Origin of the sequence: Devosia sp. (assembly GCF_014860165.1) — a bacterium.
Lineage (GTDB): Bacteria > Pseudomonadota > Alphaproteobacteria > Rhizobiales > Devosiaceae > Devosia.
Genome location: NZ_JACZKG010000038.1, coordinates 1 through 45,526 on the forward strand (window position 1 = coordinate 1; position 45,526 = coordinate 45,526).

Below are 45,526 nucleotides of genomic sequence, written 5' to 3' on the forward strand. Positions count from 1 at the left end.
CCCCTTGAGTGGAGGGCTGGGGAGGGAGTCGTTCAGTGATGAACCGAGGGATCCCCACCCTCGGTCCCTCCCCTCAAGGGGGAGGGAGGCGAAGGAGCTGATCTTCCGGCGATTACGCCTGCTCGAGCGTGAAGATCCAGGCGACTTCGGCATCGGCGGCGACGTCTGCCTCCAGCACCAGTTGCCGCGTCTTGTGGAAGCCGACATAGGCGGATTGGCGGACGCTTTCTTCCTCCCGGAACTGGGCGCCCTCCCAGAGGAAGCTCCAGACGGCGCCATTGGGCAGTACCAGCCGCACGATGCCCTCGCCGCGGTTGCGGCGCACCATGACGCCGGGGGCGAGATGGAAGCGGATGGCAAGGAGGCCCGATGGCGTGCCACTGGCCAGCATGCGATCCTGCCCGACCAGCGTCGTGCCCTCCGACAGCAGGGTCAGGTTCCGCTCCAGGGTCACGCCGAACCGCTTGGCATAGCCTGATGTGGCCAGCGTCAGCAGATGGTCGGCGGTGTCGAGCTTGAGCACCGGCGTGCTGCTGCCAATGGCATCCTCGGCATCGATGGTGGGGCCGGAATGGGCAACGCCCTGGCGGAACAGGGCCTTGCTGTCGGGCAGATCGGCTGGAGCCGGACCACAGGAGCCTAGGATCAGTTCGCTGCCATGGGAGAATTCGAAGGCGAGCGCGCTGGAGTGAAGGTCTGCGGCCAGCCCCGGGCCGGGCACGAGGCCGGAATCGGCGATGACCACGGCATCGCCGTCGCGCAGGATGCCATAGCCGCCCAGCAGCATGGAACGCCGCCTGCGGCCCGGGCCATTGGCCTGGATGGCGATCAGCACATCATGGGGCAGGTGCCCGCAGCCGTTGAAATAGGCCGGTTCGCCGCTCGACAGGGTCAGCGCATCGAGCGCTTCGTGCATGCGGTCGATCTGGGCGCCCAGTTCGTTGCCGGCTTCCGACTTCACCCCCGCAGCGATGCGGCGGATGCTGACGAGGTCGACGAGCAATTGCAGCTGCAGGCGGGGATTGCGCGACTTGTGGAGGCCATCGGCGTCGAGCTGGCTGGCCAGGATCGCATTGAGGCGCTCGACCTTGCCCGGCACGTCGGTCTTGTCGCCTTGTTCGCAATGCTCGGCGCCGAGCAGGGCAATGGCGGCAAAGAGCGCATCGGCGGGGTCGCTCGACAGGGGGCCGCGGATCTTGAGGCTCTGGATCTGGGCGCCCAGCACGCGCTGCACGGTCTTGGCCTCGGGCGGCGTCGCACCATCGAGCAGCAGGGGCAGGTGACGCAGCCAGTTGAGCACGCGCTGTGCGGTGAGGGTGGGGGTCCAGGTATCGTGCTGGAAGCTGCCCTCGCGGCCGATCCAGTCGAGCACCAGCATGCGGGCGAAGCGCTTTTCGCCGGGGTCGCGCAGGTCGTGGAAGTGGCGGAGCCAGGAGAAGCCGTGCAGGTTGAGCCACCAGTCGAGATGATCGACATCGAGGCTGAAGGGCGAGGCGCCGCCGGTTTCGATGAGCTTGCTGGCCAGGAGGTAGCGCCCCGACATCATGTCGCGGACGGCCTCGCGGTCGGCGGGGCGGAATTCGGGCAGTTCACCGGCAAAGGCGTCGTCGGCCAGCCCGCGCCAGGTCCAGCGCAGGATGGGCAGGGTTACCACCGTGTCGGCCAGACCGAGGGCGAAACGGCGCAGCGCCTGGGGCAGCGGCAACGCCATCAGCGTGCCCACTCCCGCCATGCGTCATGCGCCAGCGTTGCCTCTTTTCTGCCCGTCAAACGACCATTCCCCGTTTGGCGCCCTTCCCCAACGGCACCATCAGTTTGTTTTTTCAACGGCGGCGGAAACGCGCCACGAAGAACCCGTCCATGCCGCCGGCGCGACCGCCCGGGTTCATGCCCGGATGGGTGCGCACCAGGCCGCGTGCCGTTACGGCGGTTTCGAGGCCCGGAAGCTCGGCCTCTGTCACCGGCCAGAGTTCGAGGCCGGGCAGCGAGTCGAGCGCCCAATCGACCTGGCCTTCGCCCTCGGCCGGTTCCAGTGAGCAGACGCAATAGACGAGCACACCCGATGCATCAAGGCAACGGAAGGCATTGGTCAGCAGCGCCCGCTGCAGCCGCACGCGGCCGGCGACATCGCCCACCGAGCGGTGCCAGATGACCTCGGGGTGGCGGCGGAAGGTGCCGGTGGCCGAACAGGGGGCGTCGAGCAGCACGCCATCATAGTGCGAAGCCGGGGCATAATTGCCGGCATCGGCGACGACGGTCTCGGCAGAGTAATCGAGCCGGGCCAGGTTTTGCTTGAGCCGCTCCATGCGGGTCGCGTCGCTGTCGAGCGCCGTCACGCGATAGCCTGCCTTGACCAGCTGCGCCGTCTTGCCGCCGGGTGCGGCGCAGAGATCGAGCACCCGGCCGCCTTTGATGGCGCCGAGCAGGCGGGCCGGAATGGCCGAGGCGGCGTCCTGTACCCACCAGAGGCCTTCGGTATAGCCAGGCAGGGCTTCCACCGGGCGGTCACGCTGGTCGATGCGGACGGTGTCCGCCATGACCGGCTCGGCGCCGAGCTGGTCGATCAGGTCCGGATCATTGGTCTTGAGGGTCAGATCGAGCGGAGCGCCGGCCAGCAAGGCGGTCGAGAAGGCGTCGATGGCCGCTTCGCCATAGGCCTCCAGCCAGGTGTCGCCAAAGGTATCGGGAATCAGCAGGTCATCGCTGAGCATGCCGAACTTGGCCGAATTGGCCTGGGCACTGCGCAAAACGGCATTCATCAGGCCACTCAGATGCCGCGCCTTGGGGTCGCGCTTGGTGGCTTCGACCGCCAGGAACAGGGCGCTGTGGGCGCCCAGGTCGGGCAGGAAGACCAGCTGCGCCAGCGACAGGCGCAGGACCGCTTCGAAGGAGCCCGATTTGCCGGGCATGCCTTTGTCGAGCAGCGTGTGAATGATGAAATTGAGCTGGCCCTGGCGGCGCAGAGCGGTGGTGATCAGTCGGTTGGCCAGTGCGCGGTCGCGCCCATCGGCCAGGTCGGCCGCGGTCAGCGGTGAGAAGTTTTCGCCAGCCAGCACGGCTTTGAGTCGCTGTGCGGCAACGAGGCGGAGCTTGAGCCCCGCCGGATCAGGTTTGTTATGCGCCACGCTTGTTCTTTATCCCCAGGGGCCGCGTTGTCCGCCGTCCCCGTCGGTCCGTCCGACGGTCGGCACGCGCCAGCCGCCACCGATGTCGCGACCGGTCGAAACCGGCTGCGGGCGAGGCTGAGGCCTGCGGCCCTTATCGTCCACCTGCATCGAAGCTGCAAGCTTGCGTAGCGCCTCGATGCGGTTGCCAGTGTCCGGATGGGTCGAGAACAGGTTGTCCATGCGCTGCCCGGACAGGGGATTGATGATATACATATGGGCCATTGCCGGGTTGCGCTCGGCCGCGACATTGACCTGGCGGCCCGCCAAAGTGGCGATCTTGTGCAGCGCCGAGGCCAGGGCCAGCGGATCGCCCGAAATCTCGGCGCCGGATTTGTCGGCCTCGTATTCGCGGGTGCGGCTGACGGCCATCTGCACGACCATCGCCGCCACGGGCGCGAGGAACACCATCAGCAGCGCGCCGATGCCGCCCAGCGGATTGTCGCGGTTATTGCCGCCGCCAAAGAACAGGCCGAACTGGGCCAGGGCCGAGATGGCGCCGGCAAAGGTGGCGGTGATGGTCATGGTCAGGGTGTCGCGGCTGCGGATATGGGCCAGTTCGTGGGCGATGACGGCCGCGACCTCACGCGTTTCGAGATGTTTCAGCAGCCCGGCCGAGACGGCAACCGCGGCGTTTTGCGGATTGCGGCCGGTGGCAAAGGCATTGGGCTGGTCGGACTGGATGACATAGACCGCCGGCGTCGGGATGCCGGCCTTGCGCGAGAGGATATCGACCATGTCGTAGAGTTCGGGCACGCGGGAGCGCTCGACCGGCACGGCATTCTGCATGCGCAGCACCAGCTTGTCGGAGTTCCAGTAGCCGAACAGGTTCGTCACCAGCGCAAAGGCGAAGGCGATCATCATGCCGGACGTGCCGCCGATGAAGTAGCCCACGACCATGAACAGCGCGGTGAGCGCGGCGATCAAAACGCCGGTACGAAACATATTGAACATCTGGAGCCCTTGGGTTCGCGTTCTCAGGCAATTATGTTGGGCGCATCGCGGTTCCATGCAAGCGGCATGACCAAATCGTAATGCGGATGATTCCATGAGCGACGACGAGACTGTGAGCGAGGCCCCGCGCCCACCCCTGAGCGAAGCGGCCAAGAGGGCGCTTGATGAGGCGAGGGCGCGGCGCGCCGAGATCGACGCCAAGGGGGCGTTTGCCCCCAAGGAGCAGGGCGGCCGCGGCGGGCTTGAGCCCGGCCGCTATGGCGACTGGGAGATCAAGGGGCTCACGAGCGATTTTTGATGGGGCCTCCTCCCGTGAACGCCGTCATTGCCCCGCTTGTCCGGGCAATCAATCTCCCCACAAACTCGGCACATGGATCACCCGGACAAGCCGGGTGATGACGATGGAAGGGAGAGCTCAGGTGGCTTTGCGCGCTTTCTCGATCGCCGGCAGGAGCTCGGTCTCGACGGTCTCCGGCGTCAGCGGGCCGACATGCTTGAAGGTGATGATGCCCTCTGCATCGACCACGAAGGTTTCCGGCACGCCATAGACGCCCCAGTCGATGGAGACGCGGCGGTCGCGGTCGGCGCCGACGGCGTCATAGGGATTACCCAGTTCGGCCAGGAACGCCCGGGCATTTTCCGGCGCGTCGGCCTGGTTGATGCCGAAGAGGCGCAGGCCCTCGATCTGGTTGAGGGCCATCAGCAGCGGGTGCTCGTCGCGGCAGGGGATGCACCAGGAGGCGAAGACGTTGACGACGGTAACCTCGCCCTTGAGCGATGCGGTGTCAAAACCGGGAACGCCCAGTTCGGGCACGGCATCCAGCGCGAAGGCGGGCGCGGGCTTGTCGATCAGCACCGAGCGGACCAGGTTAGGGTCGCGGTCGATCGAGAAGGCGAACACGGCCACCAGCGCGATCAGGGCGAGCAGCGGCAGGCCGAACAGGATGTAGCGCATCAGCGGCGGCTCTCCAGGGCAGCCAGCTTCCGTGATGTGGCGCGGGCATCATAGAGCGTCCAGGCGATCAGCCCAGCCACGCCCAGGGCGACCCCGATATAGGTCCAGACGATGAAGACGGCATGTGGTCCCAGATCGATCATGCGCCCAACCCCTGCGCGGCCCGGCGCTGCAGCGTCATCACCCGGCGGCGCTTGACCTCGGTATGCATGGCCTTGAGGTGCAGCACCAGGAACAAAAAGGTGAAGGCGAAGAACATGACAAAGAGCGGGGTCAGGATGGAACCCGGCATGCGGGGCCCGTCGGGGCGGAAGACGCTGGCCGGCTGGTGCAAAGTGCTCCACCAATCCACCGAGAACTTAATGATGGGGATGTTGACCGCCCCGATCAGCGTGAACACGGCGATTACCCGGGCGGCGCGCAGCTGGTCGTCGAAGGCCCGCCACAGCGCGATGATGCCGAGATAGATGAGCAGCAGCACGAGGGTTGAGGTCATGCGCCCGTCCCATTCCCAGAACGTGCCCCAGGTCGGGCGGCCCCAGAGGGCGCCGGTAAACAGAGCCAGGGCGGTGAACAGGGCGCCCAGCGGCGCGGCGGCCTTCATCGAGACATCGGCCATGGGATGGCGCCAGACCAGCGTGCCCAAAGCCGACACGGACATCACGGCATAGACGAACTGGCTGAGCCAGGCATTGGGCACGTGGACATACATGATGCGCACGGTGTCGCCCATCTGGTAGTCCTCGGGCGAATTGAAGAAGGCGAACCAGAGCCCGGCCACGAACAGCAAGGCCGTCAGGATCGTGAGCGGCCAGAGCAGCGGCCGCGTCCAGATGACGAACTGCCCCGGATGGGCGATGCGGCTCCACCAGCTCTGCTTGGGTGTGGTTTCCATGGTCATGGGCTCTAGTCCTCGCCTGAACTTATCGCAAGGGCGGCGGCAAAGGGAGACAGCGCCGTGGCCATGAGGCTCAATGCCGCAAGAAACAGCAGAGCGGCCCCCGATTGGGTGGCGGTGATGCTGCCGGTGCCGAAGATCAGCACGGGAATGGAGAGCGGCGCGATGAGGATCGGGGCGATCAGCCCGCCGCGCCGGATCGACACGGTGACCGCGGCGCCCACCGCGCCAAAGGCGGCCAAAGCCGGGGTGCCCAGCAGCAGGGAGAGCAGCGTCCGCCAGAAGGTTGCCACATCCATGGCCAGCAGCATGGCCACGAACGGGCTGGCGACGATCAGCGGCAGGGCGGACACCGCCCAATGCACGATCAACTTTGCGGCAACCACGGCGCTGAGCGGCAATTCGGCCTGGCGCAACAGGATGAGCGAGCCATCCTCATGATCGGGGCGGAACAGGCGGTCGAGGCCCAGCAGCATGGCGAGGAACGCCGCGATCCACACCACGCCGGGGGCGATGCGGGCCAGGAGTTCGCGGTCCGGACCCACCGCGAAGGGCACGATGGCGCCGACAATGACGAAGAACAGCACCAGCGTCAGCATGTCGCCGCCGCCGCGCAGCGCAAGGTGCAGTTCGCGGATCAGCATGGCACGGAAGGCCGTCATGATGAGGCTCCAGCAGTTCTGGCTCCCAGGACCAGGGTTTCCATGCGGGCGGGGTCGGGCAGGGTAATGGGGTCATGCGTGGCTGCGATGGCAAAGCCGCCCATGTCGAGATGTCGGTCGAGCAGCCGCGTCACCAGGTCGTGGCCCTCGATATCGAGCGCCGCGGTGGGCTCGTCCAGCAGCCAGAGGGGGCGGTGGCTGACCAGCAACCTCGCCAGAGCCAGCCGGCGCGTCTGTCCGGCCGAGAGATAGCCGGCATCGAGATTGGCCAGCGCCGCGAGGCCGACCTCATCGAGCGCCGCCTCAACCGGCTCGCCGGTGCCGCCATTGACGGCGCGCCAGAAGTCGAGGTTTTCCAGGACGCTGAGCCGCGGCTTGATGGCGTTGCGATGGCCGCAATAGTGCAGGTTCTGCAGCTCGGTATCGGCGGCCTCAAGCGCGAACCCGCCAGCGAGCGGCGGAATGACCCCGGCCAGTGTCAGCAGCAAAGTGGTCTTGCCCGCCCCGTTGGGTCCGCGCAGCAGCAGGCAGTGCCCCGAGGCGACCGAAACCGTCAATTCGCGGGTCAGCGCCATGCCGCCACGCCCGCAGACGAGGCCGGTGGCGCGCAGGCTGAGCGGGGGGAAGACTTGCCTAGATGTCATGACCCCTTCTCGTATTGAACCACAGGCAAGGCTGGCAAGCCCATTCGTCTTTCTCTATAAGCCCTTATAGTTTGGAGTCATTCCAGCAAGGGCAGCGCTGTTGAGCGGTTTCGGGCGGTTTCCGACCCGGCCGGCGCGCCTGCCGCAACGACAGATTAGGGCGGAAACCATGACCTCGGTAAACAGCTTCAAGTCGAAATCGACCCTCACGGTCGGCGGCAAGACCTATACCTATTATTCCATTCTCGAAGCCGAGAAGAACGGGCTCAAGGGCGTGTCGGCGCTGCCGCATTCGATGAAGGTGGTGCTGGAAAACCTGCTGCGCTTCGAAGACAACCGCACCGTCACCAAGGCCGATATCGAGGCGGTGGCGACGTGGCTGGTGACCCGCCAGTCCGACCATGAGATTTCCTACCGCCCGGCGCGCGTGCTGATGCAGGACTTTACCGGCGTGCCCGCCGTGGTTGACCTGGCCGCGATGCGCGATGCCACGGCCAAGCTCGGCGCCGATCCGCAGAAGATCAACCCGCTGGTGCCGGTGGACCTGGTCATCGATCACTCGGTGATGGTCGACAGCTTTGGCACGCCCACCTCGTTTGGCGAGAACGTCGAGCTCGAATATGAGCGCAATGGCGAACGCTACGAATTCCTGCGCTGGGGCCAGTCGGCCTTCGACAATTTCCGCGTCGTGCCCCCCGGCACCGGCATCTGCCACCAGGTGAACCTCGAATACCTGGCGCAGACCGTGTGGACCAAGGACGAGAATGGCGAGACCGTCGCTTATCCGGACACGCTGGTGGGCACCGACTCGCACACCACCATGGTCAATGGCCTCGCCGTACTCGGCTGGGGCGTGGGCGGCATCGAGGCTGAGGCTGCCATGCTGGGCCAGCCGATCACCATGCTGATCCCTGAAGTCGTCGGCTTCAAGCTGACCGGCCGGATCAATGAAGGCATTACCGCCACCGACCTCGTGCTGACGGTCACCGAAATGCTGCGCAAGAAGGGCGTGGTCGGCAAGTTCGTCGAATTCTACGGCCCGGGCCTCGATTACCTGAGCCTTGAGGACCAGGCGACCATCGCCAATATGGCCCCCGAATATGGCGCCACCTGCGGCTATTTCCCTGTTGATAGCGACACGCTGAAGTACCTCACCACCTCCGGTCGTGACCCGCAGCGCGTGGCGCTGGTGGAAGCCTATAGCCGTGCCCAGGGCATGTTCCGCGAGACCAACTCGCCCGATCCGGTCTTCACCTCGACGCTCGAGCTCGATCTCACCACCGTCGTGCCGTCGATCTCGGGGCCCAAGCGCCCGCAGGACCGTATCGCGCTCGACAATGCCAAGTCGGCCTTTGCCGCCGCCCTGCCCAAGGAATTCGGCAAGACCGACGACCCCAAGGTTCAGGTCGAAGGCACCGACTATGCGATCGGCCACGGCGACGTGGTGATTGCCGCAATCACCTCGTGCACCAATACGTCCAACCCCTCGGTGCTGGTCGCCGCCGGCCTCGTGGCCCGCAAAGCGCGGGCGCTTGGTCTCGACAGCAAGCCCTGGGTCAAGACCTCGCTGGCCCCCGGCTCGCAGGTGGTCACCGATTACCTGACTTCGGCTGGCCTGCAGGAAGATCTCGATGCCATCGGCTTCAACCTGGTCGGTTATGGCTGCACCACCTGCATCGGCAATTCCGGTCCGCTACCGGTGGAAATCTCCAAGGCCGTGCAGTCGGGCGACCTGGTCGCCGCCTCGGTGCTCTCAGGCAACCGCAATTTCGAAGGCCGCGTGAATCCGGATGTGAAGGCGAACTTCCTCGCCTCGCCGCCGCTGGTGGTGGCCTATGCCATTGCCGGCTCGATGAAGATCGACATCACCAAGGAGCCGATCGGCACGTCCAAGGATGGCAAGCCGGTCTATCTCAAGGACATCTGGCCGACCAACCACGAGGTCGCCGAGATCGTGCGCAAGCACGTGACCAAGGAGATGTTCCAGGGCCGCTATTCCGACGTCTTCAAGGGCGACGAAAACTGGCAGGGCATCCAGATCGAGGGTGGCGAGACCTATGGCTGGAATTCAAGCTCGACCTATGTGCAGAACCCGCCCTATTTCGAGGGCATGACCATGACGCCCAAGCCCGTGACCAATGTCGAAAAGGCCAAGGTGCTGGCGCTGTTCCTCGATTCCATTACGACGGATCATATTTCCCCGGCCGGTTCGTTCAAGGCAACCACGCCGGCCGGCAAGTATCTCGAGGAACGCCAGGTCGCCCCGCGCGACTTCAACTCCTACGGCGCCCGCCGCGGCAATCATGAAGTGATGATGCGTGGCACCTTCGCCAATATCCGCATCAAGAACCAGATGCTGCCTGGCGTAGAGGGTGGCTATACCAAGGGCCCCGATGGCTCGCAGATGGCGATCTATGACGCGGCCATGGCCTACCAGGCTGCCGGCACGCCGCTGGTGATCTTTGCCGGCAAGGAATATGGCACGGGCTCGTCGCGTGACTGGGCGGCAAAGGGCACGAACCTGCTCGGCGTGCGCGCCGTGATCGCCCAGTCCTTCGAGCGCATCCACCGCTCGAACCTGGTCGGCATGGGCGTCATCCCGCTGCAGTTCAAGGACGGCGAGAGCTGGCAGAGCCTGGGTCTCGACGGCACCGAAACCGTCGATATCGAAGGCGTGACCGAGATCGCGCCGCGCGCCATGGTGACCGTCAAGATCACCCGTGCCGATGGCTCGGTGCTCAATGTCGAGACCCGCTGCCGCATCGATACGGCCAACGAGCTCGATTACTACAAGAATGGCGGCATCCTGCATTACGTGCTGCGGAGCCTGGTGGCCGCGTAAGCAGCGCTCACATTCCAGTCGCAAGTGGCGGTCCCTCGGGGCCGCCATTTTTGTTTGCGGAGCGCCCACGATGTCGTTTCGACCCCGGGTCGCTTCGCGCCCGAGGACAGGCTCCGGCCGGAATCCATGCGGTGGCTATCCACACGCTGGATGTGGCAGCATGCTACGGACATGGATTCCGGCCTTCGCCGGAATGACGCGGTGGGTGATGACATGACTGAGCCATGGGGCGGCGAGCCCATTCTCATCACCGATCGGCTGATCCTGCGACCGTTCCGGCGCGAGGACGTGCCGCTCTACCAGGCGATCTGCGCTGATCCCAAGGTGATGGAATTCCTCGGGGGCACCTGGACGCCTGATCATACCGAGACCGTCATGGCCCAGGCCAATCGCGGCGGAAAAAATGCCGGTGGAATGGTGGCAATCGAGCGCAAGACTGATGGGGCTTTTCTGGGCGCCGCAGGATTGGGCGTGGAACAATGGTATCCAGACGACATCCAGGTCGGTTGGCGGCTGATCCCTGCTTATTGGGGGCAGGGCTACGCCTCCGAAGCTGGCCGTGCCTGGCTCGACTATGGCTTCGACGTCCTTGGCCGCGAGCGCATCATCGCCATGGCCGACACGCCCAACCATCGCTCCATCGCTGTCATGCGTCGGCTAGGCATGGTCTTTGACCACGAAGCGCGGCTGCGCGACGGCGAGGACGAGTTCGACGCCACCATTTATGCCATCACCCGCGCGGCGTGGCAGTCGCAACACCGGCCGGAGATTCTTCGCCTCTCACCCTCTTTTGACTAGCAGGTCTCGATGGGGCCGGCATACAACCTTGCCCATGACCTCAAGACCCCTCTTTGGCACCGTCCTGGGCATCGTCACGCTCGCTGTCCTGGTCCAACCGACCAGTGCCGAAAGCATGCGCGCGCGCCCGAAGGCGGTGGTGGAGCTGTTCACCAGCCAGGGCTGCGCACAATGCCCGCCCGCCGATGCGCTGCTGACGGGCCTGGCCGAAGAGGGTGACGTCGTGGCGCTCGCCTACCATGTCGACTATTGGGACTATGTGGGCTGGGAAGACACGTTCGGCAGTGAGGAATATTCGGACCGGCAGCGGGCCTATGCCAAGAGCTGGGGATCGTCGCGGATCTACACGCCGCAGATGGTGGTCAATGGCGCCAAGGGCGTGGTGGGCTCGCATCGCAGCGAGGTGCATGGCGCGCTCGATGGGGCGGCGCTGCCACTGGCGGTGGAAATCGCCCGCGACGGCGACATGCTCAAGGTGAGCATTCCGCCCAATACCAGCCTCGAGGATGCGGTGGTCTGGATGGTGACCTATCTCGACCGGGCCGATGTGGCCATCGACACGGGCGACAATGCCGGCAAGTCCATGGTCTATACCCAGGTGGTGACCGACAGGCAGGTGCTGGGCATGTGGGAAGGGACGACCGGCGCCAGCCTCAAGCTGCCGCTGCCCGAAATTCTCGACGATGGCAGCACCGGCATTGCCGTGATCGTGCAGCAGGAAAACGGTGGGCTGCCCGGCCCGATCCTGGGCGCCGCGACCTACGAGCGCTGAACAAAGAAAACCCGTTCCTGGGGGCAGGAACGGGCAAAGGTTCTGACTGGTCAACTCAAAATAAGGGCGGCTGACACCCAGGCTTCTGGGTTTGGGGGCTCGGTCGGCCCGGATGTCAGCCACTGGAGGCAATGACCAGAGGCTGACCGCGCATTCTGGCGGGGGCGGGGACAAAGTGTGACCAAATTGGGGAATTTGCAGCAGCGCAGGTCGCGCTTGCATCATCCGGCAAATCCCGCAATCATGACAGTGCGTTGACACCGATGGGCTTGGAGTCGATCAGATCTTGCAGGGCCGCACGCCAAACGACAGGACCGTCAATCTCTCGCTGGTGCATGCCGGCGATGGTCCGGCGAGCCCGGCGCAGGCCAAGATCCCGGCCATCGTCGCCTTCGACCGCAAGGAATTGCAGCTCATTCTCAGCGTCTATGGCCGCAAGGTCGGCCAGGGCGAATGGCGCGACTATGCCATGGACTTCTTGCGCGAGCGGGCAGTGTTTTCCGTCTATGCCCGGGTCTCGGAGCGCCCACTCTACATCATCGAAAAGACGCCGCGCCTGCGCAACCGGCAGGGGCAATATGCGGTGACCAACCAGCAGGGCCGCATCCTCAAGCGGGGGCATGACCTGGCTTTGGTGCTGCGCCTGCTCGATCCGCAATTGGCGGTAGTGGGATGAGCTGTACCAGACGTGCTCGGCCTAGTCGGGGGCGACCAGCCGAGCTTTCACGGCGTCAATAAATGCCTGCTTTTGCGCATTATAGGCAGTGCGCCCCTCTGGGGCAGCGGCCACGGCCTTCACCTTGAGCGCGAGGTAGCGGTCCCGCAACTGTCCATCGCGTCGCAAAGCGTCGCGAAAGGCCAGGTTGGAGACCCAGCTTTCGCCGCCGAACTCGACTACATGGACAAGGTGGGTGCGCTCGCTCCGATCACGTCCTCGACCAAAGATATGGTGGCCAGGGACGCCGGCATGTTCGGCATAGTCGTAGCCCAGTGTCAGCAGCGGATCGTGGCACTTGACCCAGTCCGATAGCGGCAGCACGCCGACCAGAATGTCCACGATAGGCTTTGCAGGAAGGCCCGACACGGCGGTGGAGCCATAGTGCTCAATGCTTCGTGCCGTCGCGCCCAATGCGCTGACAAGCCGGGCCCGCTCGGCCTCGAACGCCGCTGCCCAAGCCGGGTTGTACGCTACCAGCCGATTCTGGTTGTGCCGGAGACCCAGCAGAGCGCCTTCGTCCGGGCCGGACAAACTACAGCGCCTTTTGCAGGTGCACGATGTCGTGCCAGCGGTCGAACTTGTAGCCGACCGCCTTGTAATAGCCGACGCGCTCGAAGCCGAATTTTTCGTGGATGGCGATGGAATTGGCGGTTTCGGCGGTGATGACGGCCAGCATCTGCTTGAAGCCGAAGGCGGTTGATTGGGCCAGGAGTTCGGTCAGCATCAGCCGGCCCAGCCCGCGCCCGGTGGCCGCGGGATCGAGATAGATGGAATCCTCGCAGGTGAAGCGATAGGCGGCGCGCGGGCGGTAGAAGCTGGCATAGGCATAGCCCAGCACCTTCCCAGCCTCCTCAGCCACGATCAGCGGATGGCCCAGGCGCCTGAGGCCCGCATATTTCTCGGCGATCGCCTCTTCGCCGGGCACTTCGGTATCGAAGGTGATGGCGGTGTTGCGGACATAATGGCTGTAGATGGCCGTAATGGCGGGCACATCGGACCATTGAAAGGCGCGGAGGATAAGGTCGGACATGAGTGTTTCGGCAAAAAGAAGGGACCGCAGCCCTTGTAGGCTGCGGTCCCCGATATCGTCCAACCAAATTGCTTGATCGTGCGATCAAGCCATCCGTTGCTTACTCGCGATTGCCGAACAGGCGGAGCAGCATCAGGAACAGGTTGATGAAGTCGAGGTAGAGGCTCAGCGCGCCCATGATGGCGCCCTTGGCCAGCACGTCGGCGCCAAACGACTCCGAGTAGCCTTCCTTGATCTTCTGGGTATCGTAGGCGGTGAGGCCCACGAAGATCAGCACGCCCACAGCCGAGATCGCAAATTCGAGCATGCTGGACTGCATGAAGATATTGACGATCGAGGCGATGATCAGGCCGATCAGGCCCATCATCAGGAAGCTGCCCATCTGGGTCAGGTCACGCTTGGTGGTGTAGCCGTAAAGGCTCATGGCACCGAAGGTCGCGGCGGTGATGAAGAACACCTTGGCGATCGAAGCGTCGGTATAGACCAGGAAGATCGAGCTCAGCGACACGCCCATGATGGCGGCGAAAGCCCAGAACGTGGCCTGTGCCGCGCCCACGGAGAGCTTGTTGATGCCAAAGCTCAGCACCAGCACGAAAGCCAGCGGCGCGAGCATCACGACCCACTGCAGCGGGCTGGCATAGAGCAGGGCGCCCCACTGCGTCACCAACTGGCCGTTGGCAAGCTGGCCCACGGCGGCATTCGGATCGGTGGTGATGGCGGCCGCGGCGGCGAACCAGGCAGCCAGGCCGGTCACGACGAGCCCGACACCCATGTAATTATAGACGCGCAGCATGTAGCTGCGCAGGCCCTCGTCGATGGCCAAGGCCGAGCCGGCCCGCGCACCGAGGGTCTGACGGTCATATTCAGCCATAGTCGGTTTCCTTTCCCAGATAATGCGGTCTCTTGCACCGCCGGTGGGCATTGGTTTGCCACTTGCGCACAATATGGATGCGGGGCCAGTTGTTTACAAGTGATCATGCCGTGAGGCGACGAATGGGCTGGCCGCGTGGTTGGTCTGTGCTACGGTCGACGCCGAATCGCGTGTTTCCTTATGAAGAGGAGGGCCCCATGCCCCGGCTCTTTACCGGCCTCGAAATACCGGCCGATGTTGGATTTGCGCTTTCTCTCAAGCGCGGCGGGCTGACGGGTGCCCGCTGGATCGATGCCGAGAATTATCACATTACCTTGAGATTCATCGGCGATGTCGATCACCAGACCGCCGACGAGGTGGCTGACAGTCTCGACCGGCTCTCCAATTCGCTGCGCTTTTCGGTGCGGCTCACCCATCTGGGCACGTTTGGCGGCGACAAGCCGCGGGCGCTCTATGCCGGGGTCGAGCCCAGCGAGGCGCTCAACCGCCTGCAGGCGGCGCAGGAGCGGGTGCTGCAGCGGGCCGGTCTGCCGCCCGATGGGCGCAAATTCGTGCCGCATGTGTCGCTGGCGCGGCTGCGCGGTTCGGGCGCCGAGGAGGTGGCGCGGTTCATGGCCGAGGCCGGCCGGTTCGAGCCGCTCAGCTTTCCGGTCGGCCGGTTCGTGCTGTTTTCGAGCAAGGATTCGGTGGGCGGCGGTCCCTATGTGGTGGAGCAGAGCTATCCCCTGGCCGCGTAAGCGTGCTTCTGGCGGCCTGATCGCTCACGCTAGCGTTAGCACAATGTTAACCCCAACGGCGCAAACCGGACCAAACGCGATAGTGGCCGTCAAATTGCCGCCGCGATTAACCTGCTATTGAAGCAAATTCAGTCGGATGCGGCGGCGTTTGACACCTTGGTAACCATGTTCGGGGCAGACTTCGCGGGCAGCTCTCCCCAATAGCGGACCTTCAAGAATGAGGAAGAAATTGGCGATGACGACGAAAACCGGTGGCCTTGCACTCGGGCTCGCGGTCGGCGCGATCATGGCTCTGGTTCCTGCAGCCCAGGCGCAGCAGGCGACCGAGCTGGGCACCTTCAATGCCTGGACCGCCTGGCAGGCGACGGACGCGTCGGGCGTGATCTGCTACGTATCGGCGACCCCGACCAGCAGCGAGCCGGCCGGTGCCAATCGTGACCCGATCCACTTCATGATCATTCACCGCAAAGGCATGGGCACCAAGAACGAGGTGCAGACCATTATTGGCTATCCGTTCAACGCCACCGACGCCAAGGCGAGCGCCAGCGTCGATGGCAAGTCCTATCCCATGGTCACCGAGGGCTCGGCCGCCTGGCTCGCCTCGACCGGCGACGAGGGCGGGTTCGTCCAGGCCTTCAAGGCCGGCAGCAACCTGGTGGTCCGCGGCACCAGCCAGCGCGGCACCAATACGGTCGATACCTATTCGCTCTCGGGCGCGACCGCGGCGATGAAGGCCATCGACGCTGCCTGTGCATGATTTTTGGGTTGCCCCATCACGGCAATCAACCCTATCTGGGCGTCGGGCCGAACAGGCCCTTCGCCTTTTTCGCTTCTGCGAGGTCCTGATGTTGAAGTCCACCGCGGCGCTCGCTCTGGTCGCCAGCCTGATCCTCACCGTCCCAGCCAGTGCCCAGCAGGTGCGGCTGCTGGGTGAGCATCGCGCCTGGTCGAGCTATGCCGCCAATGACGCGGCCGGACCGGTCTGTTTTGCCATGACCAAGCCCGAAAGCGTCGCGCCGACGCCCGATGGCTATAGCCAGGCCTATATCTACGTCACCAATCGTCCGGCCGAAAACGTCACCACCGAGTTCAACCTGGTTGCCGGTTTCGCCTTCCTGCCCGACAGCAAGGCGACGATCAATGTCGGCGGGCAGGTGTTCAACCTGTTCACCCAGAACGACGCCGCCTGGCTTGACGATGCCGGGCAGTCCGCCGAACTCGCCAGCGCCATGCGTGCTGGCTCCAGCATGGTGGTGGAGGGCACGACTGCCGCCGGCATCAAGGTGACGCAGAACTATTCCCTCTCGGGCGCCACCGCCGCCCAGCAGTCGATCGGCAGCGGCTGCTAGGCCGTCGCCTAACCACGAATCGAGTTGGTGGATGCGCCGTCCGCATCCCTCCCTCCTGGTACGGTGACTTTGCGTAACCGTCACTGGTGTGTTATTGGCCGCGCCAATCCTGCATCTTCGGACCTTTCGCACGCTCATGAGCATCGCGCTGAACCTTGACCATTCGACTGCCGTCCGCCCCCCTGTGGCGAGCCGCCCGTCGCTGATCGGTCTCTCCAAGCCGCAGCTTGCCGAGGCGCTGACCACATCAGGCATTGCGTCGGACAAGGAAGCGCGCATGCGCGCCAGCCAGCTGTGGAACTGGCTCTATGTCAATGGCACCACCGATTTCGACAAGATGACCAATGTGGCCAAGCCGGTGCGGCAGAAGCTGGCCGACGCCTTCATGCTCGACCGGCCCGAGATCGTCACCGAGCAGGTGTCATCAGACGGCACGCGCAAATGGCTGTTCCGCTTCCGCGACCCGGCCAATCCGCACTATCCGCCGGTCGAGGTGGAAACCGTCTATATCCCGGAGCAGGATCGCGGGACACTGTGCGTCTCTTCCCAGGTGGGTTGCACCCTCACGTGCTCGTTCTGCCATACCGGCACGCAGAAGCTGGTGCGCAACCTGACTGCGGGCGAAATCCTCGGCCAGATCCTGATGGCGCGTGAGCGGCTGGGCGATTTTCCCGGCGGCGTGCGGCCCGATGACGGGGGCCTCGTGCCCTCAGGCGAGAGCCGCGCCATCACCAATGTGGTGATGATGGGCATGGGCGAGCCGCTCTACAATTACGAGAACGTCAAGCAGGCGCTGCTGATCGCCTCGGCCGGCGACGGCATGAGCCTTTCCAAGCGCCGCATTACCCTCTCGACCTCTGGCGTCGTGCCGTTCATCGAGCCGACCGGGCGCGAGATCGACGTCATGCTGGCCATCTCGCTGCATGCCACCAACAACGACCTGCGCGACGTGCTGGTGCCGATCAACAAGAAATGGCCGCTCGAGGAACTGCTCGAGGCTTGCCGCAACTATCCGGGCCTCTCCAATGCCCGCCGCATCACCTTCGAATATGTGATGCTCGATGGCATCAATGACAGCGATGCCGAAGCCCGCGAACTGGTGCGGCTATTGGCCGGCATTCCGGCCAAGATCAACCTCATCCCGTTCAATCCGTGGCCGGGCGCCAATTACGGCACCTCGCCCTCAAGCCGCATCGAGCGCTTCGCCGATATCGTCAACAAGGCCGGCTATGCCAGCCCCGTCCGAACCCCGCGCGGGCGGGACATCTTTGCGGCGTGTGGGCAGCTCAAGAGCGAGAGCGAGCGGCTGAGCAAGAAGGACCGGGACGCGCTGGCCGGGGTTTGAGGCCGACCCTTCTCCCTCAAGGGGAGAAGGGAAAGACACGCTACTCCCCCGCCACCCATTCCATCCGCACCCGGCCCTTGCCGTCCTCGGCCAATAGCCTGGCCAGTTCGGGCAGCAGCACTTTGAGCTCTTCTTCCAGCGCATAGGGTGGATTGACCACGATCATGCCAGTGCCATGCAGGCGCGGCGGGGTGGTGAAGGGGCGGACGTTCAGCTCGATGCGCAGGATCTTGCTTATGCCTGTGCGTTCCAGGCCGTCGATGAATTCCGATATCTCGTGCGGGTCCTTCACGGGATACCAGAAGGCATAGATGCCGCCGGGCCAGCGCTGGTGGGCTTTGACCAGCCCGGACACCATGCGGTCGAATTCGCCCTTCTGCTCGAAGGGGGGATCGATCAGGACGAGGCCGCGCTTTTCCTTGGGTGGGAGATGGGTGCCCAGGGCCGCCCAGCCGTCGAGATGGGTGGCGCGGACCTTGTAGTCGCCGGCAAAATTCTCGCGCAGCTTTTCGGCATCGTCGGGATGCAGTTCGAGGGCGAAGAGGCGGTCCTGCTCGCGCAGCAGGTGCCTCGTGATCAGGGGCGAGCCGGGATAGAAGCGTAGTCCGCCTTCCGGGTTCTGTGCCCTGACAGCATCGAGATAGGGCGCCGCCAATTCGGCCGCCGGGCCGGAGAGGCCGCGCTCCATCAAGCGGCCGAGGCCGTCGACCCACTCGCCGGTGCGGCCGGCCTCGTCGCCAGCCAGGTCGTGGAGCCCGATGCCGGCATGGGTGTCGAGCACGCGGAAGGCAGCGGGTTTGCGCTTGAGATATTCGAGGATGCGCACGAGGATCAGGTGCTTGACCACGTCGGCAAAATTGCCGGCATGGAAGGCGTGGCGGTAGTTCACTATTTGCGCCCTTCGGCCAAGAGGATCGTGGCGGCGAAGGCCATGAACACGGCGGCAAAGCTCCAGTTCAGGGCCTTGCCCACCCAGGCCTGCTCACGCAGCGTCTTGGTGAGCCATTCGGCGAACAGCACGATGGCAATGACCACAGGCAGCGAAACGACGATGAATTCGACGCCCAGGAACAGCAGCTTGCCCACTGCGGCCGGGTCTTCGGCGGACACGAATTGCGGCAGGAAGGTCACGAAGAACAGTGCGACCTTGGGGTTGGTCAGGTTGATGCCCAGCCCTGTCATGTAGCTCTGCCACCAGCCGGGCTGCTTGCCGGCCTGCCTGACCACGAGGATGCCGCCACCCGAGCGCACCGCCTGGATGGCCAGCCAGATCAGATAGAGTGCACCGACGATCTTGAGGGCCCAGAAGGCGGCGGGGGCGGTGACGATCAGCACGGAAATGCCGAAGGCCACCAGCATGGTATGGACGGCAATGCCTGTGGTGGCGCCGAGCACGGTGGCGAAGCCGTGGCTGCGGCCCCAGTTGATGGTGCGCGAGACAAACAGCGCCATGTCGGGACCGGGCGTTACCGCCAGCACAAAGCCGGCCAGCGCGAAGGCGAGGATGACGGAAAGATCGGGGATGAAGGCGGGCATGTCGGGTTCCAGAGATGCTTGCGCGTCACCCATAACGCGCCCGCTCGTTGCAGGCGAGAGGGACGCTCAGCCCAGCGGCAGCTCAAAACTGCGCTTGATGGTCTCCATGGGCACGTCGGTCTTGACGCTCTGGACGCTCGGGATGCGCATCAAGTAGTCGGACTGGAAGCGCCAATAGGCGTGGAGATCAGCCGTGACGATGCGCATGATGGCGTCGCATTCGCCTGTCGTGAGGTAGCACTCGGCCACCTCCGGAAACTTGCGCACGGTTTCGGCGAACTGGTTGGTGGTTTCGGCATCCTGCGTCTTGAACCAGATGCGGGCGAAGACCGTGAGCCCGAGGCCGATTGCCGGGCCGTTGAGCACCACCGTGTATTGGTCGATGATGCCCCGGTCTTCCAGCAGCTTGACGCGGCGCAGGCAGGGCGAGGGCGACAGGCCCACCTCATTGGCCAGCTCCACATTGGACATGCGGGCATTGCGCTGCAATGCTCTGAGAATGCGGCGATCGATGGCATCAAGCGTTTCTGGCATGTCGTGCGTCGTTTCAGAATTTGTGTGGCAGAATATGCCACAAACTGCGTCAAACCTGCGATAATCGCAAGTTCATTGCGCAATATCCGGTCTATCCTGTCGCCAAAATCAACGCGGAGCGGATTTTCCATGGCAAAAGACATCAAGAAGGTCGTGCTGGCCTATTCGGGCGGGCTCGATACGTCGATCATCCTCAAATGGCTGCAGGAGACCTATGATTGCGAGGTGGTGACCTTCACCGCCGATCTGGGCCAGGGCGAGGAGCTGGAGCCGGCGCGCAAGAAGGCCGAGATGTTCGGCATCAAGGATATCCGCATCGAGGACCTGCGCGAGGAATTCGTGCGCGATTTCGTGTTCCCGATGTTCCGCGCCAATGCGGTCTATGAAGGCGTCTATCTGCTGGGTACCTCGATCGCCCGCCCGCTGATCGCCAAGCGGCTGGTCGAGATCGCCCAGGAAACCGGGGCCGATGCCATTTCCCATGGCGCCACCGGCAAGGGCAATGACCAGGTGCGGTTCGAACTTACCGCCAATGCGCTCGATCCCGCCATCAAGGTGATCGCGCCCTGGCGTGAATGGGACCTGCGCAGCCGCACGCAGCTCCTGGCCTATGCCGAACGCAACCAGATTCCGATCGCCAAGGACAAGCGCGGCGAGGCACCGTTCTCGGTCGATGCCAATCTGCTGCACACTTCGTCCGAAGGCATGGTGCTGGAAGACCCGGCCGTGCCGGCGCCCGACTATGTGGCGCAGCGCACCGTCGATCCGGAAAAGGCCCCCAACGAGCCCGAGATCATCACCATCGGCTACGAGAAGGGCGACCCGGTCTCGGTCAATGGCGTCAAGCTGTCGCCTGCGGCGCTCCTGACCAAGCTCAACGAGCTGGGCGGCAAGCATGGCGTGGGTCGGCTCGATCTGGTGGAAAACCGCTTTGTCGGCATGAAGTCGCGCGGGCTCTACGAGACGCCCGGCGGCACGATCATGCTGGTGGCGCATCGCGGCATCGAATCGATCACGCTCGACCGCGGCGAGGCCCATCTCAAGGATGAGCTGATGCCCAAATATGCCGAGCTGATCTACAATGGCTTCTGGTTCGCCCCCGAGCGCGAAATGCTGCAGGCGCTGATCGACAAGAGCCAGCAATTCGTCACCGGCGAAGTTACCGTCAAGCTCTACAAGGGCAGCGCATCGGTCATCGCCCGCACCTCGCCCTATTCGCTCTATTCGATGGACCTCGTCACCTTCGAAGAGGGCGCGGTGGCCTATGACCACAAGGATGCCGAAGGCTTCATCCGCCTCAACGGACTGCGTCTCAAGACCTATGCGGCGCGCAACAAGAAGGCGCGGGGCTGAGTTCATTCGCTCATTGCTGAATGTATCCGGGCCGTGGCGCTTCTTGTAGTCGAACTTAAGCGATCGTTAACGGGAACGACTTAGCTTTCACGCCAGCGTCGTGCAGAAGCATTATGGCGGGAGAATCGGCGGGTGCGAGCAGAAGACGCTGGCAGCTTGAGCGAAATGGCTGAGGCTTTGCTGCTCGACGCCGCGCTCGAGAACATCCCCTATGGCTTCTGCGTCTGGTCCCCCCAGTTCCGGCTGGTGATGTGGAACAAGAATTACCGCGACATCTATGGCTTTTCCGCCGACGCGATCTATCGCGGCATGACGCTTGAAGAAGTGGTGCAGCTCAGCGATCAGCTCGGCAACCATGCCGGCCAGGGCGCCGACGATTTCTACGAATCCTATACCAGCGAATTGCTGGCCAACAGAAGCGGCGCGCGCACCAAGAGCCAGGAAGTGGTGCATGGCGGCCGCACGATCGAAACCGCCCATGTCTATTCGCCCGCCCTGGGCTGGGTGGTGACGCATGAGGATGTGACCGACGAGATTGCCCGCACCGAGGTGGTGCAGAAGCGCAAGCTGGAGCTGGAGCGGCAGAATATCCGGCTGGACGCGGCGGTGAACAATATCAGCCAGGGCCTGTGCATGTGCGACGCCAAGGGGCGGCTGGTCATCTGCAACGAGCCCTATGCGCGCATCTACAATCTGCCGCCCAACCTGATCAAGCCGGGCACCCAGCTCGAGGACATTCTCGGGCACCTGTTCGATACCGGCATGGAGGCGGGCAGCACGCGCGAGGAATATATCGCCTGGCGCCGCGAGGTGATCGCCCGCCGCGAATATGGCAAGAATATCCACGAGCTCAACGGCCGCACCATCATGATGCAGCACCATCCGATGAAGGATGGCGGCTGGGTGTCCACCCACGAGGACATTACCGAGCAGCGGCAGAACGAGGCCCGCATCCGCCACCTGGCGCGGCATGACGCGCTGACGGACCTGCCCAACCGCATCGAATTCCTCGAGCAGATGGCCAAGACCGAGGCCGGTCTTTCCCGGGGCGAAATGGCAGCCGTGCTCTATATCGACCTCGATCACTTCAAGGCCGTCAACGATACGCTCGGGCATGCAGTGGGCGACGAAGTCATCAAGCAGGCCTCGGCCCGGCTCTGGGGCACGACGCGCGAGACCGATGTGCTGGCGCGGCTGGGCGGCGACGAATTCGCGCTGCTCATGCGTCCCATCGACAGCGCCGCCGATGCCGCCAAGGTGGCCGACCGCATCATCAAGGCGATCGGGGCGCCCATGCTGATCGGCGGCCAGCAGATCGAGATCGGCACCAGCGTGGGCATAGCGGTGGGTCCGGGCGACGGGGTCAAGACCGATACCCTGGTCAAGAATGCGGACCTGGCGCTCTACAAGGCCAAGAGCGAAGGCCGATCGACCTATCATTTCTTCGAAGCGGGCATGGATGCGGACCTGCAGTCGCGCCGCTCCATCGAGGCGGGCCTGCGCCTGGCCCTGCAGCGCGCAGAACTGCGCCTGGTATTCCAGCCGCTGCTGGGCCTGGCGGAAAACCGCGTCACCTGCGTGGAGGCGCTGCTGCGCTGGGACCATGAGGGGCGGACCATCTCCCCGGTCGAATTCATTCCCATTGCCGAGGAAACAGGGCTCATCGTTCCCATCGGGGAATGGGTGTTGCGCGAGGCCTGCAAGGTGGCGGCCACCTGGCCGGGCGACGTGCGCGTCGCGGTCAACCTGTCGCCCGTGCAGTTCAAGAGCCGGGACCTGCTGGGCCTGGTCAAATCGGCATTGGGTGAGGCGCGGATTCCCGCGACCCGGCTGGAGCTCGAAATCACCGAATCGCTGCTGCTGGCCGAGAACGATACCAATCTGAAGGTGCTGCACGACCTGCGCGCCATGGGTGTGCGCATCTCGATGGACGATTTCGGCACCGGCTATTCCTCGCTGAGCTATCTGCGCAGCTTCCCCTTCGACAAGATCAAGATCGATCGGACCTTCATGCGCGATCTGACCAGCCGCAGTGATAGCCAGGCCATCATCAAGGCGGTGATCGGGCTGGGTCAGTCTCTGGGCATGTCGACGGCTGCCGAAGGCGTCGAAACCGAGGAACAGCTCGAAATGGTGCGCGCCCATGGCGCTTCGGAAGTGCAGGGCTTCCTGTTCTCGCCGCCGCTGCCGCCGGCCGCGCTGGCCAGCCTGCTCCATTCCGAAGCGGCCAAGCTCCAGCCGGACCGCAAGAAGGCATCCTAGGCCCTGTCACCTCTCCTTTGAGGGAGAGGTGAAGCGTCACCGGCAATTGCGTTTGTTGCCGGGCTTTGCCAGATTTGGCCCATGCGTCCAGGTCTTTACGCCCAGCTCCGTGCCATTGCCCGCCGCGAGGGCCGCGATGCGGGGGCGGCCGAGGATATGGTGCAGGAGGCGCTGCTTGCAGCGGTCCTGGCCGGGCGTACCGATTTCGACGCCCCCGATACGGCGCGCTGGCTCACCGGAACGGTGCGCAACCAGGCCCGCATGGCGGCGCGAAGCGCGGTGCGCCGCCGCCAGCGCGAAACCAGCTGGCAGGTGCCGGCGGCCCCCGCGCCCGATAAAGCCGAGCCATCGGAGACAGCGCAAATGCTTGCCGGCCTGCCGGCTTCGCTCAAAGCCGTCGCCGCGCTCGTGCTTTCCGGTCACACAAGACGGGAGATTGCCTGGCTGCTGGGCCTTTCCGATGTGACGCTCCGCCAGCGCATTACCGCCCTCAAGCGCCTGATCGTCCGGGCCGGGCTCGCCATGCCCGACGACCTGCCGGGCCTCGGCCTCGATCTCGCCTATGGCCGCATCCGCGATGCCCTGCTGCCGAGCCTGTTGCGCCATGGCGGCATGCTTGCCAGCCACGATCCGGACGGCCATCTTTTTATCGTGGCGCGCTCACAAAAGCCGCTGTCGCGGCAACAGGCAGGGCAAACCAAAGTGGAGGGCTCGCCATGAGCATCAAGACCGGCTTCAAACCCAAAAGCGCCAGCGTCGTCTATTATGTCAGCGACATCGCTCGCACCCAGACATTCTACAACCAGACCCTGGGCCTCGACCTTACGCGCATGGAAGGGGCCGAGCCCTTCTGGCTGCAGGGCAGGCTGGAGGGCGGGCTCGAAATCATCTTCTTCGAGATGGACGGCGTGCGCGGCAATACGCCGGCGCTGATCTTTACCGTCGAGGAGGGCGGCATCGACGATATCGTGGCGGCGCTGGCCGAGCAGGGCGTCACCATCGTCACCCCGGTCTCGGAGGCGCCGGGCGGCTGGAGCGCCGACTTTCTGGACCCGGATGGCTTTGGTCTGGGGCTCTGGCAATCGGGGGAATTACCGCGGTCGCTGAAGTAACCACAGCGCAAGCGGCCGATTGCAGCAGCGCCGACTATCTGACATTAATCATTGATGGCCGACCGAAATATCGGACGGCAAACCGGGTTGTTGGAGATGTCGGGGATGGGGGCACTCACCACTCCATGGACGTCATCAACGGAGATGGCCGCGCGACCGTAGTCAAACTGACGCGTTGCCATCCTGGAGCGGCAATCCGCAAGGGTTGCCGCTCTTTTCGTCCGGCAGGGCCCGATGCGGCCAGCCGGGTTCTCAAACGCAAATCGCCCCACCGGGGCAATTTACCCTGCGGGACGGTTTGAAGCCCCGCAACCCACCTCTGCGCGCCCTGCGCTTGTGAAAAAGCCTTTGATCCTGTAAGGCAGCGCCAAATGCGGCGATCCGGTTTCTGGCCGGGGTCGTCGCCATGTTTATTCCTGCATGGTTCAGCCGTTTGCCGCCGCCCTTCGCGGCCCAAGGTTTTGGGATCATGCCAAAGAGGCCTCGATCCCCTATGTCGCTGCGCAATATCGCTATCATCGCCCACGTTGACCACGGCAAGACCACGCTGATCGACGTCCTGCTCAAGCAGTCCGGCTCGTTCCGCGAAAACGAACGCGTCGAAGAACGCGCCATGGACAGCAATGACATCGAGCGCGAGCGCGGCATCACCATTCTCGCAAAAGTGACCTCCCTGCTGTGGAAGGACACCCGCATCAATATCGTGGACACGCCCGGACACGCCGATTTCGGCGGCGAGGTCGAGCGCATCCTCTCGATGGTCGATGGCGTGGTCATCCTGGTCGATGCCGCCGAAGGCCCGATGCCGCAGACCAAGTTCGTGCTGGGCAAGGCGCTGGCCCAGGGCCTCAGGCCCATCGTTGCCATCAACAAGATCGACAAGGCCGACGAGCGTCATATGGAAGTGCTCGAAGAGATCTTCGACCTGTTCATCGCGCTCGACGCCACCTCCGAGCAGCTCGATTTCCCGGTGCTCTATGGTTCGGCCAAGCAGGGCTGGATGGCCATGGAGCCCGAGGGTCCCAAGAACGACCTGGGCCCGCTGCTCGACAAGGTCATCGAGCATGTGCCCGAGCCGACCGTCGAAGAAGGCCAGTTCCGCATGCTGGTCACCACCATCGAGCGCAACCCGTTCCTCGGCCGTATCCTGACCGGCCGCATCACCTCGGGTTCGGTCAAGGCGAACGATCCCATCCACACCCTCAATCGCGAGGGCAAGGAAGTCGAAAAGGGCCGCATTTCCAAGGTCCTGGCCTTCCGTGGTCTCGAGCGTACTCCGGTCGATGTCGGCGAAGCCGGCGACATCGTCGCCATTGCGGGCCTGGTAACCTCCACAGTGGCCGATACGCTCTGCGCGCCGCAGGTTACCACGCCCATTGCCTCCAAGCCGATCGATCCGCCGACCCTGTCGGTCACCTTCCGCATCAATGACGGCCCGCTGGCCGGCCGCGAAGGCGACAAGGTGCAGTCCCGCGTCATCCGCGAACGGCTGATGCGCGAAGCCGAGGGCAACGTGGCCATCCGCGTCACCCCTGGCGATGACAACGACTCGTTCGACGTGGCCGGCCGCGGCGAATTGCAGCTGGCCGTGCTGATCGAAAACATGCGCCGCGAGGGCTTCGAGCTCACCATCGGTCGCCCCAAGGTGCTGTTCAAGGAAGAGGACGGCGTCAAGCTCGAGCCGATCGAGGAAGTCATCATCGACGTCGATGACGAGTTCACCGGCACGGTCGTGCAGAAGCTGACCGAGCGCAAGGGCGAGCTGACCGACATGCGCGCCTCCGGCGTCGGCCGCACCCGCATTCGCCTGCTGGTTCCCACCCGCGCGCTGATCGGCTACCAGCCGGAACTGCTGAGCGACACCCGCGGCACCGCCATCTTCAACCGCCTGTTCCACGAATTTGTGCCCTATAAGGGCGACCTGCCGGGTCGTCGCACGGGCGTGCTGATTTCGAACGGCACGGGCCAGTCGGTGGCGTTTGCGTTGTGGAACCTGGAAGACCGCGGCCCGATCATGATCGATGCCGGCGTCGACATCTATGAAGGCATGATCATCGGCGAGCACAGCCGCGACAATGACCTCGAGGTCAATGCGCTCAAGGGCAAGCAGCTCACCAATATCCGCACCACGTCCAAGGACGAAGCGGTGCGCCTGACCACGCCCAAGAAGCTGACGCTGGAACAGAGCCTCGGCTACATTGCCGAAGACGAATATGTGGAAGTGACCCCCAAGTCGATCCGCCTCCGCAAGATCTGGCTCGACCCCAATGACCGCAAGCGCAACATGCGGGCGCAGAAGTCGGCTTAGGCTCCGATACCCCTTCTAGCCTCCCCCTGACAGGGGGAGGAACAGACTGAGTTTGTGGCACCGATGTGCCCCTCCCACCGCGCGGTCCCTCCCCCTATGAAGGGGAGGCTAGGTGGGGGTTCCGGAGGAAAGACATGACCGACTGGATCATCCAGACCATTGCCCAACTGGGCTATCTCGGCATCTTTCTCGTCATGCTGGCGGAGTCGATCTTCCCGCCGATCCCCTCCGAGCTGATCATCCCCTTTGCCGGCTTTGCCGCCGCCAATGGCGATCTCAATCTCTTCGGCGTGCTTGTCGCCGCCACCGTCGGCGCTGTCGTTGGCATGCTGCCCTGGTACTTTGCCGGGCGCCTGTTCGGGCTCGAGCGCGTGCGCTGGCTGGCCAATCGCTATGGGCGTCTGCTCACCCTCAATGCCGAAGAAATCGACGTCGCCGTCGGCTTCTTCCGGCGCTTCGGACCCATCATCGTGCTGATCGGCCGGCTGATGCCGATTATCCGCACGCTGATCTCCATTCCGGCGGGCCTCGCCCGCATGCCGCTGCCGGTGTTCCTGCTGGCCTCCACCACGGGGGCGCTGATCTGGAACACGGTCCTCACCCTCGCCGGCTATCTGCTGCATGAGCATTACGAGCTGGTGGAAGTGGTGCTCGATCCGCTGAGCTATATCGTGCTGGCGGCGGTGGTGCTGCTCTACCTCTTCCGCGTCATCACCTGGAAGCCGAGCCGGCTGCAGAGCTGACCGCTTGCAGATTGCGAGGCGCCTCGCATTCTGCAACGCGTCCAGCGACGCAAAACGCTTTTGTTCACAACACTTTAATCTCTGCCCCCCGGTTTGCGGGCTTCTTGCATCTGGCACGCTTCGTGCAATGCAGGGCCTGTCCGGAGAGTGTAGTTTTGCGTACCGGACCCAAAGTCATTGGGGCCTCGTTCCGTGCGACCGGAGCGAGGTCCTCATGCTTTGCGCGACCCTTGCCGCAAAGCCTTTCAGCCACTAAGTATTTGCCAGCTTTCACTGCCGCGTTCTCGAACGCAAAACCGGCAGCCACTTTTGCTGAGAACGCTCTAACCGGAGACGCCCATGCGCGCCGTGCTCGACATCATCCTGCTGATCCTCGATCTCTATCGCTGGGTGCTCATCGCCATGATCATCATGAGCTGGCTGATCTCGTTCAACGTGATCAATACCCGCAATGGCTTTGTCGAAGGCCTGTGGCGTGTGCTCAACCAGCTCACCGAGCCGGTGCTGCGGCCCATCCGCCGCGTCATGCCGAACTTTTCCGGCCTCGATATCAGCCCGATCATCGCGTTCCTCGCGATCATGTTCATCCAGCTGATCATCGGCTACTACATCTATCCCGCCGTGGCGCGCGCCGGCATCTAGCCCTGTCACCGCTGCCCAAATGCTATCGGCTCAGCCCCAGCGGGCTGAGCCTTTTCGTTCGCGTCACCCCCAATGCCGGGCGCGATGCCATCGAGGGCGTCGAAATCCGCGATAACGAAACCGCCGTGCTGCGGGTCCGCGTCAGCGCCGTGCCCGACAAGGGCAAGGCCAATGCGGCGGTAGTGGCGCTGCTGGCCAAGGCGCTGGGCGTACCGAAATCGGCGGTGAGCGTGGTGAGCGGGGAGACGGCGCGGATGAAGACGCTTGATGTGGTGGGCGACGGGGCGGCCTTGGCCCTTGCGGTGAATGCCCTCGACAGCGCCCCAAGCAGCAGCCGTCACCCTCGGGCCTGACCCGAGGGCTCTTCACTTATTGAGCGCGCAGCAAGTCCAGAGCCCTCGGGTCAGGCCCGAGGTGACGATCGAGTTGGCCGATCCCCTCGGTGGCCCAGCCCACCGCGACAAAACATCGCAATATCCATTGCTTAACCAAACAATCCCGCTAATCTCCACCCTTGGAAGGGGCTCTAGGAGGGCAGGGCGTGCGGGTTGGAGGACCGGCATGGCCATTGCGTTGAGTCCCCGGAGGATAAATCTAGAGGGACTATTTCGATGACTTTGGCACTCTGGCTGATCGTCCTGTGCGGCGCTCTGTCCATCGTTTACGGCGTCCTGACGACGCAGCAATTGCTCGCCGCCGATAGTGGCTCGGCCCGCATGCAGGAAATCTCGGCAGCCGTCCGGGAAGGCGCATCGGCCTATCTCAAGCGGCAATATACCACCATCGCCATTGTCGGCGTGGTCATCCTGATCGCCGCCTTCTTCCTGCTGGGCATCTATGCCGCCATCGGCTTCCTGCTCGGCGCGGTGCTCTCGGGCGCGGCCGGCTTCATCGGCATGAATGTCTCGGTACGCGCCAATGTCCGCGTCGCCCAGGCCGCCATTTCCTCGCTCGGCAAGGGGCTCGATCTCGCCTTCAAGTCGGGCGCGGTCACCGGCATGCTGGTGGCGGGGCTGGGCCTGCTCGGCGTTACCCTCTATTTCATCATCCTCACCCAGTTCCTGGGCTTTGACCCGACCAGCCGCACCGTCATCGATGCGCTGGTGGCGCTGAGCTTCGGCGCTTCGCTGATCTCCATCTTCGCCCGCCTCGGCGGCGGCATCTTCACCAAGGGTGCGGACGTCGGCGGCGACATGGTGGGCAAGGTCGAGGCCGGCATTCCGGAAGACGATCCGCGCAACCCGGCCACCATTGCCGACAATGTGGGCGACAATGTCGGCGACTGCGCCGGCATGGCGGCGGACCTGTTCGAAACCTATGTGGTGACCATCGTCGCCACCATGGTGCTGGCCGCCATCATCCTGCCCGATGCGTTCAAGCTCATCGGCATGGTGCTGCCGCTGGCCATCGGCGGCGCTTGCGTCGTGACCTCGATCATCGGCACCTATTTCGTCAAGCTGGGTGCCGATAACAACATCATGGGCGCGCTCTACAAGGGCATCATCGCCACGGGCGTGCTGTCGCTGGTCGCTTTGCTGCCGGTGCTGTGGCTGATGTTCGGCGACATGAACGTCGCGATCGAAGCATCGGACAAGACCTTCACCCCCTGGGCGCTGTTCTGGTGCGGCGTGGTGGGCCTCGTGATTACCGGCCTCATCATCGTCATCACCGAATATTATACCGGCACCAATCGCCGGCCGGTGAACTCGATCGCCGAGGCCTCGGTGACCGGCCATGGCACCAACGTCATCCAGGGCCTCGCCGTGTCGCTGGAATCGACCGCCCTGCCGGCCATCGTCATCATTGCCGGCATCATCGTCACCTATAACCTGGCGGGCCTGTTCGGCATCGCCTTCGCCGTTGCCACCATGCTGGCCCTGGCCGGCATCGTGGTGGCGCTCGACGCGTTTGGTCCTGTGACCGACAATGCCGGCGGCATTGCCGAAATGGCCGGCCTCGACAAGGAAGTGCGCCACAATACCGACGCGCTCGATGCCGTGGGCAACACCACCAAGGCCGTCACCAAGGGCTATGCCATCGGCTCGGCCGGCCTTGGCGCCCTGGTTTTGTTTGCCGCGTATACCCAAGATCTGATCTTCTTCTCGGCCAATGCCGAGCCGGGATCGTTCTTCGACGGGCTGGGGCCGCTCACCTTCTCGCTGGCCGATCCCTATGTGGTGGTGGGCCTGCTGTTTGGTGGCCTCCTGCCCTTCCTCTTCGGTGGCATGAGCATGACCGCCGTGGGCCGCGCCGCGCAATCGGTGGTGGTGGAAGTCCGCCGCCAGTTCAAGGCCGATCCCGGCATCATGGCCGGCACGTCCAAGCCCGACTATGCAAGGGCCGTGGACATGCTGACCAAGGCGGCGATCCGCGAAATGATCGTGCCGAGTCTGCTCCCGGTGCTGTCGCCGATCGTCGTGTTCTTCGTGATCTACTGGATCGCGGGCGCCGCGGCCGGCTTCTCGGCCCTGGGCGCCATGCTGATGGGCGTCATCGTCACCGGTCTCTTCGTGGCCATCTCCATGACCGCCGGCGGCGGCGCCTGGGACAATGCCAAGAAGAGCTTTGAAGACGGCTTCACCGACAGCCACGGCGTCACCCACCACAAGGGGTCAGATGCTCACAAGGCCTCCGTCACCGGCGACACCGTCGGCGACCCCTACAAGGACACGGCCGGCCCGGCCGTGAACCCGATGATCAAGATCACCAATATCGTGGCGCTGCTGCTGCTGGCGGTGCTGGCGCATCTGGGGTAGGCGCCGATGCAGCCCTCATGGTGCGCTTGTCGAACCATGGGGGCGGTCGGACTGGAATGAAGCAGGCCCGGGGGGGAACCCCGGGCCTTCTTGTCTGGATCGATCGGCGGACAGCGCCCATACGATCCGCGTTCCATAGTTAACCTCCCGCCAGAACAGCAAATTACAGATGTAATCCCCCTCCCAGAGTCCCGCCCCCATACTCAGCGCCATTCCCGCACGACAACTGCGCGGTCGCGACGAACGGTCGTGTGCGGGGATGCCGGTGGGGCTGGAGTCGTCCGGTCCGGCGGGGGAAATCGAGCAGCTGCGCTTGCAACACAGCGTACCTGACCAACCCGCAACAAATCCCGGCGCGATGGCGAGGCCTTTGCCTCACTTTACTTGCGGACTACCCGCACCGGGGCAATGGCCTCGCCATCCGAGCAGTTGCAGACCGGAGGCCCGCTGGCTGATCCGGATATCGGTGCTTGCAAAATTCGTGGCTCGACATGTCGAAGCCGTCACGCCCCGCTCGTCGTCTGGTCAGATGGCGGCCGAAAGGGGCGCCAGCCAAACGGGAGAATCCAAGAATGCGTAAAGTCACAGCCGGCCTGTTCTATTCCGTCGATGGCGTTGCCGAGGCGCCCGACCAGTTTCAGTTCGACAGTTTCGATGACGAGCTGGGGGCGATGCTGGGTAGTGTCATGGCCGATGTCGACACGGTGCTGATGGGGCGGGTGGGGTATCAGGAATGGGCCGGCTACTGGCCCAATGCCGGACAGGACATGGATTTCGCCGGCTTCATCAACGCCGTGCCCAAATTCGTCGTCTCCGATACGCTCAAGCCGGAGGACCTCGGCTGGAGCAATTCCAGCCTGATAGAAGGTGATCTGGACGCCTTCGTGCGCGAGCTGAAGGCGCGGCCGGGTGGCACCATTGCGGTCATGGGCGGCATGTCGCTGGTGAGCCAGTTGTTGCTGGCGGGCCTGATGGATGAGCTGACGCTGATCATGCATCCGGTCATATCAGGCAAGGGCCGGCACCTGTTCGATGCGTCGACGCCCACGACGCGGCTGACCCTGCTGCGCAGCGAGATCACCTCAAAAGGCAATGCCGTGCTGACCTATGGCAGGAACGACAGCTAAAGCGCGGCCAGCTGGGCAAAGGCGCGCTGCCTTGGCGGCGCGGCCAGCAGGGCGGCGATGGCGGCGACGCAGTCCTGGGCGGTCATGTGGCCGGTATCGACCGCGAGGTCATAGAGGCCGGGCACATGCACCGCATCCTGCCAACGCTGCACCGGTTCGGGTATGCCGGGGCCGGAGGCATAGAGGCCCTGGGGATCGGCATTGCGGCGCGCCATGATGGTCTCGATCGGGCAGTAGACGCCCACCAAGAGCACGTCATGCCCGGCAAGGCGCCGGGCGCAGGCGGGCAGGATGCCCAGGGGCCGCGAATAGGCATCGTGGTGGCCGAGGTCGGCCACTACGTCCAAGCCGGCGCGGGCGTGGGCGGCAATGGCGTCGTAGAGCGCGCCATAGAGCGCCACCACGTTGGGTTCGAGGTCGGGCCGTTCGCCGCCCGGTCGCAAGCCTATGCCCGGCAGCAGCTGCGGTGGCAGGGTGCGGTTCTGGGCATCGACACCCAGATTGATCCAGCGGCCGGGCAGGCTTTCCTGCATGGCTTTGGCGATGGAGGATTTGCCCGAGCGGGGCGCGCCGTTGAGGATGACGATGCGCCCGCTCATGGTGCTACTTGGCGTTCTTGTGCATCTCGATGGAATCGAGGATCACCTTCTTGGCGTCCTCATAGCCGCCGACATGGGAGATCTTGGCCCACTTGCCGGGCTCGAGATCCTTGTAGTGGGTGAAGAAGTGCTTCACGCGCTCGACCTGGATCGGCTGCATGTCGCCGATATCCTTGATGTCGTCATACATCTTGGTGAGCTTGGAAACCGGCACGGCAAGGATCTTCTCGTCCTGGCCGCCATCGTCTTCCATGAACAGCACGCCGATCGGGCGGCAGCGCACGACCGCGCCGGGGACCAGGGGGCGAGAATTCATGACGATGACGTCGAGCGGATCGCCATCGCCGCACAGGGTGTGGGGCACGAAGCCGTAATTGCCCGGATAGCGCATGGGGGTATAGAGGAAGCGATCGACGAACAAAGCGCCACTGGCCTTGTCGATCTCGTACTTGATCGGCTCGCCGCCCATGGGGACTTCGATGATGACGTTGAGATCGTCGGGCGGGTTCTTGCCGGTCGGGATGGCGTCGATGTTCATTTTGGCTTCAGCTCTCATTCATCGGGGAGGCGACAAAGTGGCTGGCGTTGTGCCCAACACAGGCCGCAAAGGCAAGCCAGTTTGGCGCAACCCTGCTCATCCGGACGCTTCCCGAGGAAACCAATGAAACAGCTCCTGGCCGCCGCCCTTGCCCTTGGCGCCCTCGCCACCCCTGTATATGCCGGCTTCAACAGCGCCTATACCGATATCGATCTGGACGAATGCCTGGTGCTCGAGGCCGATGATTTCGGCGCCAGCTGGTCCTGCCCGGGCTACAAGGGCTATCCGCTGATGGTGACCGAGGGGGACCTGCGGTTCTCGCTGATCTATGGCTTCGGCGCGAAAATGGCCGATGGCCAGACGCTGCCGCCGTTCAATCATGTCGGGGAAAAGCTCGAATGGCGGCTCAGCAACGAACTGGGCCGCTGGATGCCCATCGCCACCATCGTGCGCTACTACACGGCCGACCCGGAAACGGGCGAGGACAAGGGGCAGGTGCTGGTCGTGACGCAGCTGGTCGAGGGCAATAGCTGCCACATCGCCTATATCGATGCGCTGGCCAATCCCAATGCCAATGAACTGGCGCGGGAGGCGGCCGACAAGGCCGGCAGCTTCGAATGCGCCCGTGACGAGGTCGAGATCATCGGCAAGTTCACGGCCTATTAGGCCTTCTCGGATTTGCCGACCTGGTTGCGCAGAATGGTGCGGTCACGGGAGGAGACGCCGATCAGTTCGGCGACGCGCCAGACCATGTTGTCTTCCAGCTCGTGGTTCTTCTTGTCGGAAAACACCACCATCCACATCATGCGCACGATTTCGATGCGGTCTTCCATGTCGAGCTGGGTGAGGCCCGAGGTGAACTTGTAGAAGTCCACCGCCTCGGCATCGCGCAGGGCGGCCTCGCGGACCAGCTTGTCCACGGCGGCTTCATCGAGCGCATAATGGTCCATCAAGGCGCCCTTGATGGCATTGCGCTCGCTGTCCTTCATCTGGCCGTCGACGGCCGCCAGATGCACCAGCAGCACTGCCACGGCCAGTTTTGGATCATGGCTCGACAAAGCCGCTTCGGGCTTGTTGAACAGTCGGGTAATGGCCTCGAACATGGCGGCAAGCCTCCTTCGGGGGAGCGGCAGGAACGTCGAAAGGGTTTGCGCGCCGGGAGGCAGGCAGGAGCAGAGTTACCAGCCCGGCGGATTTCCTCAATGGGCGACGAGGGGGCTCACGCGCTCTTGACCGGGCTTGATGCGGAAGCGCCACACTCGATGTGAGCCGATGTGACGAAAAGGGACTCGACTCCGGCGAGATTCGGAGTCATCGTGTTCCTGTTTTGTTCACATGGGGATTGGTGCGATGCCCTCGCCCGACCAGCGACAGCGCCTTGCCGCGCTGCGGGAGACCATTGCCGATATCGAGCGCAAGCCGGCTCTGGCCGAAGCGCGCGCCCTGGTTGAGCAGCAGCAGGGTGAATTTCCCCGGCTGGCCGGTGGGCTGCTGCAGGAAATGTTCACCGACGAGCGCCGTAATGCCGGGGCGCTGCTCGGCTTTGCCCTGGCGCAGGCCAAGGGCCTGCTCACCGCGCAGCGGCTGGCCGTGGTCTATCTGCAGCTGGGTGACGAGGCGCAGAAGCTGGGCATGCCCTATGGGCCGGGGCTGTTGAGTTTTGGGTTTGATCCGGACGCCCTGGTGCTGGTGCGCGCCGCCAATGTGGCCGAGCTGCTCTGGGCGGCCGAGGAAGCCATTGCCTGCCGGGCGGTGGCGGCTGTTGTGGCCGATATTGGCAGCCATGCCAAGCTGCTCAATTTCACCGCCAGCAGGCGCCTCAGCCTGCGCGCCGCCGCCACCGGTGGTTCGATCTTCCTCTTGCGCTACGGGCAGGGGCGCGAGGCCAGCGCGGCGCATCTGCGCTGGCGCCTGTCTCCCGCCCGCAGTGCTCATGGGCGCTACGACGCCAAGGCTCCCGGAGCCCTGCGCTGGCTGGTGCAGCTCGAAAAGGGGGCGATCATCAAAAACCAGACCGAGTTTGTGCTGGGTTGGACGGAAAATGGATTCGCAACATTCACTGCTCAGCGCCGCGGTACAGACAGGCGCATCGGCGGCACGACGCTTCCTCGTGCTGTTCCTGCCCAGCTGGCCGACGGATTACCTCAAACGGCGTGATGGCCAGCTCCAGGGGCCGCTGGTGCTCCATGAGCGCATCAAGGGCGGGCTGCGGCTGGCGGCGGTCGATGCCGAAGCGGCGCGGCGCGGCCTCAGCATCGGGCAGAACCTGGCCGATGCACGGGCCATGGTGCCCGATCTTACCGTGCGCGAAATGGACCGTCCGCTGCTCGAAACCGCCTTTGCCGATTTTGCCGACTGGCATTCCAATGCGAGCCCCTTGGTCTCGGTCATGACCGATGTCACCGGCTTTGGCGACCTGGTGCTAGACATAACAGGGGTGGCCCATCTGTTCGGCGGCGAGCGGGCCATGCTGCGCCTGTTGCTGACGCGGCTGCGCGACCTCGGCTATACGGTGGCGGGCGCCGTCGCGCCCACGATCGGGGCGGCCTGGGCGGTCAGCCATTTCGCCCGCAGCCAGGTGCTTGAACAGGCCGATCTTGAAACCGTCCTCGATGCGTTGCCGGTCCAGGCCCTGCGGCTTGCCCCGGCGCAGGTGGCCGGTCTTACCCAGATGGGGCTCAAGAGCATCGGCCAGCTGCGCCAGCGCGAGCGCAAGCCGCTGCAGGCCCGGTTCGGCGTGTCGCTGCTGACGCGGCTCGACCAGGCCTATGGCCTCATCCAGGAGCGGATGACGCCGCGCCTGCCGATGGCCGAACGCTATGCCGAGCGGCGTTTCGCCGACCCGATCGGGCTGATGGACGATGTGCTCATGACCTGCCATGACCTGGCCATTCAGCTGTCCATCCGGCTGGAGGCCGAGGGGCAGGGCGGGCAGGCCTTTCATCTCTTCCTCTACCGGGTCGATCACAAGGTGATGGCGCTCTCGGTCAATTCGGCCCGGCTGACGCGCGACCCGGAACACATCACCAAGCTCTTTTCCAATCGCTCGGAGCGGCTGGAGGGCGAATATGATGCCGGCTTCGGCATCGACATGATCCGGCTGGCGGTCAGCTCGGTCTCCGAGCTCGATGCGGTGCAGCTGGGCGCCTTCTCGCATCAGGGCGTGGCCGAGGATCTCGACCAGCTCAATGACCGGATGAGCAGCCGGCTGGGCATAATGGCGGTGCTCAGGACACAATTGGTCGAGAGCCACATTCCCGAGCGCGCGGCGCGCCTGGTGCCGGCGCTGGCCGCCAGCAACGATCAGGCCCGCGACAGGGCCTGGCCCCTTCCGCCGCGGCCATTGCGGCTCCTGCCGGTGCCGGAAATGGTGGCGATCAATGCCGAAGTGCCCGAAGGGCTGCCCGCCTCGATGATCTGGCGGCGCGAAAGCTACAAGATCGAAAAGGCCTCGGGTCCCGAGCGGCTGGGGGCAGAATGGTGGCGCAGCGGCCAGCGGCTGCAACTGGTGCCAACCGAACCGCCCAAAAAGGGGGAGACACCGCCCCATATTCCCAATCTGGCCCTGTTCGAGCCCGATGCCGTGACGCGGGATTACTACGTGGTCGAGGACGCTGCCGGCCGTCGCTTCTGGATCTACCGGCAGGGCTTCCACCGGGACGGCGAGCCGGCAGTCTGGTACCTGCACGGATTTTTCGCATGAGCCAGGTCGTTGCCTTCGATCCGTCGGCAAGGGCCCGGTCGCGGCCAGCGCAGCCCCCGGTTGACTATGCCGAGCTGGTCTCCACCACCAATTTCTCGTTCCTGCACAGCGGCTCGTCTCCCGAGGAAATGGTTTCGGCCGCCATGCATCTGGGGCTCAGCGCCTTTGGCGTTACCGACCGCAACAGCTTTGCCGGCGTGGTGCGGGCCTATGTGGTGGCGCGCGACAACAAGGAACGCTTTCCCGCCTTCCGCTATCTGGTCGGGGTCAGGCTCTGCTTTGCCGATGGCACGCCAGACATCATTGCCTATCCCACCAACCGGGTGGCCTATGGGCGGCTGTGCAAGCTGCTGACCGTAGGCAATCAGCGCGGTGAAAAGGGCAAGCCGGTGCTCTATTTCACCGATCTCTTCGGTTCGGGCCATCCGGCCTCGGCCAGCGAGCAAGGTCCGCCCGAAAACTACGCGCAGGGCCAGCTGTTTATCCTGATGCCCGACGAGACCGATTGGGGCCTGACGGCACAGACCCTCGATACGCTGGCGCGGCTGGCGCCCGACCGGGTCTGGGTGGCCGGCGCGCCGCGTTTTGACGGGCAGGACCGGGCCCGCCTCAACCGGATTGCGGAACTGGCCAGGGTCCACCGCGCCAGAATGATCGCGACCAATGATGTGCTCTATCACGAGCCCGACCGGCGCATGGTGCAGGATGTCGTCACCTGCATTCGCGAGCACCTGACGCTTGAAAATGCCGGCTGGCGCCTGGCTGCCAATGCCGAGCGGCATCTCAAGCCGGCCTATGAGATGGCAAGACTATTCCGCGAGCATGCCGATGCGATCGCCGAGACGCAGCGTTTCATCGACCGGATCGATTTCAGCCTCGACCAGCTCAAATACAATTATCCCGAGGAGACCATCGGCAATGGCGAGACTGCGCAGCAGACGCTGGAGCGACTAACCTGGGCGGGCGCGGCCAAGCGCTATCCTGATGGGCTCTCGGACAAGCTCAAGCGCAGCCTGTGGTCCGAGCTTTGCCTCATCGCCTATAAGGGCTATGCCGCCTATTTCCTGACCGTGCATGACATCGTCATGTATGCCCGCAATGAGCGCAAGATCATGTGCCAGGGGCGTGGCTCGGCCGCCAATTCCACGGTCTGCTTCTGCCTGGAGATTACCGAGGTCGACCCTGAAAACGCCAATCTGGTGTTTGGCCGCTTCATTTCCACCGAGCGCGACGAGCCGCCCGATATCGATGTCGATTTCGAGCATGAGCGGCGCGAGGAGGTGATGCAATATGTCTACAAGAAATATGGCGGCAAGCGCACCGGGCTGACGGCCAATGTCATCTCCTATCGCTCCAAGAGCGCTATCAGGGAAACGGCCAAGGTGTTCGGCGTTTCCGATGACACCATCAACGCCTTCAACCAGCTGCATTGGGGCTGGGGCTCGAGCCTGGATCTGGCCGGCATCGCCGCCATAGGGCTCAATCCGGACGATCCCGTGCTGGCGCAGATGTTCGAGGTGGTCAAAGTCCTGCGCGGTTTTCCGCGCCACCTCAGCCAGCATGTCGGCGGCTTCGTCATCACCCGGGATAGCCTCGAAAGCCTGGTGCCCATAGGCAAGACGGCGATGGACAGCCGCATGATCATTGAATGGAACAAGGACGATATCGACGCTCTGGCCATCCTCAAGGTCGATATCCTGGCGCTGGGCATGCTGAGCTGCCTGCGGCGCAGCTTCGAATTGATGCAACTGCATTACGGCAAAAAGCCTGCGCTGACCGAGCTGTTGGCCGAGGAAACGGGCAAGGGTCCGTTCGCCAGGGAACGGGTCTATGCCATGACCCATCGCGCGGACACGATCGGGGTGTTCCAGATCGAAAGCCGGGCGCAGATGTCGATGCTGCCGCGGCTCAAGCCGAAGGAGTTCTACGATCTGGTCATCGAGGTCGCCATTGTCCGGCCCGGGCCGATCCAGGGCGGCATGGTCCATCCCTATCTCAAGCGGCGCCAGGGCCTGGAAGAGGTCAAATATCCCAGCGAAGCGCTCAAGGCCGTCTTGCACCGCACCCTGGGCATTCCGCTGTTCCAGGAACAGGCGATGCAGATCGCCATTGTCGGCGCCGGCTTTTCAGCCGGAAAGGCCGATCAGCTGCGCCGCGCCATGGCGGCCTGGCGGCGGACCGGCAGGATTGCCCAGTTCGGCGATGAGTTCATCGGCGGCATGATCGCCAATGGCTATGAGATGGAATTCGCCAAGGCCAGCTTTGCCCAGATCCAGGGCTTTGCCGAATATGGCTTCCCCGAAAGCCACGCGGCGTCCTTCGCGCTGCTGGTCTATGCCTCGTGCTGGCTCAAATGCCACTACCCTGATGTCTTCGCCTGCGCGCTGCTCAACAGCCAGCCCATGGGCTTTTATGCCCCCAGCCAGATCATTCGCGATGCCATCGAGCATGGGGTGGATGTTCGCCCCGTCGATGTGAACCTTTCCGATCTCGAATGCGTGCTCGAGCAGAGCCTGCGGGACGATGGCGCGCCGCGCCGGGCCCGCGATCATCTCTGGCCCCAGCATGCCGACATGGCCGGTGACATCCATTCGGACAAGGCGATCCGGCTGGGCTTTTCACAAGTGGTGGGCCTGCCGGAGGCCGATATCAACATCATCGTGGCCCGGCGCGGCGCCGGCTATGACTCCGTCCGCGATCTCTGGCTGCGGAGCCAGGTCTCGATCGCATCGCTGGAAAAGCTCGCCCGGGCCGATGCCTTCGCCTCGCTGGGGCTGTCCCGGCGGGAGGCGCTCTGGGCGGTCAAGGGTCTTGTCGGCACGCATGGGGCCGATACGCTGCCGCTGTTCGAGGCGGCCGGCAGGGTGGAAACCGAGGGTGACATCGAGGCGGGCCTGCCCAAAATGCTGCCGGGCGAGGAGGTCATCCACGATTACTCGACGCTATCCTTCTCGCTCAAGGGACACCCCCTGCAATTCATCCGGCCCCTGCTGGAGGCGCGCCGGGTGACGCGCTCGGAGCAGCTCCTGCAGGTCAAGCCGGGCAGTCGGATCGAGGTGGCGGGGCTGGTGCTGGTGCGGCAGCGGCCGGGCACCGCCAGCGGGGTGATTTTCGCGACGCTCGAGGACGAGACCGGCATTGCCAATATCGTCATCTGGCCCAAAGTGTTCGAGGCCAATCGCAAGACCATACTGGGTGCGCGCATGCTGGCCGTGCGCGGACAGTTGCAGCGCGAGGGGCTGGTGGTCCATATCATCGCCGAGCAGCTGACCGATATGACGGGGCACCTGCTCGACCTGGCCAATGGGCAGGATATTGGTAACCGGGTGCTGGCGCGCGGCGACGAGGGCAGGTCAGGGCCCCAGCCCGGCCGTGACGGCCATGCGCTGCGCGAGGTGGAGCGTGCCCGCCGCGAGGCCTATGCGGCGCTGCCGGGGGGCCGCAATTTCCACTGAGGTGCCGACTAGGCGAGGATGCGGTCGATCGCCCCGGCCAGCGCGATGTCCTTGTCGGTGAGGCCGCCGGCATCATGGGTGGACAGGCGGATGGTGACGCTGTTGTAGCTGTTGGACCAGTCCGGATGATGGCCGGCCTTTTCGGCGGCCAGCGCCACCCGGCTCATGAAGGCGAAGGCCTCGGAAAAGTCCTTGAACTTGAAAACGCGCGCGATGCTGCCACTCTTGTCCTCATAGGTCCAGCCGCCCAGCCCGCGCAGACCCTCTTCCCGCTGAGCCTCATTCAGTTTCTCAACCATGCTTCACCTGTCATTTGCCGTTGCCGGGAGCCGCGCAAAACGAGGGCGCCGCAGCCAGTGTTAACGTCTTGGCAAGCAGTTTGGTCGCAGCCTGAAGCAAGCTCGGACCGGCGCGGCAAAGGCCAAGAACAGCCGCTACGCCCCTTCATATCCACGAGCGGGAGGACGTGCGCGTGGTTTGGACAAGACGACTGGGCGCGCTTGCCCTTGCCAGCGTCCTATCCGTTTCTGCCAGTGCCGCCGACCTCGTCGTCTACCACAACTGGGCTTCCCCGGCGGAGCTGGCGGCCCTCAACGTGCTCCGCGACGGGCTTGAGGCGCAAGGTCACCGGTGGATGCCGCTCGCCATTCCGCATGACGCCAATGGCGATATCAACGTGATCCAGCTCATCGAGGGCGGCACCACGCCCAATGTGTTCCTGCAGATGCAGCCCGAAATCTACCGCACGCTCGAGCGGCAAGGAAAGGTGCTGCATCTGGACGAACAGCTGGCCGGCAATGGCGCGCTGGCGCAGCTGCCACAGGTGGTGCGCGATGCCATCACCATCGATGGCGCCATCGTCAAGGTCCCGACCGCCATCCATGCCGATGCCATGCTCTACTATAGCCGCGCCGTTGCTGCCGCGACGGGGGTCGATCCTGAGGACTGGACGTCGCTGGAGGACATGTGGAGCGACTTCGACGCGGTGCGCGCCGCGGGTTTCCAGCCGCTCGCCATTGGTGCGCAGCCCTGGCAGGTGGGCTATCTGACCCATGCGCTGGTGGCCAGCCTGGGCGCACCCGGCGTCTATGCCGGGCTCTATGGGGAAACCACCGATCCGGCAGTGCTATACGACGCCAGTCTGCTCGAGGTCTTTGCCTGGCTGCGGCGCTTCCAGCAGGAAGCCGATGCCGGGGCCTTGCACCGTGACTGGAACATGGCCACCAGCATGGTGATATCAGGCACAGCGCTGCTGCAGCTGCAGGGCGACTGGATGAAGGGTGAATGGACCGCGGCAGGCAAGAACGATACCGACGATTTCGGCTGCCGCTTCGTGCCGGGCGCCGCCCACCTGCCTGTTACCGTCGACAGCTGGGGCCTGCTGGGCGGTGTTTCGCCCGAGATGGAGGCTGCCGAACGCGCCTTTGCCGATCTGGTGGTCGATGCCGAGGTGCAGGTGCGCTTTGCTGCGGCCAAGGGCTCAACCCCAGTGCGGCTCGACGCCGGCGGGGCTATCGATTCCTGTTCGAGAAAGGCGCTGCAGGCGCTGGATCGTGCCGATTTCGCGCTGCCCACGCCCCACCTCACCGCGCCGCCGGCCTGGATTGCCGCCGTCTGGGCGGTGGCCAATCAATTTTGGAGGGATGTTGACATGACGCCGGCCGATGCAATTGCCGCCCTCAAGGCAGCGCAGACTGCCTTTTAGCGCCAGCCAGCGGCAGGGCGCGCGGCCAGATCGTTAAGCGGCCATTCACCCTGCCATCGGGAATATCCCCGACCCCACGCCCGGCAGGCGTTTGCAGCAAGGCGATCTTAAGGCCTTGGGGCTTGTATGCATGCTGACAAGGGGAACCGTGTGTTTACCTCAGCGCGAAAAACGATGCCAGCGCACGACTACGTGTCTGTTCTGCGTTCGGTCTACGGTGACCGGCGAGCGATGCTGGCTGGCTCGGCCGCCAGCGCCATTACCGCCTGGCTGACCGCCTACAAGACCGATTCGCTTGCGCTCTACCTGGTCACTGCCGCCTTCATCGTCATTGGCCTGGTTCGCTACCTCAACATGCGGGCCTTCTGGCACGCCAGTGTCGAGGACGAGGACGCCGAGGCGGCCGAGGTCTGGGAACACCGCGCGGTGATCTATGGCAGCCTGTTGGCCGCGGTCTATGGCGCCTGGTGCCTGATTTCGATGGGCGTGGTCAAAGACCCCTTCGCCGAGCTGGCCAGCGCGTCGATCTCCATTGCCGTCATGGTCGGCATCGTGGCGCGTAATTTCGGCCTGGACCGGCTGGTGGCGCTCCAGATGGTGCTGGTCATCGTGCCGCTATCGGCGGGCTTTGCCCTGCATGGCGATATCTACCACGTTGTCCTGGCCGCGCTGCTGGGGGTCATGCTGGCCAGCTTCCGCAAGCTGGCGGCCGATGTGCGCACCATTCTGCTCAGCGCCGTGCATGGCCGGGTCGAGGCCTCGCGCCTCGCCGCCGAACTCGACATGGCCATGGCCACGCTCGAACACGGGCTCTGCCTGCTCGACGAGCAGGGCGTGGTCTGCGTGGCCAATGAACGCGCCGAGCGCCTGTTCGCCGGCGTGGGCGTGGAGCCGCTTGTGGGCCAGCCTTTGCGCGCCGTGCTCGAGAGCCTGGCTGACAAGGGCGTATTGCCACGCGACGCCACCGACCGCCTCATCGACATCGTCGCGCATGACAAGTCGGGCAAAGTGCTGCTCAGCCTGACCGATGCGCGCTATTTCGAGGTGACCGTGAGCACGCGTCAGGGCCGCTCCGTGCTGCTGTTCGAACATATCAGCGAGCGGGTTGCCACCGAGGAACGCATCAGCTTCATGGCGCGCCACGATGTGCTGACCGGCCTGCCCAACCGCACCTATTTCGGCGAGCTGACCAGCGAGGACCTCGACGCCCGCCGGGCCGAAAAGAACGAGCCGATGCGGGTGGTGTCGCTGATGATCATCGACATCGACGACTTCAAGCACGTCAATGACAGTTTCGGCCACCTGGTGGGCGACGAACTGCTGATGCAGGTGGCGCGGCGCTTGCGCCGGGCGCTGCCCGATGATGCGGTTCTGGCTCGGTTGGGTGGCGACGAATTCGTGGTTTATCGCCGCGATGTCGGGGGGCAGCAGCCGGTCGATGGCGATGCACAGGCGCTGCTCGATGCCTTCGAGGCGCCGTTCCTGCTTGAGGGCCTCAACCTGCAGACCAGGGTCAGCATCGGCGTGGTCACCAGCGCCGACGCCCACGACCAGATCGACGACCTGATGACCAAGGCCGATCTGGCACTTTACTCGGCCAAGGGCGACGGCAAGGGCAAGAGCCAGGTCTTTCATGCCCAGATGGACATCGACTATCACTATCGCCAGCGGCTCAAGGCCGACCTGCGTCAGGCCATCCAGACGGGCGGGCTGGCGCTGGCCTTCCAGCCACTGATCGATATCGCCACCCGCAAGGTCGTAACCTGCGAGGCCCTGGCACGCTGGAACCATCCGGAACTGGGACAGGTTCCGCCATCGGTCTTCATTCCGCTGGCCGAGGAAACCGGCCTCATCTCAGACATTACCGGCTGGGTGATCGCCGAAGCGATCCGCCAATGCCGGAGCTGGCCCGGCGACGTTGCCGTGGCGGTCAATGTTTCAACGCGCGATTTCCGCGGCATGGATGTGGAGAAGGTGGTCGATGCGGCCTTGAAAGCGTCAGGTCTGCCCCCGACCAGGCTCGAGATCGAAGTCACCGAAACGGCTTTGATCGAGGAGCCGGAAATCGCCAAATCGGTCCTGGCAGCCCTCGCCGCCAGGGGCGTGGAGATCGCGCTGGACGATTTCGGCACGGGCTATTCCTCGCTCAGCTACCTGTCGGCGCTGCCCTTTTCCAAGCTCAAGATCGACCAGTCCTTCGTCCAGGATATCGAGCACGACCAACGCTCGCTGCGGTTGTTGGCCAATGTCGCCAATCTGGGTCGGGACCTGGACCTGACAGTGGTGGCCGAGGGTGTCGAGACCTCGGGGCAGTTCGAGCTTATGCTGGCCAAGACGCAGATCCAGCAGGTGCAGGGCTACCTGTTCAGCCGGCCGCTGCCGGCCCGCGACATCGCCGAATTGATCACGCACCTCAACCATGAGACCGTGGTGTCGGCAAAACGCCGCAATGGTTAACACGCCTTAACCAGCTGACATACCACACCTATTCGCTGACGCGCCGCCACCTGGCGCCCGCCTCGGCAATTTTTCCTTCTTGGGCTTATGCCTAACAAAAGGTTAATGTCCCGGCAGTCGGCGGGGATTTAGTGGTATGAGTTCGGCATCCCAAAGGACGGCGCCTGGCGCGGCGTCGCGTTTTGCAGCGAGTCTGATCGACATTCTCGATCGCCTGCACTACCGGCGCGTATCACCCGAAGAACAGTTCGATCCGGTGTACCGGCTGCGCTACGAGGCCTATCGGCGGGAAGAGTTCATTCCCATCAATTCCCAGCAGATGACCCGCGACGCCTATGACGATGCCGACAATTGCCACTGCTTCGGCGTCTATATCGATGACCAGCTGGTGAGTTCGATCCGGCTGCATATCGCCACCGCGCAGAACCCGACCTCGCCCAGCGCCGCCATCTGGCCGGACGTGTTGGGAGACATCATCGCCAAGGGCGGCAGCTATATCGATCCGAGCCGGTTCACCGCCGATCACGACGCCTCGCTGGCCTTTCCCGCTCTGCCCTATCTCACCCTGCGCACGGCCGTGATGGCCTGTGCGCATTTCAATGCCACCTACTGCATTTCCTCGGTCCGGCCGGAACATGTCGCCTTCTACAGGCGGGTCTTCGGTTCAGAGCAACTGGCCGGCGAAGGGTATTGGGGTGAACTGACCTTCCCGGTCTGCCTCTATGCGTCCTACATCCCGGTGATGCTGCCGCGTGTCCTCAGCCGCTATCCGTTCTTCGATTCGACGGAAGAAGAGCGGCAGGCGCTGTTCGACACCAGCTCGAACGCCCGCCAGCGCATCATCCGGCCGACGGCGCGCCTGGCGCAGTCCATGCGCGAGCATGAAACGGAAACGGCCTGATACGGTCTTGTGGGGGAATGGTGCCGCATAGGTGACTCGAACACCTGACCCCATCA

The 45,526-nt window shown here is 64.2% G+C and carries 44 protein-coding genes; 26 read left to right on the plus strand and 18 right to left on the minus strand.

The features are described from left to right. Positions 1-112: 112 nt before the first annotated feature. The 3 genes from IH615_RS08600 to htpX all read right to left on the minus strand — a co-directional run bounded on the left by IH615_RS08600 (position 113) and on the right by htpX (position 4,118). Positions 113-1,711: a heparinase II/III family protein gene (locus tag IH615_RS08600; protein WP_291361399.1), complete on the minus strand. Its 1,599-nt coding sequence runs from the start codon at positions 1,709-1,711 to the stop codon at positions 113-115. Between the two features lie 112 nt (positions 1,712-1,823). Next, positions 1,824-3,125, minus strand: coding sequence for an RsmB/NOP family class I SAM-dependent RNA methyltransferase (locus IH615_RS08605; protein ID WP_291361401.1), 1,302 nt, complete (start codon positions 3,123-3,125; stop codon positions 1,824-1,826). A gap of 9 nt (positions 3,126-3,134) precedes the next feature. Continuing rightward, entirely contained in the window at positions 3,135-4,118 is a 984-nt protein-coding gene (gene htpX / locus IH615_RS08610) for a zinc metalloprotease HtpX (protein ID WP_291361402.1), read from the minus strand. A 94-nt stretch (positions 4,119-4,212) separates the two neighbouring features. Here htpX and IH615_RS08615 point away from each other — a divergent pair, with 94 nt between their 5' ends. Beyond that, positions 4,213-4,416 carry a DUF1674 domain-containing protein gene (locus IH615_RS08615; RefSeq protein ID WP_291361404.1) on the plus strand — a complete coding sequence of 68 codons (204 nt, stop codon included), beginning with the start codon at positions 4,213-4,215 and terminating at the stop codon, positions 4,414-4,416. A 117-nt stretch (positions 4,417-4,533) separates the two neighbouring features. On the opposite strand, the gene IH615_RS08620 is transcribed toward IH615_RS08615, so the two are convergent. The 5 genes from IH615_RS08620 to ccmA are packed head-to-tail and all read right to left on the minus strand — an operon-like array spanning position 4,534 to position 7,277. Beyond that, entirely contained in the window at positions 4,534-5,073 is a 540-nt protein-coding gene (locus IH615_RS08620) for a DsbE family thiol:disulfide interchange protein (protein WP_291361405.1), read from the minus strand. Continuing rightward, a complete protein-coding gene (ccmD, locus tag IH615_RS08625; protein ID WP_291361407.1) occupies positions 5,073-5,216 on the minus strand; it encodes a heme exporter protein CcmD in 144 nt (47 codons plus the stop codon). The genes IH615_RS08620 and ccmD overlap by 1 nt, the downstream gene beginning before the upstream one ends. After that, the gene (locus tag IH615_RS08630) at positions 5,213-5,968 is read right to left on the minus strand and encodes a heme ABC transporter permease (RefSeq protein ID WP_291361453.1); all 756 of its coding nucleotides are present in this window, start codon (positions 5,966-5,968) and stop codon (positions 5,213-5,215) included. Before IH615_RS08630 ends, ccmD begins: the two co-directional genes overlap by 4 nt. Positions 5,969-5,979: 11 nt before the next feature. Next, positions 5,980-6,633: a heme exporter protein CcmB gene (ccmB, locus tag IH615_RS08635; RefSeq protein WP_291361408.1), complete on the minus strand. Its 654-nt coding sequence runs from the start codon at positions 6,631-6,633 to the stop codon at positions 5,980-5,982. Further along, on the minus strand, positions 6,630-7,277 hold the full coding sequence (ccmA, locus tag IH615_RS08640) for a heme ABC exporter ATP-binding protein CcmA (protein WP_291361410.1): 648 nt from the start codon (positions 7,275-7,277) through the stop codon (positions 6,630-6,632). Before ccmA ends, ccmB begins: the two co-directional genes overlap by 4 nt. Before the next feature lie 169 nt (positions 7,278-7,446). Between ccmA and acnA the strand changes: the two genes are divergently transcribed. The 4 genes from acnA to IH615_RS08660 all read left to right on the plus strand — a co-directional run bounded on the left by acnA (position 7,447) and on the right by IH615_RS08660 (position 12,365). Beyond that, positions 7,447-10,119, plus strand: a complete 2,673-nt coding sequence (acnA, locus tag IH615_RS08645) for an aconitate hydratase AcnA (protein WP_291361411.1) — start codon at positions 7,447-7,449, stop codon at positions 10,117-10,119. A 213-nt stretch (positions 10,120-10,332) separates the two neighbouring features. After that, positions 10,333-10,917 carry a GNAT family N-acetyltransferase gene (locus tag IH615_RS08650; protein ID WP_291361412.1) on the plus strand — a complete coding sequence of 195 codons (585 nt, stop codon included), beginning with the start codon at positions 10,333-10,335 and terminating at the stop codon, positions 10,915-10,917. Between the two features lie 34 nt (positions 10,918-10,951). After that, positions 10,952-11,689, plus strand: coding sequence for a thioredoxin family protein (locus IH615_RS08655; protein WP_291361413.1), 738 nt, complete (start codon positions 10,952-10,954; stop codon positions 11,687-11,689). 328 nt (positions 11,690-12,017) lie between these two features. Next, positions 12,018-12,365, plus strand: coding sequence for a DUF2794 domain-containing protein (locus IH615_RS08660; protein WP_291361454.1), 348 nt, complete (start codon positions 12,018-12,020; stop codon positions 12,363-12,365). Between the two features lie 21 nt (positions 12,366-12,386). On the opposite strand, the gene IH615_RS08665 is transcribed toward IH615_RS08660, so the two are convergent. The 3 genes from IH615_RS08665 to IH615_RS08675 form a co-directional block, all read right to left on the minus strand. Further along, a complete protein-coding gene (locus IH615_RS08665) occupies positions 12,387-12,938 on the minus strand; it encodes a GrpB family protein (RefSeq protein WP_291361414.1) in 552 nt (183 codons plus the stop codon). Between the two features lies 1 nt (position 12,939). Beyond that, positions 12,940-13,437 carry a GNAT family N-acetyltransferase gene (locus tag IH615_RS08670; RefSeq protein WP_291361415.1) on the minus strand — a complete coding sequence of 166 codons (498 nt, stop codon included), beginning with the start codon at positions 13,435-13,437 and terminating at the stop codon, positions 12,940-12,942. A 100-nt stretch (positions 13,438-13,537) separates the two neighbouring features. Further along, positions 13,538-14,308, minus strand: coding sequence for a Bax inhibitor-1/YccA family protein (locus IH615_RS08675; RefSeq protein ID WP_291361416.1), 771 nt, complete (start codon positions 14,306-14,308; stop codon positions 13,538-13,540). Positions 14,309-14,505: 197 nt separating this feature from the next. Between IH615_RS08675 and thpR the strand changes: the two genes are divergently transcribed. The 4 genes from thpR (at position 14,506) to rlmN (ending at position 17,739) form a co-directional block, all read left to right on the plus strand. Next, the gene (gene thpR, locus IH615_RS08680; RefSeq protein ID WP_291361417.1) at positions 14,506-15,045 is read left to right on the plus strand and encodes an RNA 2',3'-cyclic phosphodiesterase; all 540 of its coding nucleotides are present in this window, start codon (positions 14,506-14,508) and stop codon (positions 15,043-15,045) included. 235 nt (positions 15,046-15,280) lie between these two features. After that, complete coding sequence (locus tag IH615_RS08685; RefSeq protein ID WP_291361418.1) at positions 15,281-15,802, plus strand: invasion associated locus B family protein; 522 nt, start codon at positions 15,281-15,283, stop codon at positions 15,800-15,802. An 88-nt stretch (positions 15,803-15,890) separates the two neighbouring features. Beyond that, complete coding sequence (locus IH615_RS08690; protein ID WP_291361419.1) at positions 15,891-16,394, plus strand: invasion associated locus B family protein; 504 nt, start codon at positions 15,891-15,893, stop codon at positions 16,392-16,394. Between the two features lie 136 nt (positions 16,395-16,530). Further along, a complete protein-coding gene (rlmN, locus tag IH615_RS08695; protein ID WP_291361420.1) occupies positions 16,531-17,739 on the plus strand; it encodes a 23S rRNA (adenine(2503)-C(2))-methyltransferase RlmN in 1,209 nt (402 codons plus the stop codon). Positions 17,740-17,779: 40 nt separating this feature from the next. Here rlmN and IH615_RS08700 read toward each other — a convergent pair whose 3' ends face one another. The 3 genes from IH615_RS08700 to IH615_RS08710 all read right to left on the minus strand — a co-directional run bounded on the left by IH615_RS08700 (position 17,780) and on the right by IH615_RS08710 (position 19,809). Next, complete coding sequence (locus IH615_RS08700) at positions 17,780-18,628, minus strand: 23S rRNA (adenine(2030)-N(6))-methyltransferase RlmJ (protein ID WP_291361421.1); 849 nt, start codon at positions 18,626-18,628, stop codon at positions 17,780-17,782. Next, entirely contained in the window at positions 18,628-19,275 is a 648-nt protein-coding gene (locus tag IH615_RS08705) for a LysE family translocator (protein ID WP_291361422.1), read from the minus strand. Before IH615_RS08705 ends, IH615_RS08700 begins: the two co-directional genes overlap by 1 nt. 66 nt (positions 19,276-19,341) lie before the next feature. After that, entirely contained in the window at positions 19,342-19,809 is a 468-nt protein-coding gene (locus tag IH615_RS08710) for an Lrp/AsnC family transcriptional regulator (RefSeq protein ID WP_291361423.1), read from the minus strand. 129 nt (positions 19,810-19,938) lie between these two features. On the opposite strand from IH615_RS08710, the gene IH615_RS08715 reads away from it, so the two are divergent. The 10 genes from IH615_RS08715 (at position 19,939) to IH615_RS08760 (ending at position 32,112) form a co-directional block, all read left to right on the plus strand. After that, positions 19,939-21,162: an argininosuccinate synthase gene (locus tag IH615_RS08715; protein WP_291361424.1), complete on the plus strand. Its 1,224-nt coding sequence runs from the start codon at positions 19,939-19,941 to the stop codon at positions 21,160-21,162. Between the two features lie 165 nt (positions 21,163-21,327). After that, positions 21,328-23,424, plus strand: a complete 2,097-nt coding sequence (locus IH615_RS08720) for an EAL domain-containing protein (protein WP_291361456.1) — start codon at positions 21,328-21,330, stop codon at positions 23,422-23,424. Positions 23,425-23,505: 81 nt separating this feature from the next. Beyond that, positions 23,506-24,144, plus strand: a complete 639-nt coding sequence (locus IH615_RS08725; protein ID WP_291361425.1) for a sigma-70 family RNA polymerase sigma factor — start codon at positions 23,506-23,508, stop codon at positions 24,142-24,144. Next, positions 24,141-24,536, plus strand: coding sequence for a VOC family protein (locus IH615_RS08730; RefSeq protein ID WP_291361426.1), 396 nt, complete (start codon positions 24,141-24,143; stop codon positions 24,534-24,536). Before IH615_RS08725 ends, IH615_RS08730 begins: the two co-directional genes overlap by 4 nt. Before the next feature lie 493 nt (positions 24,537-25,029). After that, a complete protein-coding gene (typA, locus tag IH615_RS08735) occupies positions 25,030-26,844 on the plus strand; it encodes a translational GTPase TypA (RefSeq protein WP_291361427.1) in 1,815 nt (604 codons plus the stop codon). Between the two features lie 134 nt (positions 26,845-26,978). Further along, positions 26,979-27,587: a DedA family protein gene (locus IH615_RS08740; RefSeq protein WP_291361428.1), complete on the plus strand. Its 609-nt coding sequence runs from the start codon at positions 26,979-26,981 to the stop codon at positions 27,585-27,587. 339 nt (positions 27,588-27,926) lie between these two features. Beyond that, the gene (locus tag IH615_RS08745) at positions 27,927-28,229 is read left to right on the plus strand and encodes a YggT family protein (RefSeq protein ID WP_291361429.1); all 303 of its coding nucleotides are present in this window, start codon (positions 27,927-27,929) and stop codon (positions 28,227-28,229) included. A gap of 11 nt (positions 28,230-28,240) precedes the next feature. Then, positions 28,241-28,582 carry a DUF167 family protein gene (locus IH615_RS08750; RefSeq protein ID WP_291361458.1) on the plus strand — a complete coding sequence of 114 codons (342 nt, stop codon included), beginning with the start codon at positions 28,241-28,243 and terminating at the stop codon, positions 28,580-28,582. Positions 28,583-28,840: 258 nt separating this feature from the next. Continuing rightward, positions 28,841-30,985 (plus strand): sodium-translocating pyrophosphatase, encoded by a 2,145-nt coding sequence (locus tag IH615_RS08755; RefSeq protein ID WP_291361430.1) that lies wholly within the window; start codon positions 28,841-28,843, stop codon positions 30,983-30,985. 572 nt (positions 30,986-31,557) lie between these two features. Then, entirely contained in the window at positions 31,558-32,112 is a 555-nt protein-coding gene (locus IH615_RS08760) for a dihydrofolate reductase family protein (protein WP_291361431.1), read from the plus strand. On the opposite strand, the gene IH615_RS08765 is transcribed toward IH615_RS08760, so the two are convergent. Both IH615_RS08765 and ppa read right to left on the minus strand, forming a co-directional pair. Further along, complete coding sequence (locus IH615_RS08765; RefSeq protein ID WP_291361433.1) at positions 32,109-32,711, minus strand: chloramphenicol phosphotransferase; 603 nt, start codon at positions 32,709-32,711, stop codon at positions 32,109-32,111. The two genes, IH615_RS08760 and IH615_RS08765, sit on opposite strands and share 4 nt — an antisense overlap. Before the next feature lie 4 nt (positions 32,712-32,715). Next, positions 32,716-33,249 carry an inorganic diphosphatase gene (gene ppa, locus IH615_RS08770; RefSeq protein WP_291361435.1) on the minus strand — a complete coding sequence of 178 codons (534 nt, stop codon included), beginning with the start codon at positions 33,247-33,249 and terminating at the stop codon, positions 32,716-32,718. Between the two features lie 123 nt (positions 33,250-33,372). On the opposite strand from ppa, the gene IH615_RS08775 reads away from it, so the two are divergent. Next, complete coding sequence (locus IH615_RS08775) at positions 33,373-33,915, plus strand: hypothetical protein (protein ID WP_291361436.1); 543 nt, start codon at positions 33,373-33,375, stop codon at positions 33,913-33,915. On the opposite strand, the gene IH615_RS08780 is transcribed toward IH615_RS08775, so the two are convergent. Then, positions 33,912-34,352 carry a TerB family tellurite resistance protein gene (locus tag IH615_RS08780; protein ID WP_291361438.1) on the minus strand — a complete coding sequence of 147 codons (441 nt, stop codon included), beginning with the start codon at positions 34,350-34,352 and terminating at the stop codon, positions 33,912-33,914. The genes IH615_RS08775 and IH615_RS08780 overlap by 4 nt on opposite strands. A gap of 247 nt (positions 34,353-34,599) precedes the next feature. Here IH615_RS08780 and IH615_RS08785 point away from each other — a divergent pair, with 247 nt between their 5' ends. From IH615_RS08785 to IH615_RS08795, 3 genes are read left to right on the plus strand one after another with little or no spacing between them, the layout of a single operon-like run. Further along, the gene (locus IH615_RS08785) at positions 34,600-35,406 is read left to right on the plus strand and encodes a hypothetical protein (protein ID WP_291361440.1); all 807 of its coding nucleotides are present in this window, start codon (positions 34,600-34,602) and stop codon (positions 35,404-35,406) included. Next, positions 35,291-36,952, plus strand: a complete 1,662-nt coding sequence (locus IH615_RS08790) for a DNA polymerase Y family protein (protein WP_291361442.1) — start codon at positions 35,291-35,293, stop codon at positions 36,950-36,952. Before IH615_RS08785 ends, IH615_RS08790 begins: the two co-directional genes overlap by 116 nt. After that, positions 36,949-40,407: an error-prone DNA polymerase gene (locus IH615_RS08795; RefSeq protein ID WP_291361444.1), complete on the plus strand. Its 3,459-nt coding sequence runs from the start codon at positions 36,949-36,951 to the stop codon at positions 40,405-40,407. Before IH615_RS08790 ends, IH615_RS08795 begins: the two co-directional genes overlap by 4 nt. 8 nt (positions 40,408-40,415) lie before the next feature. Here the strand turns inward: IH615_RS08795 and IH615_RS08800 are convergent, their stop codons facing one another. After that, entirely contained in the window at positions 40,416-40,706 is a 291-nt protein-coding gene (locus tag IH615_RS08800; RefSeq protein WP_291361446.1) for a 4a-hydroxytetrahydrobiopterin dehydratase, read from the minus strand. Positions 40,707-40,879: 173 nt separating this feature from the next. Between IH615_RS08800 and IH615_RS08805 the strand changes: the two genes are divergently transcribed. The 3 genes from IH615_RS08805 (at position 40,880) to IH615_RS08815 (ending at position 45,470) form a co-directional block, all read left to right on the plus strand. After that, a complete protein-coding gene (locus IH615_RS08805; protein WP_291361448.1) occupies positions 40,880-42,112 on the plus strand; it encodes an ABC transporter substrate-binding protein in 1,233 nt (410 codons plus the stop codon). Between the two features lie 192 nt (positions 42,113-42,304). Next, positions 42,305-44,569: an EAL domain-containing protein gene (locus IH615_RS08810; RefSeq protein WP_291361449.1), complete on the plus strand. Its 2,265-nt coding sequence runs from the start codon at positions 42,305-42,307 to the stop codon at positions 44,567-44,569. A gap of 136 nt (positions 44,570-44,705) precedes the next feature. Then, positions 44,706-45,470 carry an acyl-homoserine-lactone synthase gene (locus IH615_RS08815; RefSeq protein WP_291361451.1) on the plus strand — a complete coding sequence of 255 codons (765 nt, stop codon included), beginning with the start codon at positions 44,706-44,708 and terminating at the stop codon, positions 45,468-45,470. Positions 45,471-45,526: the final 56 nt, after the last annotated feature.

What these genes read in the sequence shown, in the direction of transcription:
- IH615_RS08600 (WP_291361399.1), bottom strand. Translation starts at nt 1,711, where the DNA reads ATGGCGTTGCCGCTGCCCCAGGCGCTGCGCCGTTTCGCCCTCGGTCTG.
- htpX (WP_291361402.1), bottom strand. Translation starts at nt 4,118, where the DNA reads ATGTTCAATATGTTTCGTACCGGCGTTTTGATCGCCGCGCTCACCGCG.
- IH615_RS08615 (WP_291361404.1), top strand. Translation starts at nt 4,213, where the DNA reads ATGAGCGACGACGAGACTGTGAGCGAGGCCCCGCGCCCACCCCTGAGC.
- IH615_RS08620 (WP_291361405.1), bottom strand. Translation starts at nt 5,073, where the DNA reads ATGCGCTACATCCTGTTCGGCCTGCCGCTGCTCGCCCTGATCGCGCTG.
- ccmD (WP_291361407.1), bottom strand. Translation starts at nt 5,216, where the DNA reads ATGATCGATCTGGGACCACATGCCGTCTTCATCGTCTGGACCTATATC.
- IH615_RS08630 (WP_291361453.1), bottom strand. Translation starts at nt 5,968, where the DNA reads ATGGAAACCACACCCAAGCAGAGCTGGTGGAGCCGCATCGCCCATCCG.
- ccmB (WP_291361408.1), bottom strand. Translation starts at nt 6,633, where the DNA reads ATGACGGCCTTCCGTGCCATGCTGATCCGCGAACTGCACCTTGCGCTG.
- ccmA (WP_291361410.1), bottom strand. Translation starts at nt 7,277, where the DNA reads ATGACATCTAGGCAAGTCTTCCCCCCGCTCAGCCTGCGCGCCACCGGC.
- acnA (WP_291361411.1), top strand. Translation starts at nt 7,447, where the DNA reads ATGACCTCGGTAAACAGCTTCAAGTCGAAATCGACCCTCACGGTCGGC.
- IH615_RS08650 (WP_291361412.1), top strand. Translation starts at nt 10,333, where the DNA reads ATGACTGAGCCATGGGGCGGCGAGCCCATTCTCATCACCGATCGGCTG.
- IH615_RS08655 (WP_291361413.1), top strand. Translation starts at nt 10,952, where the DNA reads ATGACCTCAAGACCCCTCTTTGGCACCGTCCTGGGCATCGTCACGCTC.
- IH615_RS08670 (WP_291361415.1), bottom strand. Translation starts at nt 13,437, where the DNA reads ATGTCCGACCTTATCCTCCGCGCCTTTCAATGGTCCGATGTGCCCGCC.
- IH615_RS08675 (WP_291361416.1), bottom strand. Translation starts at nt 14,308, where the DNA reads ATGGCTGAATATGACCGTCAGACCCTCGGTGCGCGGGCCGGCTCGGCC.
- thpR (WP_291361417.1), top strand. Translation starts at nt 14,506, where the DNA reads ATGCCCCGGCTCTTTACCGGCCTCGAAATACCGGCCGATGTTGGATTT.
- IH615_RS08685 (WP_291361418.1), top strand. Translation starts at nt 15,281, where the DNA reads ATGACGACGAAAACCGGTGGCCTTGCACTCGGGCTCGCGGTCGGCGCG.
- IH615_RS08690 (WP_291361419.1), top strand. Translation starts at nt 15,891, where the DNA reads ATGTTGAAGTCCACCGCGGCGCTCGCTCTGGTCGCCAGCCTGATCCTC.
- rlmN (WP_291361420.1), top strand. Translation starts at nt 16,531, where the DNA reads ATGAGCATCGCGCTGAACCTTGACCATTCGACTGCCGTCCGCCCCCCT.
- IH615_RS08705 (WP_291361422.1), bottom strand. Translation starts at nt 19,275, where the DNA reads ATGCCCGCCTTCATCCCCGATCTTTCCGTCATCCTCGCCTTCGCGCTG.
- IH615_RS08710 (WP_291361423.1), bottom strand. Translation starts at nt 19,809, where the DNA reads ATGCCAGAAACGCTTGATGCCATCGATCGCCGCATTCTCAGAGCATTG.
- IH615_RS08715 (WP_291361424.1), top strand. Translation starts at nt 19,939, where the DNA reads ATGGCAAAAGACATCAAGAAGGTCGTGCTGGCCTATTCGGGCGGGCTC.
- IH615_RS08720 (WP_291361456.1), top strand. Translation starts at nt 21,328, where the DNA reads ATGGCTGAGGCTTTGCTGCTCGACGCCGCGCTCGAGAACATCCCCTAT.
- IH615_RS08725 (WP_291361425.1), top strand. Translation starts at nt 23,506, where the DNA reads ATGCGTCCAGGTCTTTACGCCCAGCTCCGTGCCATTGCCCGCCGCGAG.
- IH615_RS08730 (WP_291361426.1), top strand. Translation starts at nt 24,141, where the DNA reads ATGAGCATCAAGACCGGCTTCAAACCCAAAAGCGCCAGCGTCGTCTAT.
- typA (WP_291361427.1), top strand. Translation starts at nt 25,030, where the DNA reads ATGTCGCTGCGCAATATCGCTATCATCGCCCACGTTGACCACGGCAAG.
- IH615_RS08740 (WP_291361428.1), top strand. Translation starts at nt 26,979, where the DNA reads ATGACCGACTGGATCATCCAGACCATTGCCCAACTGGGCTATCTCGGC.
- IH615_RS08745 (WP_291361429.1), top strand. Translation starts at nt 27,927, where the DNA reads ATGCGCGCCGTGCTCGACATCATCCTGCTGATCCTCGATCTCTATCGC.
- IH615_RS08755 (WP_291361430.1), top strand. Translation starts at nt 28,841, where the DNA reads ATGACTTTGGCACTCTGGCTGATCGTCCTGTGCGGCGCTCTGTCCATC.
- IH615_RS08760 (WP_291361431.1), top strand. Translation starts at nt 31,558, where the DNA reads ATGCGTAAAGTCACAGCCGGCCTGTTCTATTCCGTCGATGGCGTTGCC.
- IH615_RS08765 (WP_291361433.1), bottom strand. Translation starts at nt 32,711, where the DNA reads ATGAGCGGGCGCATCGTCATCCTCAACGGCGCGCCCCGCTCGGGCAAA.
- ppa (WP_291361435.1), bottom strand. Translation starts at nt 33,249, where the DNA reads ATGAACATCGACGCCATCCCGACCGGCAAGAACCCGCCCGACGATCTC.
- IH615_RS08775 (WP_291361436.1), top strand. Translation starts at nt 33,373, where the DNA reads ATGAAACAGCTCCTGGCCGCCGCCCTTGCCCTTGGCGCCCTCGCCACC.
- IH615_RS08780 (WP_291361438.1), bottom strand. Translation starts at nt 34,352, where the DNA reads ATGTTCGAGGCCATTACCCGACTGTTCAACAAGCCCGAAGCGGCTTTG.
- IH615_RS08785 (WP_291361440.1), top strand. Translation starts at nt 34,600, where the DNA reads ATGCCCTCGCCCGACCAGCGACAGCGCCTTGCCGCGCTGCGGGAGACC.
- IH615_RS08790 (WP_291361442.1), top strand. Translation starts at nt 35,291, where the DNA reads ATGGATTCGCAACATTCACTGCTCAGCGCCGCGGTACAGACAGGCGCA.
- IH615_RS08795 (WP_291361444.1), top strand. Translation starts at nt 36,949, where the DNA reads ATGAGCCAGGTCGTTGCCTTCGATCCGTCGGCAAGGGCCCGGTCGCGG.
- IH615_RS08800 (WP_291361446.1), bottom strand. Translation starts at nt 40,706, where the DNA reads ATGGTTGAGAAACTGAATGAGGCTCAGCGGGAAGAGGGTCTGCGCGGG.
- IH615_RS08815 (WP_291361451.1), top strand. Translation starts at nt 44,706, where the DNA reads ATGAGTTCGGCATCCCAAAGGACGGCGCCTGGCGCGGCGTCGCGTTTT.